The organism is Candidatus Omnitrophota bacterium, assembly GCA_040755155.1.
Lineage (GTDB): Bacteria > Hinthialibacterota > Hinthialibacteria > Hinthialibacterales > Hinthialibacteraceae > JBFMBP01.
Genome location: JBFMBP010000107.1, coordinates 6781 through 59560, shown reverse-complemented (window position 1 = coordinate 59560; position 52780 = coordinate 6781). Strand labels below are relative to the sequence as shown.

Genomic DNA, 52780 nt, shown 5'->3' with positions numbered 1-52780 from the left:
AGCCTGTCTCCGTTTTTCCTGATGCTAATAACTATCGGAGAGGGTATGATAAACTGTAGGATCGGAGGTAAAAAAAAGGTTTTTGAATGAATGGGAAACTCGGAATATGCTATATCTGGAGATGGGTTAGCTCTTCAAAAAAAGAAAGGAACCGCCACAATTTTCGAGACAAAAGTGTAAACCATGTGCCCGGTTCAAAATGTAAACTATGTGCCCGTTCGTTCAGGAGAGGGGGTTGACGTAAGTCCATTAAAATCAACCCCCCTCTAACTCCCTCCAATCTTGGGGGGAGAATTAAAAAGCGGATTTTATGAATTTTGCAAGAGCCTCTTTTGTGTTTTTGAATTACGAAAACACGAAATAACTCGAATTCCACGGAATTTTCGAATCACAGATATCACGGATTCTTGTGGATTTCACGGAAAAATCTTTCGTGCAGCGGGATTCCTTACGCCAACTATTAGTCTTTTCTTTTTTTCGTGGTTTTCTTTTTCCTTTCGCGCTTTCGTGATTCGAACGAAGATAGGAAGCGATTCCTTTAATTACCCATTGCGCGTAACATGAGGCAATAAATAAAGAAGTATTACTAATTTCTCTATTTCCCCTTTTTCTCGGCGCCCACTCTCATGACGGCGTCGCGCGGCTGCAAGTACCAATCGAGCGCTTCCTCCAATCCCAGCCCGGCGGGAACTTTGAATTGCTGTGGGTAGGTTTCCTTAAGGCGGCGCAACATTTCACGCTCCAATTTGACGACTTCCGGCTCGTATTCCTCTTTGGCGGCCAGGTTAGTCATCTCTTCCGGATCCTTTTCCAGGTCGAAGAGCAAGCGCATAGGTTGCGGCGCTGGGCGTCCGGTTTGATAGCCGTCCTGCCGTTCTCTTTTTCCGCTGGAATAGATCAATTTATAGCGATGCGTCCGGATCATCGCTTCTTCGTTTTCCGTATATTCGCTGAATACGGCCCAGCGCAATTCTTTCTTCTCGCCTTTCATGATTGGGATAAGATTTTCCCCTTCCACTTCCTTCGGCGGGGCGGCGCCGCACGCCGCAGCGATGGTGGGAAAGATGTCGATGAATTCGACGAGGGCGTCGTTCGCTTCCCCTTGGGGAGTAATTCCAGGAATGCGGAAAACCAGCGGCGCCTTGGGCGCGCGTTCGTAGAAGCTATGCTTTTCGAATCGTCCATGATGGCCTAAGTGATAGCCGTGGTCGCCGAAATAAACCACGATGGTATTATCGCTCAATCCCGATTCGTCCAATGCGTCTAAAACCAGCCCAATATTTTTGTCGAGAAAGGCGGTTGACGTGTAATAGGAAGCCGTAATGCGTTGCTTCTCGGAATCGGTCAGATCGCGGAAGATTTCCGGAATCTGCCAATCGTCATCCGGGCCGGGCTGAGGAACCTCGAACGTCTTCGGATCGAACATGTTGCGGTATTCGATAGGAAACCGGTATGGGGAATGCGGTTCGTAAAAACTGGCGAAGAGCAGGAAAGGCTTCCCTTTCCGGCTGCGCAAATAGTCCTGCGCCTGGCGGGCGAACCAAGTCCCGCTCATATCTTCGTCATAAGCCCCGAAAGGCAAATAGGAGCCGTTAAGCCAAATCCGCGCCGGCTCCTGGAAGGGACGCCAGGGCGGCAGAACGGCGAACTCTTTTAGAATCGGGTGCGCAGGATGTTCTTTTAGATAGCGGTTATGATCGGGAATGTCGATCATTGTATCAAAGCCGTGATTCAACGGCGGATCGTTGAGTTGGTTATTAAAGTGCATTTTGCCGATGCACGCCGCGTCATAGCCGTATTCCTTGAGCAATTCCGCCAGCGTCAGCGGCTCGTCGGATAGCGCTGTCTGCAACTGGGTGACGCCGATGGAATGGGGCAGCCGTCCCGTCAGCAGCGATTGCCGCGAGGCGGTGCACATGGGGCAGTTGGCGAAAGCATTGGTGAAGCGCACGCCCGACCGCGCCAGACGGTCGAGATTGGGCGTCCGCGCTTTGGGATTGCCGTACGCTCCATAAACGTACGACGCATGATCGTCGCCGATCAAAACCAACACGTTGGGCTTCGTCTCGGCTTCGGCGAAGCCGGGCTTGAATAAAGTCATACTATATAAGCAAACCACTAATAAAAAATGGAATAAATAGTTCATCCTCTTACTCCTCATTGCCCAGCCTATCTCAAAAAACAGGCAAGTTGAGTAGGGTGGGATCAAAGCGAATCGTAGCCCACCATTCTCCCCTCATTGCCCATCTTATCATGACAAACCTGCAAGCATCAAAGGGAGATTGGCTGGAACGAGAGAACTTGAATCCCGACGCGGAATCGTCATGATGATTCGACAAAACCGTAATCGGCGGTGCGTTGGTTGTTGTTTTTCAAACGTTCGCCAATGAGAATCCATGAGAAATCCATCTCGTCATTCCGCCGTCATCGCCGCCGTCGCGTCGGTGCTGTTGTTTTCCACCGGCGGATTGAGCATTAAATTATTGCCCTTGGCCGCTCTTCCCATCGCGGGATTGCGAGGTTTAATCGCAGCGGTTTTCATCGGTTTGCTGCTTATAAAGCAAGGCCGCGGTAAAACTCTCTGCCGCATGAGCCGCTATGGCTGGATGGGAGCGGCTTCTTATGTGCTCATGACGACCACATACGTCATGGCTATGAAGATGACTACCGCCGCCAACGCCATTTTCCTGCAATATACCATGCCCGCCTGGGTCATGGCGGGCGGCGCGTTGTGGCTCGGCGAGAAAATTACGTTTGGCCGAGTGGTTACGATCGGTTTGAGCCTATTGGGCATGGCGTTTTTCTTCATGGGCGAGTTGCGTCCTGGCGAATGGCGCGGCAACGGCCTTGCTCTATTCTCCGGCTTGACGTTCGCGGGCGTCATTCTCGCTCTGCGCCGGGATCGCGAGCGCGGGCCGTTGGACTCCGTTTTTTGGGGCAACGCCGCCAACGCCGTTTTCGTCATTCCCTTGGCGGCGCTTTATCAGCCCGGTTTTTGGGCGCAACTATCCTCTCCCGCCGTCTGGGCGGGATTGTTATGGCTGGGCGTTTTCCAGATCGGAGTAGGGTACATCCTCTACATCATTGCGCTCAAAGGCTTGCTTGCCGTCGAAGTCGCCATCCTCTCCCTCATAGAACCGGTTTTGAATCCTACATGGGTATACCTGGCCAATGGCGAAACGCCCTCCATCCAAGCCCTCATCGGCGGCGCCGTCATCCTGACCGCCGTGCTTTTGTATAGTTTGTATAGCCAACCGGAAATAGAACCATCATCTTGATGAATGCAGATATTCCTTGAGCAAAAATGAGTTTATCATTGACTGTCGACCTAAAAATAGTACAATATAACTCGTTCCAAATAATAGAATTACAAATAATTTCAACGGAAAGTCAATAAAGTGAAACCACACCAGGAAAAATGGAATTTGGTGATTAACGGATATTGGAATCGAATGATTTTTATGCCCGAATGGGTCTGTAAAAATCTTTTTGTTTCTAATGAAGTTGAAAAATTGGTTCCAATTGCCCCTGTAGCTCCACTAATATATAGGGATAAAGAGAGCGCTATTCATATCGATGATAGGAAATTGTTTGTTGATATTCTTAATCCAAGCGATCAATGTATTATTAAAGCAGAAAAAATGGTGTGTACAGTGTTAGAAGAATTACCTAACACTCCGATTAATGGATTGGGAATTAATTTTGGATTTAAAGAAAAAACTCCGTCAAAAGAATTGCTCGAGATTTTTGATTTTAAAGATAACTCTTGCATTAATCTCTTCGGGGGCACGATTAAGTCTCATAAAATTATCCGAGAAATTATTATTAATAATAAAATGTTAAATTTATATCTCATTAATAATATTCCCGGAATCGATATTATGGCCAATTTCCACCATTCAATAACAACAGCGAGAGAAGCAATAGAAAATCTGAGAGATAAAACACTTGATCTTTATGAGATGTTATTGAAATTTCTGGAAAATGTTTATGGACTAAGAATGGAGCGAGAAAATTGATTATGTCCCCTTTATTAGATACGATTCCACCTAACTTGAATTATCCGTCAGAGATGTATTCTCCTTATAAATATGATAATATTGAAGAATATAAGTTTGATGTGACAGATAATCAACAATCACATTATCAGTATCATGGAGATATAGTAAAAATTTCCGTAAACCATCCAATGGGTGATTATTTCATTATTCACTCGGATTTGATGGTCTTAATGAATAAATGTGAGAGTTTTCAGAATTTGAAAGCAGGGTGGGATAGCTATGATGCGGAACCACCCAATTCAATCGCAATCAATAATGCGAAAACCGTTTTAACTTATCTTAGCGGCAGTGATTTAAAACCCTCTCGAATTGCTCCGTCCGTAGAAGGCGGAGTAGGAATTATTTTTACTCAGGATTGTAAGTATTTAGGCATAGAATGTCTTAATTCGAACGAAATTCTTTTAGGTTATTCCGACGGCAAAGGACGCATTGAAGTTAGGGAATTTGATAGTCATTCTATAAAAGAAGTAAAATTGGAGTCTATTATTCGTGAATTCTTCAATTCCTGACATGCCGATGGAATCGTCTTCAACTCCTTTGATACCCGATCAAAATTTTGAACCTTTCGAACGTTTGTTTTGGCGTATCGATGAAATCAAAGAAGAACGCATTGACTTCACATCCATTCGATTCCCTGTTTTTTCAGTTAATCGAGAAAAATACAGCAAGCCTGAAGATGTATTAAGACCGTCATGGCTGAATTGGGGAATCGCCGCTTTTTACGTAAAAGATATACGAATGATATCCATGACTCCCGAAAATTCCCTATATGAATATAGTTATAATGTATTTCATAACCCATTGATCGATAATTATGCTCATTCCGAAGTTCGAACGCTAAAAAACGGCGTTTATAATTCCAAACTTAAGACTCCTAATTCGGTAAAATTACGTTTTAGAATGCAACTTCGCGATGAAGCGATAATCCTAAAAAAACCTATGGAATAAATCTTGACTTTCTATTAATTGGAAAGCATTCACCCTCATGGAGGCCCTACATGACATTAGACGCTTATCTGGATGAATTCGCGCAACTGATGCGCAAGGTCGATCCGGCGGAGGCGCAAGCCCTCGTGGACGCCATTGAAGAAGCCTACAAAAACGACGCTTTCGTCTTTATTATCGGCAACGGCGGCAGCGGCGCCAACGCTTCTCATTTCTGCGAGGATTTAGGCAAGGGAACGCTCAGCGATTTCGAAAACCAAAAACGACTCAAGGTAATGAGCCTGACCGACAATACGCCCTACATTCTCGCATGGGCTAACGATACCAGCTACGAAAACGTTTTCGTCGAACAGCTGAAGAACTTCGGCCATCCCGGCGCCCTGCTCATCGCCATCAGCGGATCCGGCAACAGCCCCAACGTCATCAAGGCCGTGGAATACGCCAACGCCCACGGCATGAAAACGTTCGGCATGAGCGGTTACGACGGCGGCAAGCTGCGAAAAATCGCACAGCAGGATTTGCATGTGCCTTCTTACAACATGGGCGCGCTGGAAGCGGTTCACGGGGTGTATATGCACTACGTCTTGGATGTCTTGCGCGAGCGCTTTAAGGGAACGGCGGCATGAAAGCGGCGATCGGCGTTGAAATCGGCGGCACCAAATTGCAGGCGGGCGTCGGCTTTCGCGACGAAAAACTCATCAGCCTGGTTCGCGCGCAAGTCGACGCGGCGCGCGGCGGCGAGGGCATCCGCGAAGCTCTGCCTTCCCTGATGGAGCAGGCCTTGCGCGAATCCGGCCTTTCCCGCCAGGATATCGCCGGAATCGGCGTCGGCTTCGGCGGCCCTATCGATTCCAAAACGGGAACGGCGCTCGTCTCCCATCAGATCGAAGGCTGGGACAATTTCCCCCTCAAACAATGGCTGGAGGAGAGTTGGAACGTTCCCGCCTCTATCCAGAACGACGCCACCCTCGCGGGCTACGCCGAGGCGATGATGGGAGCGGGGCGCGGTTTGCGCCGCATCTTCTACATCACCATTGGCAGCGGCATCGGCGGCGGTTTGATTACGGACGGAGTCATGGACGAAGGCCAAGGCCTTGGCGCGGCGGAAATCGGCCATACCTGGATACCCGATCCGGAAACGGGCGAGCCGGAAAAACTTGAACTCGTCTGTTCCGGTTGGTCGATCGGACGCCGCGCGCGGGAAGCCGTCGAAGCGGGCGAATCCTCCATCATGCCCGAACTCGCTGGGAGCTCGGATGCCGTAACCGCACAAACCGTCTACACGGCGGCGGAGCGGGACGACCTCCTCGCCAACGCCCTACTGGAAGATACCTGTACGGCGCTGGCCATCGCCATAAGCAACGTCATCGCCCTTCTCCACCCGGAGCGCATCGTCATCGGCGGCGGCGTCTCTCTAATGGGGCCGCTCTTTTGGGATGCGTTGCGCCAGAAAGTCAAACAATTCGTATTCAAGCCCTTCATGAATCGTTACGAAATCGTCCCAGCGGCTCTAGGCGAAGAAGTCGTAATTATGGGAGCGGTTTTATTGGGACAAAAGATCGGCGGCGTTATGCTTTAACTCATTGTTCCCTTGCGTAGCAACGGGGAATTTCTTAATGTGATAGGGAATTTCCAGCCTGGCGCCCAGCAGGGGAATTATGAAAAGCAAAACGCTTGTTTTCTTGTTGTTTTTGACGATAACGCTGGCGGCAGCCAATGGCTTCGCCGCCGCGAATGTCGAATTGACTTGGGATTTTGAAAACGGCTCTTTGGGGGGATGGCGCACCGCCGAATCCAACAATATTATTCTATCCCACGCTCCCGGCTCCGGCGGGCTGTGGTATTATTTCCAATTGGACGGCATCCTCAATAAAACGTTGACCTTCGTTTTCGAGCAGGCGCGGGACGACTATTTCGGCGGCGACAATCTCCCGGTTTTAAGCTACGACCGCCAAAACTGGGCTTTTATCAAAAATCGCATCATCCTAGATATTCCCGGCGACGAGAGCAAAGTCCGATACTCTTTCACTCATTCTTTCGCGCAAAACCGCGCCTGGATCGCTTTCGCGCCGCCTTTCTCTAATGCCGATCGCGATCGTCTTGAAAAAGAAATCTCTTCTCATCCTCATGTACAAATTCAAACCTTGTGCGAATCCCCCATTAAGAAATTGAAAATCCCCATCGTTTTCGTCACCGATCCCCAAAGTCCCGCCGAAGAAAAAAAATGCGTCTTGCTTCTTTGCCGCGAGGACGCTTACGAGACGGCCAGTTCCTGGATCGCCCGCGGCGCAATCGAATATCTTCTTTCAGACGATCCCGCCGCCGCCGCCATCAAGCGCCGGACAATTTTTATGATTTTTCCCATTTTCGATGTGGACGGCGTGGCGATGGGGCGCGCGGTTCACCCCATGATTCACGGGGGAGACGGCGTTTTCTGGACCGAGACCTGGCCCGAAACCTCCTATTCTTTTTACGAGCAGCGGCAAATGAAGCGATTCTTGCAGGATTGGAAGAATCAAGGCCGCACCATTGACTATTCCCTCCGCCTTCATTCCTGCAGTTGGAACGAGAACCTGTTTCGGCGCGAATACGCTTCCGAAAGCAACTATGCCGAGCAAGACGCGCTGTTCATTGAGACTTTCGAAAAGAAATATCTTCCCTGGTATCGCAATCCCGAACGCATTCTTCAAGACACGCGCTTCTCCCGCTTCGTAGGGGATTTGTTTCCCAATGCGCTGGCTGGTTTCGGCATGAGCGAATATGTTTATCCTCCTTCTTTCGCTCGGAATTTTCTTCTGTATAAAAGTTGCGACGATCTCTTTATCGAAGGGGAATTGATCGTGCGGGCGATTGGTGAGCGTCTCGGCGTTCCCGCGAGCGATCCGCCGCCCTATCTCCACAGCGCGGAATTTTACGAACTTTCCCGCGTTCAAAAGCGCGTATTTCACGCTCGCTGCCTCTATCGCGACCTGTTGGGACGCCCGCCGGAATACGTGCGCGTCATCGTCAATGAAAAACCTATCGATCTTGAGGCCATGAAAGGACAAGAATTGGATTACAACCGTGGAGTCCTCTTCGAGGGTAACATTACGGTGGACGCCGCCGTAAACTCGCACTACTTCCTCGCCTCCAACAGCTACAAAATCTGCCGCATCCCCAATGAAGGCAGCCGTCCCGGCCCCTTCATCCTCGATTTCGATAAACGGGAGAAATAGTCTCCTCACTCCAACCTCGTTTCCAAGGCTCCTTTTTTGCGTTTTTCCCAAGTACTATTCCTATCAAAAAGTTCTTTAAATGGATAAAATACTTTTTCTATCTGAAAACGTTTTAAAAGGAATGCGTTTTCCGGCTTCGGAATAAAATTCCATGAATATCGCCGATGGCGCGATTGTTTCTTAAACCCCTCACCCTAATCCTCTCCCAAAGGGCGAGGGAATAGTATTGCGTAACAAGAGATCGGAATCGAATATTCTTAAGAATAAGCAGGAAAGGTTTCAAGCCATGATGGATGGGTTGCTTGAAAAAGCCAAAAAAGGAATCGACGATTATTTGCGCCGGTCGGAAGAAAATCTGAAAAGCGCCAATCCCAGCGGCATACCCCGATCGGCAGTGGAATATTTCGAGAGAGCCAGCGCCAACGTTATTCCCAATCTCATAGCCTGGTTGGAAGATCCCTATATCCCCAATTTCTCCGAAAATATCGTCGAAGGCATCCAGGACGCCATCGAAGAAGAACGCTGGCCCGATATCGTCGACGTCTTTCTGCAAGATATCAGTTTCGGCACGGCGGGCATTCGCGGACGCATGGCTTTCGACAAAGCGTCGATTTTGAAGATGAAGGAAAACGGCCCAGCAGCGCGCATTCTCAAAGGCCCCGCCACCATCAACGATAAAGTGCTGCTGCTGAAATCCGTCGGCGTCGCCAAGTTCGCGTTGGATCGCGGCATGAAGAAAATCGTAATCGGCTACGATAGCCGCATCTGCGGCCAGGCCTTCGCCCAGTTGATCGGACGACTCTTTCTGGCGTACGGCATTACGCTTTATCTTTTCGACGAAGCCTGCCCTTATCCCGAACTTACCTTCGCCGTGCCTAATCTGCGGGCGGATATCGGCATTCTCATCTCCGCCAGCCACAACGATTACCGTTATAACGGTTACAAAGTTTCTTGCGGCAATGGCTCCCAATTCAGTCTGGAAGACCGCGCCGTCATTGTCCGCGATTACATCAGCAAAGCCGTTTCGGCGGATATCAAACTGCTGCCCTTCGAAGAAGCCGCTCCCGATCAACTCTGGTTTTTAGGCGGTTCGGAACCGGTGGAAGGCGTCGATTATTTCGGACGGGAAGACCATCTCATCGATATGCACACCCGCCATGTCGAGCACGTGAAAACCTTTCTCCTGCAAAAAGACCTGGTGGCGGAACAAAAAACGAGCAAGAAGCCTGTGAACATCGGCTATTGCGCCTACCACGGCGCCGGACGCAAAGCCGTCCCCCGCATCCTAAAGGAAGTCGGATTCACCAATGTTTTGAAAGTGAATAAACTGGACGAACTGGATGGCCTGTTTCCCTGCTTCAACAGCGAACCCGGCTTCGAGCAACAGCCCGATCCCGGCGACGTCCGCGCCGCCGAAATCGCCGTCCAATCCTTCAAAGAAGATCATCCCGGCTCCTTTGACGATCTCAATATCCTCGTCGGCACCGATCCCGACGCCGACCGCTGCGGATTGGTGGTCAAAGTTACTCCATCGCAAAGCGCCATTTACGGCAACAAAGACTATACGCTCCTGCCGGCGGACGATTTGTGGGCTTTGATCGTTTGGTATCGTTTGCATCGAGAGATCGAGCAGTTCGGAAACATCCAGAAACCAGAACAGCGCTTTATCGCCCTCTCCCACACCACCAGCGACGCCCTCACGAAAATGGCGATGAAATACGGCCTCGGCGTCGCCCGAAGTTGGGTGGGCTTCGCCATGCTGGCCATGTGCGTGAATGAGGCGTGGAAGGGCCAAAAACTGCCCGACTTGATCGAAGGCCGTCCCGATCCCGCCCAACCCCAATGCCATCCCTTCATGCACTCCTGCATTGATATGAATAACGGCCATCGCAAGTACAACATCGCTTGCATGGAGCAAAGCAGCGGCTTCTCCATCCTAGGCGGACCGCCTCCCGATGCGGTTTCTATGGGCGAAGGCGGACACGTGCGCGATAAGGACGGCACGCTGGCGGCGTTGTTGTTAGCCGAAATCGCCGCTTACGCCAAACTGAAAGGGACGACGCTTTTTCAACTCATCGACGAAAAAATCTTCCTCGATCCCGATATCGGCTACTTCCTCAATTATTACGAACCCGATCCCCTCGATGGGGAATACGACGGCCTGGAAGGCTTTATCAAGAAGCGCGAAGTCATCAAGGGCGTACTTGAATTGGAAAAAGAATGCCGGGAGAAACCTGTCTCGCTGGCGGGAACGCCGGTCTATTCCACCGCCGTCTATTGGACGGGAAAATACGACGCCGCCAATTTCGACGGCTTTCCCGACGAAGGCGTCCGCTTCTATCTCGATGAAGAAAAATGGAACTATCTGACATTCCGCCCCTCGGGAACCTCCAACGCTTTGCGCTTCCATCTCCAACTGCATCAATCCGGCGCAACCAAGCAGACGCTGCCGGACGCAAAAGCCTCGCTGCGCCAAAAGGCCAAGGATATCGTCGCCGATCTTCGCCGCCGCGTGGGAGCGGTATGATTTTGCGCAATTATCTCCTATTACGCATTTCCATTCCCTCGCCCTTTGGGAGAGGGTTAGGGTGAGGGGAGGTAAGTTCAAACAAATCAACCCTCACCTAACCTCTCCCCATCTTGGGAGAGGGATTTAAATGCAACAAATTCAAAAGTGATTGGCATCATTCCCCATATCACTCTTACTAAGATCGAGGCCCGCAATTATGAGCCGTCCCTGGGAGAAAAAATCCAGCCGCTACGTGGCGCATTACCGCATTTTCCATCTGCGGGAGGATATCTGCGTCTCTCCCCGTAACGGCGTTGAACTGCCCGCCTATGTGCTGGAAACCAGGGATTGGATCAATATCATTCCCCTTACGCCGGATCGCGAAGTGGTTATGGTTCATCAATACCGATTCGGAACCGAGGAAATGTCGCTGGAAATCCCCGGCGGGTTGGCCGATCCCAGCGACGGCTCCATGCTGGAGGCAGCGCGCCGCGAGCTGCGGGAAGAGACGGGTTACGACTCGGAGGAGGTGATCCCACTCGGCGCCGTGCGCCCCAATCCCGCCATTCTCAACAATACCTGCCATTTGTTCCTGGCGAAAAACGTCATACTCAAATACGATCAATCGCTGGACGATGGCGAGGACATTCGCGTCGAACTCGTGCCCCTGGCGAAGATTCCGCAATTGATTCAAGAAGGGAAAATCGTCCATTCCCTCGTCCTGAACGCTTTTTATCTCTTTGACTTATTGCGCGCGGGGAGATAACGTTAGATAGATTTAAATTTATCTCCTCATCGCTTGACTCAAATCACTTTTTTTGGATAAACAATGCCTCATTTCGATAAACATTTTTCGCTGAACGAAGCCAATTCCCTTATTCCTCGGCTTCGGGAAATTTTTCATTCGATGCGCGCGCTGCTCGAAGAGGCGAGGGAGTTTCATGCCAATCCCTCCAACCTGGCGCAAGGATTGAAGGGACGCACCAACGGCACCCAATTCCACCATGTACGGCGGCGCAATGAATTTCAACATCGGTTGAACAGCCTGGTTTCGGAAATCGCCGATCAGGGAATCGTCATCCAAGATATCGAGCGGGGATTGATCGATTTCCCCTCCATCATCGAAGGCGAGGAAGTTTTTCTGTGTTACGAACTCTCCGATGGGGATGAGATTCAATTCTGGCATGAACTCGACGCGGGCTACGCCGGCCGCAAATCCCTGCCAGTAGATTTCTTCTAATCCCGAATTCATCATTCATCATTCATCATTCATCACTGCTTTTCCAATCGCATCCCCAAAATCAAAAATCTCTCCATCCCAACGGAATTTCTCCCGGCGCTGAGCGACAACGAAGAGGATGACATGCTTGTCGAACTGACTTCCGATTTCGAATTAACTCGAATTGGAACGCCGCCGAACGCCTCCCAATCGCGATCTGTAAGCAAAACGGCGGAACTGACGATAGGTAAAAAGGGTTTGCTTTCCCCTTGGCTTTTTTCTTCGAAACCAATCATCGGAGGCGTGGTGGACGGCGCCGTGGAGGATGAACTCCCCTGATCGGTGGACGTTGGATTTTGTTGCTGTGGATTCCCCAGCCAATATTTCGTCTTGGAATCCACGCCTGCCGGGACATGATAAAGTTCCGCCTTCACTTTCAATCCCCTTTCTCCCTTAATTGCGCCTTTAGGAATGATGCGCAAGTAATGTTCGGGAAACGTCAGCGCCGTGGCTTCCTCGTCGCCGAAGACGCTGAGACGGATAATGTTCGACAGTTCGTATGATGGGTAGGGCATGTATTGAGTGAGTACCTGCCGCATATCCGACAATTCCGTAGGAACTGTTCCGAATATCCCTGTCTTGCCTGCATAAATGACGCGGACTTGAATGCGATAAACCATTTCTACGCCGGAATCTTTCGATTCCTTGGGTTTTGCTTCCTCCGCGCTCCAAGCGGGATGAACGAGCAGAATAAATAGGGTTAAAAAAAAATATCTTTTCATTGCTTCAAACCTTTCAACATTTATGGGGATCAATATTCAATATTCTATTCTAAAATTTTGGGAAATTGCCGAAGTTATCTTTTTTATAACCGATAATTTCGCAAATGAAATTATCGCGCAAATTGAGTCATGGTTTGCACGATCGATGGAATGAATCATTGTTATCTGCACATTTATTGTTTTTCCCTTTTTGCATCCCTATTTTGAAAAATTGTTTCGTGGTATAAGATTTTGAGTCAATTCCCAATTATAACTAATTTTTCGAGAAAGGATGGATGGAATGGTAAAGAAATTTTTAACGATTGCTGGAGTAGCGTTTGGAGTTCTCACATTGGCTCCATTCGCTTATTCCCAGAATCCGGGCGACGTTTACTTTTGGGAATTCAACGAGGGCAGCGGCCTAACGGTCATGGATAATATGGGGCTTTTTAAGGCCAATTTGGGGATTATCGTTACCGACGCCGATCTGCCGGGAAACAGCGATGACTCCCCTTCAGGCAAGTCGGGAGACAAATCTTTAATTCCCGGCAAAGGGCTAACAGTGGACGACTCGGTCGATCCGATACTCGATATTCAATCCGGACCGATTACGATGGAAGCCTGGATTAAAGTCTCGGCGCTGAATCAATACAACGGCATCGCCGCCTACGGCGCTTCCTACAAGATGGGAATCAACGACGGCACGATCGTCTGGACTTTTTATGACGTGGATGATGTAGAAAGCGGTGTGGCGATGAGCGCGGATAATATATGGCATCACGTCGCCGCCGCTTGGGAGCCGGGCGTCGGCGTAGATTTCTATGTTGACGGCGAATTGGCGGGCTATAAAGAGACGGCGAATAGTGGCCGGGCGCTTCAGAACAACAAATTAGATATCGGTTCCGAAACCAATGGCGCCGTTCCCCTTCAAGGGCTAGTCGACCGGCTTCGCATCCATAATGCCGTTTTGAATGAAACGCAGCTCGACAGCGACGCCGCTAATCCGAAAACTCCGCTGGATAGTACGCTCGTATCCTATAGTTTCGACGAAGGCGGAGAGCCTTACCAAAACGCCGCTCCTGCTAAGCGGCCCGCCGTCAGCACCGCCGCATTCGGCTCGAAAGATGCCATCCCTGCGTTCTCTACCGATACCCCCACGGGAAAGGCGGGCGATTATTCGTTGAGTTTCGATGGAACCGACCAGGTGATCTATCCCGACGAAGGCGATATCATGAGCTTCTGGGATGAAGATTTTACCTTCGAAGCCTGGGTCAAATTCGACGCCGCAAATCAAAAGGCCGCTCGCGTCGTGTTGTTGGCTTACGGCATCGGCGGCCAAAGCGGCTATTCCTTCTCCTTCCGCCCCCGTCTGGCGGCCCAAAGCCTTGCGGATTCTCCTTCCGGCAAAGCAGGCGATCTTTCTGTTAAGTATCCCGTTTCCGGCGACGATTCGGCGAATAAAATTCTCGCGATTCAGGGCGGCCCCATCACGATGGAAGCATGGGTCAAAATCGACAAGTTCGGTACTTACGATGATATCATGCGCTATGGAAGCAGCTACAAAATGGGCTTCCATAACGGCAACCTGCTCTTCACGCTTTTGGGAATTGTAGATGTGGAAAGCACTTACCAACTGGCCGCCGATCAAACATGGCATCATATCGCCATGGCGTGGGATCCTGGCGCAGGCGTTTCTTTCTATGTGGATGGAGAATTGAAGGAATACATCGGAAATACGGACGCCGCCCGCGATCTCCAAAACAATATTTTGAGCATTGGTTCCAGCGATACGGGCAGCAGTCCCCTCTATGGCGCCATTGATCGGGCGCGCATTCATAACGCGGTTTTAAAAGTTTCCGAACTCGATAGCGCCGCCGCCAATCCCAAGGCGCCCTTGGCTAAGACGATCGTCTCATACAATTTCGACAGCGCGATGCCTTATCAAAACGGCGCCGGGGCGGCTCTGCCTCTTGATGCAATGTATGAAGGTTCTCTCATGACCGTTACTACCTACGGCATTTTGGATGCTCATTCCAACGCCGTCATTCCCAATGACATGAAATGGCATCACATCGCCGCCGAGCACCAGCAAGGCGTCGAATTGCGGTTCTACGTCGATGGCCAGCTGGCGGACCGGATGGATTACACCGGCGGCGTGCGCATGGCTGATGTGCTCAATTTCTACATCGGCTGCGAATCTGGCGGAGGACTGCCTTACACCGGGCTCTTGGATCGGCTGAAAATCACTCGCGGCGCAGTTCCACAGGAGGAACTCGATTATTTTACGCCTGTAGCAGTGAAAGAATGGAGTCTTTTCTAATTCCTTGTATTGACGCTAAAGGGGCGGCTTTCACAGCCGCCCCTTTTTTGTTTCTCGTTTCTTTCTCTCCTATATTCGCTTCGCGCGAGCATCTATAATATTTATCTTGTAAAACTTGCGTAAAAGCGTTTTCGGATGGAGGAGATACTATTCTCTGGCTATTTGTCAGAATCAGGATGGTCAGGATTTTCTGGATTTACAGGATAAAAATCCTGGTCATCCTTTCATCCTGGATATCCAGATTCAGGCAATGTACGCAATCCTGAAACGCTCATAAACCTCGGATTTAAGCCGTCGGATTCTTCCCGAATCCTACCAAATAAACTAGGAGGATTGCATCATGAAAAAAGGCTTTACGTTGATCGAGCTGTTGATCGTCGTCGCCATTATCGGAATCCTGGCCGCCATCGCCGTTCCCAATTTCTTGAATGCGCAAATCCGAGCTAAGATTGCCCGCGTCCGCGCCGATCAAAACGCTTACGCTAACGCGCTTACGCAATATATGCTGGATGCGGGAAACCGCGTTCCGCCGCAGGATTTAATCTATAAAATCACGACGCCTATCAGCTATATCTCCACGCTCAATCCCGATCCCTTCGCTCCCGCCATTCCCGGCCGCTTCAATTTCATCCATGCCTACGATCCCTTTTATTTTATTACGACTCAGCCCGATCCGCAGCCTATCAATGAAAACCTTTTGGGCGATTTCAATATTTACACCGGATATCCCAACCATTGGACGGGCGGCACGGACGACCGGGCTTTCGCCGGCATCGTCCGATTTCAAATCCGCAGCATCGGCCCTAACCATTACAACGAATACGGAATGCGCTACGACGCCACCAACGGCCTCAGCAGCAACGGCGATATCAATTATTTCGGTCCGGGCAACATCGACCGCCCTTACGGCGGACATGCCGGCGCATAAATGGAGAAGAGGAATATAATCGCTCCACTATTACTACGGCTCTTGCGATACTATAATTTTTTAACCATGCCCCGATTTTATTCGGGGTTTCTTTTATCAAGGAAACGCCATGCCGGAAACCAAAAAAAGCATCCGCGAAGAACGAATCGAATTGATTCGGCAATTGCAGGCAGAAGGAATCCAACCCTATCCCGACCGCTTCGAACGCAGCCATCGGCTTGTCCAAGCGCTGAATCTGCCTGTTGGGGACAAGAACGTCCGTCTCGCCGGACGAATCATCGCCATCCGCAAGATGGGCAAACTCAGTTTTATGCACATTCAAGACGCGGAAGCGAAGATGCAACTCTGCTTCGCTCAGGACGACCTGGGCCAGGAAACCTACGCCTTCTTCAAAAAAAACATCGATATCGGCGATTTTATCGGCGCCGAAGGCGAGATCTTCGTCACCAAAACCGGCGAACAAACGCTGCGGGCAAAATCTTTTCAATTGCTTTCTAAGGCGCTTTTGACCTTGCCGGAAAAATGGCATGGTCTCGCCGACCTGGAGGTGCGTTACCGCCAGCGTTATTTGGATTTGATTGTTAACGAAGATTCCCGACGCCGCTTCCGCACCCGGCGCGAGGTCATCCGCGCCATACGCCGCACGCTGGAGGACAACAATTTTATCGAAGTAGAGACGCCCATCCTGCAAGCCAAGCCTTCCGGAGCCATGGCTAAGCCCTTCCTCACCCATCACCATGCGCTGGATATCGATTTATACATGCGCATCGCTCCGGAAACCTATCTCAAGCGGCTGATTGTCGGCGGTTACGACCGGGTTTTCGAATTCGCCCATTGCTTTCGCAACGAGGGCATCTCTACGGCGCATTTGCAGGAATTTTTAATGCTGGAATATTACGCCGCCTATTGGAATTACCAGGACAATATGGATTTTACCGAACGGCTGCTCACTTCCACGCTGGAAAAAGTTCTTGGTTCGTTGACTTTCGAGTATTTGGGAAAAATGATCGATTTCTCTCCGCCTTGGCCGCGCAAGTCTTTTCGCGATGTGATTTTGGAAGGCGTCGGAATCGATATCGACGAACATAAAACCAAGAAAGAGTTATTGGACGCGATTCATGGGAAGGGGATAACTTTGGAGGATATCAATGTCGGCGCTTTGGGATGGGGAGCATTGATCGACGCGCTTTATAAAAAAACTTGCCGTCCGCAAATCCTGTCGCCGCTCTTTCTTACTTCGCATCCGAAAGAATTATCGCCGCTGGCGCGCGCCAATGACGCCGATCCTTCTATTACCGACCGTTTCCAATTAGTCGTTGCGGGCATGGAGATCGTCAACGCCTATTCCGAGTTGGTCGATCCTATCGATCAGCGCCAACGCCTGGCCGCGCAGCAATCCTTGCGCGACGCGGGCGACGAGGAAGCGATGGAATTGGATGAAGATTACGTCCAGTGCATGGAATATGGAATGCCGCCGATATCCGGCTGGGGCATGGGCATCGACCGCTTCGTCGCGCTCATTACCAATGAGGAGAATATAAAAAATACGGTCTATTTTCCGCTCATGCGCCCATTAGGTTGAAGATCGTAGGATGGGACGCGCCTTTTGACCCATCATTAGTTATATTTATAAATACTCGATGGGTCACCCATCTTACTTTTCACATGCGCCCATTTGCACCCTTTAGGATAAGATATAATGTATGCTAAAGTAATTTTCATCACTCATCATTCCGCATTCATCATTCCATTATCCCAATCCGTTTGCCTTGGCGATCTCCGCTAAAAATTGGTGGAAGAAAAACGATAGGACGCCGAGGTAGAGTAATTCCAATATGGTTGTGAAGAGTTTTTGCGCGCTGCTTCGCTTGGAAGCGGTTATCCAATCTTTGGGAACCGCGAATTTCCCCCGAGCATGTTCAATTCGTTGCGGCGCCAATACATGAGCATGCAAATAGATTTTAGGGAATCGTTGAAGAATCATGATTTTTCTCCTTCCACAACAGCCAGCGAGAGATTATTTCCCTTTCTCGCAAAGACGATGCCGCCGCTAGTATACGGCGGGCTGCCCTCTTCATCCGCCCCCTATAATATAAACGTTAGAATAAGCAAAACGTTACTCTTTTCACTTATAATGGTATCATCCCTTATCCGTTTTGTCTCAGGGTTTTATTATTTCGTAGGGGCGCCTTTCATTTGCGATTGTTCCCTCGCCCTTTGGGATAGGGCAAGGGTGAGGGGGCGTTCTCAATAGACCATAACGTCTTTAGCGGAACGCTCTATAAACCGAATCCTATGAACAAAAAAGCAGGAATTTTTCTCCGTGAGGATACGATCGCCGCGGTTGCAACGCCGCCGGGACGCGGCGCCATCGCCGTTATCCGCCTCAGCGGTCCGCGAGCGATTTCCATCGGCCAATGTCTATTTCAATCCAAAGGCAAATCCCTTACCCAACATCCCCGCCTTATGATTCATGGCGCAATCGTTGATCCAGAGACGCAAGAAATCGCCGATGAAGTACTCGCAGCGGTTTTTCCCGCACCCCATTCCTATACCGGCGAAGAAATGATGGAAATTTATTGCCACGGCGGCGAGGTTGTTGTGCGCAAAATTCTAGAACTGCTCCATCGCCAGGGCGCGCGCTTCGCCGAACCGGGAGAGTTCACGTTTCGCGCCGTGCGCAACGGCAAGATGGATCTCGCCCAGGCGGAAGCTGTTAACTCCTTGATCGAGAGCCGCTCGCAATTGGCGCGGGCGCTTTCTCTGCGAATGCTGGAGGGCGCATTTTCCAAGGAACTGGGAGAGGTTAAGGAACAGTTGATCGCCATCTTGGCCGAGGTGGAAACTCAAATCGAATTCCCCGACGACGCCGTGGAAGCGCCAGCCGGTTCGGCGATGAAAAGCGGCTTGCGCCTTCTTTGGGAGCGGATTGCGGATTTAAAGCGCCGTTCGATTCGGGAACAGCGTTTTCAAGAAGGCATCGCCGCCGTCCTGGCGGGAAAGCCCAACGTCGGCAAATCGAGCCTGTTCAACGCCCTCTTGGGACGCGAACGCGCCATCGTTACTCCCCATCCCGGCACTACGCGCGACAGCATCGAAGGCGTCGTCGAACTGGACGGCAAACCTCTTACGCTCATCGACACCGCCGGATTGCGCGAAACCCAAGAGGAGATCGAAGCCATTGGCGTTCAACGATCCCTCCGTTTATTGAATTCATCGCCTATCGTTTTGTATATCTACGATGCGTCGCAAGGTCTTGCGCCGGACGACCGCCGCATTCTCGATGAATTGCGTAAAAGCAACGAACAGGCGGGAGTGATTCTAGTAGCCAACAAGTACGATCTGTTGAAGGACAAAGCGATTTCTTCGCTAGAGGATGAGGATTGGACTTGGCCGGTAATATCCGCTTCCGCCATCAAAGAAGGCGGGATCGACGCCTTGATTGTCCAATTGGAAAAAGAAACCGCCAACCGATTCCCCGCCGAAGCCGGATCGGCCTATCTCGTCAACGCCCGCCAGGAAAGTTTGATGTCGCGCATGGAGGAAAGAATCCGCCAGGCGTTTCTATTCTTGGAAGAAGCCTCCCCCTTGGAAATCATAGCGGAAGAATTACGCCTTGCCTTGCAGGAACTAGCCGAATTGGATGGCTCGTACTCAACTCCCGATATCATCGAGATCGTCTTCTCTCGCTTTTGTATTGGGAAATAAAATTTGTAGGGTGGACTCAAAGCGAAGCGCAACCCGCTAAAAGCGACAAGGAGACAAGGCGACTGGGAGACTGGGAGACTGGGAGACTGGGATAGTTGGATGGGGCGCATTTATTATAAGAAGCCGCTTCCCGCGATTCAATCGTTTTTTTCTTTATCTCACCATAAATAAAGAGTATGATGCCTGAGCGAGGAAATGACGATGAATACGGACATGAATCGTACTTTAACCGATCGTTTCGATAGACGGATCGCTTATTTGCGCCTATCGGTTACTAGCCGGTGCAATTTCCGTTGCTGTTTTTGCAAGCCGGACGGCGAGCTAGACGCCTTGGACCAAGATGTTTCTCTTAAATTGGAAGAATTGATCCGCATCGCCCGCATTTTTACGCTGGAAGGCGTTCGAAAAATCCGCCTGACCGGCGGCGAGCCGCTCTTGCGCCGAGACCTTCCCCTTTTAATCAAAGCACTGAGCCGATTGGAGGGATTGAAAGACCTTGGCTTGACGACGAATGGCTATTTCCTCGCTGAACAAATTGACGCGCTGGCCCAGGCGGGGCTGCAACGGATTAACGTCAGCCTGGTAAGTCTCGATGCGGCGAAATTCAAGAGAATCACCGGCGGCGGCGATCTGGGACAGGTGATGGATGGATTGAAAATCGCATTGGAAACGTTGTCCGGACCGGTAAAAATCAACGTCGCCGTCCGCCGCCATTTGAATGAGGAAGAGATCGCCGATTTCGCCCGCTTGACGATGCATTCCAAGTATAGCGTCCGGTTTATCGAACAGATGCCCATTGGAGCGCATACGCCGTGGAAGCGGGAAGACGCGCTGCCTGTCGCCGCCATCCGCCGGCAGTTGCAAGAAACGTTCGGTTTGGAACCGGCGCTGGACGGCGATCCTTACGCTGGTCCCGCCGTTCGCTACCGCATCCCCGGCGCCTGCGGGGAATTGGGATTCATCGGCGCGATTACGGAGGATTTTTGCGCCCGCTGCAACCGCATCCGCCTTACTTACGACGGAAAACTGCGTCCGTGCCTTCTCTCGAACCAGGAAACGGACTTGCTCCATCCCCTGCGCAACGGCGCCAGCGACGATGATTTGCGGGCGCTCATCCGCCAAGTCATGCAATCGAAGCCGGAGCGCCATAACGTCAACGAGGCCGACTTTGTCCGGTCTATCCGCTCGATGTATCAAATCGGCGGTTGACGGATTTTCGAATGGCTCTCGCCAATCGCTCATTCTGTGCATTTATTCCCGTTTATGATATCCTTTCCAATGAAATTGCCGCTGGATAGAGAGAATTCATCCATAACCTTCCATGCGGGACAATCGTTTTCGTTCAAGCGAATCGGTCAATTCATCATCGCCAAAAAGGAACCATGAAAAAATTCCTATATTATTTACTCTTCGCAGGATGGTTATGCTTCCTGCAATTCCTCACCCTGGCGGCTCAAGCGCAGTCGCCCGTTCCCGTAACCAGCCCTCCTTTTGTTTTTACCGCTACCGGCGTCATCGAAGCGCGCGATCAGGCGAAGCGGGCGGGATGGTCCGAAGGCGTCATCGACAGCCAAATGAAAACCGCTTTGGACGCCCCCGCCCGATGCGCCTGGGTCGGCGCCGTAAAGGCGGCATTCTTCGGCGGCGAAGAGCGGATGCGGCAATCCTCCGCCGCCTTAAAAGATGCGCTCCATTCCCTGCGCGAAAAAAAACTCCTCGCTGGCGGCGCGGAAAATGGCGTTTCTCTAAGCGATATCCATTTGCTCCTGCAAACCTATGACGTTTTAACCGCTATCCCCGAATGGGAAAAACTGGGCGAAGCGGATCGCTCCTCCTTGCGCGGTTCTTTGGTGGATTTTATCCAAACCCTATTGACCGGCTCGCCCGATAATTTATCTTCTCTTTCCGCCATTCACATACAATCAGCGCGCCTCTATGCGGGGGTGTTATTTGGAGCGACCGGTTTTGTTCAAAAGAGCCTTGCGGGAGAATCCTACCTGCCCAGCTTAGCCGAATCGCTGCGCACAGGGTTGACCGGCGAAGGACTGTTTCAAAACGCTTCGTTCGAAAGCCATACGCAAATTTCTCTGGATTTGCTGAAAGCGGGAGCCGCATTGAAGACCGCTTCTCCGGATGGATTTCAAAACCATTCTCTCGCTATAGAAAAGCCATTAAAAATAGCGGCGGAGTTGGCCTATCCCGCCGGAGAGACGCCGCAAATGATCGCCCCGGCCAAACCGCAGGATCTAGCTGCCTTATTCGAATTGGGCTATCGCGTCTTCGGCTCGCCGGATTACGCCGTATTGCTGCAAAAAATCTACCGCTCGCAGCCTCGCAGCGGAGAAGCGCTTTTGTTGGGGAAACTGAATTTGGAAGAAGCATTGCCAACAGCCCGCGTTTCGACGGCTCTGCCGCAAACCGGCGCCGCGATCCTCAATAACAATCTAGCCGATAAACCGTTAAGCGTTTATTTCGATACAGGACTCTATTCCCGCCAGGAAAAGAAAAGCGCGATGCTCGCTTTGGAAATCCGAACAGAACTTGGCTCGTTGAATTCATTCGAGAAGAAGGCGGATTCGGACGGCTTCAACTCCGTAGTCATCGACCGCGCGCCGCAGCCGCCGTATGAGCCAAGCCCGAACGCGCCGCAAAACGCACTGATTTCTTCCTTTCATTGTTTCGGCGAAAACGGTTCTTTCGTCAACGCTATGGCGGCTGGCGGATATTCCGACCGTCCCGCCTATCCCAACCTTGGCCCGGCGGCCTTCTATCAGCGTACGCTCTATCTTGCGGATCCGTTTCTCATCGACCTGTTCCGCGTTCGCGGAGGGCGCGTTCACGATTACGCCTACTACAGCGCTGGCGATATCCGCGAGGTTTCCGGCGCGCCGCCGATTCAATTTCCTTCCACGGCGTCCGATTTGACAGCGATCCGCAACGCAGCCGCGCGAGGCCAAGTTTTTTCGGCGCAGGGCGTTTATTCTGTCTTATTCAAGCCTAAAGACCTCGACCAAGCATCGGAGCGCCTATGGTTTGTCGATCCGGCAGGCTCCCAACTTCTGACCGGCCCCGCGACGGGCGGCGCCTTCGCCATTACGCGGCGGGAAAGCGGCGGCGATGAAGCCGATCTTTTCGCCGCCGTGCATGAAATCTTCCGCACAGCGCTGCTTCCCGAAACGAGAGTCGTGCGGCTGCCGTTGTCCCCGCCAGCCAACCAGCGCGATTTTCAAGCGGCGGCGTTCGCCGTGGAAAGCGAACACCGCAGCGATATTTTCCTCTCCACGATTCAAGGCGATCAGGAATATACGGCGGAATATCATGGAGGCCGCATCGTGTTTAACGGCCTCTTCGGCCATATTCGCTTAAAAGATGGACAATTCGAATCCCTGCGCCTCATTGGCGGAACGCGGCTGAGGTACGACGTTCACGGCGTCGATCTCAAGAATCCCGCCGAAATCGGCGTCGTGGATAACGGCGACTATAAGCAAGGAACTATCAAGGTCAGTTTCCCGCATCCCCTGCCTTCCGGAACGGCTATGCGCAGCCATTCCTTTCTTGCGCTGCATCCCGAAGGCGGGCCAGTGCAGCACCAGCCGTTGATGATCGACGAGATATTGGAAAAAGCCATTCCCCAAACCATCCGCCTGCAACACGATCCCAACCTGATCGATCCTTCACCGACGTTAGGCGCGCCGCTGAAAACCGGCGATCAGATATTATTGGAAAATTTCGCCGAGTTGATCTACAAAGGCAACGACGCCTATTCCCTAACCTATACCGCTCCCGCGCAAATCACAGTCCCAACCACTCCCAAATGCAACCGCGTCGTCGTCTTCTCCAGCCTATTGACCGGCCGCATTCGAGGCGAAAAGACGGCGGGAGTAATTATGTTCAACGCAGACCCCATCGAAAGCGTCAATGGGAAAGTGGATTTTTCATTGATGAAGTAACGAGTTCGATTTTATTTCGAAAGATAAATTCCTTTCATTGCAGGGGCCAATCGCCGATTTCGGAATTGTCGTCCAGTTCGAGAAGGAAAACATTAGTGGGATAATAAGATCTATACCAATCTTTCACACTGTAAGCGGAAGTATCTCCCCAACCCAAAAAAACCACTGTTTTATTGTCGGGAGAAATAGATATTGAACCGCCGAATCCAATAATTTTTACATTATACGCTTGATTAATCTCAGCGTCCGTGATTAATCGATCCGTTTTTTTCGTTATCCTATCGAATCGATATAATCCAATGGGAGTAGCAGTTTCATTATAATTGCAAAATATGACATATCGCCCATCCGGGCTTAAGGAAGAACCTCTTGCGCCGTTATCATAACTTGTTGAATCATATTCGCCCAACGAAACGAGGGTTGTTTCCTTCGTTTCGCGATCGTAAATAAAACTATCGATGCCACGCTTCAAATAAGGACTTTTATGGGGATCATCGGGGACTAAGTTGGATGCTTCAGATTCATATAATATAAACCGCCCATCGCCGCTGATGTGGGGATTAGTGCATTCGCCATTGGCGTAATCGCCGGAAGGGGATTTGGAAATCACTGTGATCTCGCCCGTTTCCATATCTTTTACGCCAACGTAGAATGATGAGGATGCGACTATGTACCGTCCATCGGCGTTAATCGCCGGATAACTCCAATCGCCGTCAAGCGCGGCCTCATCCTTATGCGCAATTAAATCAAAACGATGAATGGAGTATCCTGATCCAACGCCATTTATCATATAAAAATGAGTATAAGCAGTATATTTTCCGTTCTTGCTTAGGTATGGATTGTATGAAAATTGGTAGGCATTAGCATTCTGAACAAAGTCATCTTGAAAAAATGAAGTAATCATTTCTGTTTTATTTGTCGACCGATTATGGACAAAAATGTCATAGACGCCGTATCCGCTCGATTGATCGCTGGGAACAATATCCCATGCGTCAGATTGATAAGCAATCATGTTACCGTCGCCGCTAATAGTAGGTTTGGTGCTATTTCCTTTTTCGATTTGCTTGCCTTCATTAGTCAAATTGATTCGAGTAGTTTTTTGTTCTTGCCGGTCTCTGACGAATACGTCCCATCCCGAACTTGACGCAAAAGGATCCGTGGATACCCAATTCGTATCGCCAGGAACGATTTGGTTTGACAAAGATATGAATACTACATACCTCTTGTCATCGGAAATCCCACCCAAACTAATGCAGCCGCCTGCGGGCTTGCCATCCATTCCGACGGAAATAATTTCCAACTTATTACATAAGCCAATTTGTTGTGAAACAAAAGTAATTACAAATAATAAAGCTATAATTTTTTTGAAATTAACCATGATATTTCTCCCTGCGTCTCAGGGCAAAAAATAATTTTGCCCTGAGACGCGAAAAGATAGTCTGCTCAATATCCTGAAAATTCAATGTAACGGCGAACCATGCTATGACTACCGCCAGAACTAGGACGATAGGCGTAATACAATTGAAAATCATCGTTGCCGTAATTATCTTCTCCTGATGAACTGATTAAGGAGGGATAATTATAATATTGGATGTCTCCGGAATAATCATATAGGAGAAGTTGATAAGTGCCCCAATCCATAACATCGGTTCCATTGGATGTATAAATATAAAATCCATCCGGTCCTCGGCAAATCATCATGAAACAGTTGAATTTCGCATTGTAGTGAACTTTAGGTTGGGATCGATAATCATTGGATGGCTCATCAATAATTGGCGTAGATTCTCCTCCTCTGCCATTCGTCCAAGTTACGCCATTATTATTGTAGTAATTTGTCCAAGGATTTGTTCTATTCTCATAACCTGAAATATCATCAATATCGTTTGTTGCCGCCCGCGCTAAGCATATTACATTCCAGTTATGTCCAACATTTGGTGGATAGTTCCCATATCCATTACCCGGATTATTATCCAACTGTCTTGCATAAAACATATAATAATATCCGGAAGTAGGATGTTTAACAACGGAAGGATTGCCAGTTCCAAGTACTTGTTGGTTATCATAAGTCATCGCCCATTCCGGCATGAAGCATTCGATTATGGGCGAGGCTTCGGAAACAAAGGATGATCCATTCCATACGGAATCGCCAGAAGCTTTTTGCGCATGAAAATCATAACCATGATTGGCGCTGGAGCGCCAATATCCGATGCGAATATATGCCCAATCGCGATTGCCATCGGTTGGAGCAACTTCATTATAATTCGGTGGATATTGATACCAATCTTCGACATGAGCAAAAGCATGGACATACTTATTCGCACCGCTGGTTGTCGTGAATGATGAATTGAAACCGATGTAGGAATTATCCCATCTATAAGGATTTGATGAGGGTTTGGCGACGAGATAAGGCGTTCCTGATGCAGCGGGAGCGATATTAGCTAATGCATCAACTCTCAGGAGCGTGCTATTCAAATTGTCTGCCAAAATCGAATAAAAACTATAATTCGTATAATTCTTGAGATCGAAAGCCATCTCTCCCCAAACATATTGTTTTGCCACTGCATCGGCGCCATCAATAGCCATTGTTCCAGAAAGATAACCAAACCATCGTTCGGTACTATCTCCACCTTTAATTTTTGCAGTCGACAGACTTTCATCGGGATAGAATCTAACACTAGTCAAATTGATAGAATCCGTTGCCTCGTAAATGGTTCCGGTTCCTTGCAATAAATTAGCTGGGGAAGGGATTCGATTGGATGTTTTAGCCGAAACTGTTGGATCATTTTTACTTTCGAAAGGCACGAAACGATAATCGAATGTCGAACCCACTAGTCTTGCCGTCAACCAACGTCCCTTATACTCGGCTAACGCATCCGCCGGAACATTGGATACTAAATCTAGACGGATTTCTTTACCGGCATATTGACTGAGAACAGCGACGTAAACGAAATGGCAATAATTTTCCTCGCCAACCGTATTAATAGTAGCGAGTTTTCGAACTTCCTCAATATTTTCTTTGTGGATTTCCTCTTTTTTTACCCAAGAATTCGGTTCTTTTTCGTCTCTCCCATAGACTTCAACATAAAAATCAGCGGTACTGCGTTCGCTATCGCTGCCTAAAAATAGATCGTAGGACAATTCAAGTTGGATACGCGTAAGTTTTGGCAAAAGAACTAAATACTTTCCACGCACCTGAGAATTGAGTCGTCCGAATGTTGGCATAAACTCTATATCGATTGAATCCGCCAATACGTTATCATTGAAAATGAGTTTTCCGCGCACCGGCGGTTCTGAGCCGTTGATGCCTCCAATCTTTTGGCCGCGCTTTACGGTTCCGTAGGGGCCTGAGAGGCCGTTGAAGTTGAGGGGATGACTGGCGCCGTCCGTCCATTGCGCTTCCGCCGCGTCTTGGATGAGGTTTTTGATGAAGACGATGCGGTGGTCGGTTTGCGCGGACGCGGGAATGGCGACCGACAGAATTGAGCAGAGAATCATCGTGATTTTAAAAGCGGTTTTCGCGGGGGGGGGGGCAATATTTCTCATTCTTTTTTCCTCCATAGATGTTGGTATCACAGCAATGTTCTGTGGTTTTGGTTATTTCGCGGTTATAACATCATAATATTATATTCTCATATTTATGCTATGAATTGGATTTGAGAATCACCCCCTTGTTTAACGCCATGCCGAATTGATATGCAATAGAATAATATGCGGTGAATTATTTGTCAAGTATTTTTTTGAATTATTTTTCAAGATCAATCTGCGTGTATTTCATGCAATATTATGATACAATAGACGTTAAAATCATTTTTTAAGGCGAGTTATAAAGAGAAAGTAAAAGCGGCAAACGGATATCTGGCGTACGAAGCCGTCTCTTTTTGAGTCAACATCCCCTTCATTCCCCTTGATGGAACCTTTCCCCTATAGCCATACTCTTTTATCTATTGGCTTGAGAATGGGCGAAAGGGCGACATTATGAAAAGCATCATCGTTTCTCTTCTTCTTTTGTTGTTCGTATGGAATGAGCGGCCTATGCTTTTATCCGCCGCCGAGGACGAGCAGATCGGCGATGCGACTGCAACGGTTCAAAGGAATTCGTTGGAGCCGGAGAAAGACGAAATCGGCAAAGAAGCGAAAAAGGAAGATTTTTTCTATTCGGCGAAGCCGGAAGCGCTTTTATCCATCGTGATTTTCTTTGGGGGGTTCGGCGTACTCTACATGCTCATCCGCCGCCATCCCACCGCCAAACAGGAGAAAAAGAAGAAGAAAAGGAAAAAATTGTAGCCGGAAATAAAAGACTCATGTTATGCGCGATGAAAAAAGAGGAAAATGGTTTGCGTCTCACATCGAATCGCGAAAACGCGAAAGGAAAAAGAAAACCACGAAAAAGGAATCCTTTCTCAACCCGCCGTTGAAACGGCGGGCTATTACCGTTTGCCCCTTTAAAGGAGCATTTGGCAACAGCAACAGCCTTTTAAGGCTGGGAGAAGGAATATCGTAGAATTCGTTTTTTCCATGCTTTCGCGATGCAAAAACGCAAGAGATATATAGCCCATTCGCGCCTTGGGAGGATGATTCCACCAGGCAGGCGTGACGCCCGCGCTCCCTGGCGGCGTAACTTGAGTAAATACTATATTAAAATTCTTGAGCGATTCCATGCCTTCCTACTCAATAAAAATTCTGGCGGCTTGCAGTTTGATTTTGCTGTTTACGGGGGCGGCGCTATTCGTCGGACTGCGCCAACCCGGCGAGGCCTATTTCGAGCGCCTATTGGATGATATCGCTTCCAAAAGCGAGATCGGCGGCGCTCTGGCCGAGGCGGAAGACTGCGCCGATTTTCTCGCTTCCGGCCTTGGCGCCGAACCCGGCGGCGAGGAGCTGCGTCCGGCGGCCGACGCCCATTTCCGCATCGCAGGCACCCTCCTGGCGCGGAACGGCGCGCAATTTCAAGAGAAAGCCAAAGCGCATCTGGAAGAAGCCATTCGTCTATATCCCGCCGTGCGCCACGGTTGGCCGCAGTTTCAATTGGGGGAGTTGCTCGAAAGCCGCCTACGCGGCAGAGATCCCGCTTCGGCGACGGCGGCGATCGAGAAATACGCTTCGGTTTGGGAGTACGATTCCGGCGAGCTGGCCTTGAAAGCAGGATATAAAATCTGCCTCTTGAAAACGCGGCATTCCATTCCCTGGGAAGCGAGCGATGGTTTAACTTTATACCATTATTTACGCTTCGCTTCGGAAAATATCTTGGATGACGTTCGTCCTTTTCCTATAAGCGTTTTTCAGGGCGAAGCCGCCGGATTTCTCAAGGGGCTATCGGCCTGCGCCGCTGGCGATAAAAACGCGGCGGCGGATTTCCTGTGCGAGTATTCGAAAAAGAATCCCAAAGATTATTGCGCCGCATATTTCCTCCATTTTGTGGGCGGAACCGCATTCAATAAGCTTTATCCCGAAGACGGCGATTTGCTTACTTCTTTTTACGCGCCGCGTTCGTTTCGGGATGGCCGTCTGTTGCTGCTTCACGATGGACGCATTCGGGCGGACGCCTATGTTCCTCAAGCCGCCCAGGAAGGGAAAATCTTATTGCATTTGAATATCAAGAATCCCCTGCGGCGTCCCTTTCGGCTGCTGATGAAGTGGAATAGCGAGACGAAAAGCCTCGATGTCGCCGCCGATCGCAAGGAAGGGAATTTCGATATCCCCTTCGAAACCGCGCCGCAGCTGCGCAATCTGATCGATATCCATTTATTTATGGACGAGTTGGACAGCCTGCCTTCCGGCGAGACGCCCTTGATTTCCATTGGCGAGCTGCGCCTTATCCTGCAAAAACCGGAGCCTGCGCTGTGAAGCCCATCGTGCGCAATTCCGTCTTCATGAGCCTGTTCAATATTTTCGGGCGGGCGACGGGGATCATCCGCTATTTGCTGTTAGCGGCGTTTCTATCCACGCCGGATTACGGCCTTATCAATTTCGCTCTTAACATCGGCAAGCTGGGCCGTCATTTTATGGACGGCGGACTGGACAACCTCATCTCTCGCGATGGCGCGCGCGATCACGAAAAAGTTCCTACCTATTGTCTGCATGGCTTGGCGGTAAAAAGCGCGCTGGGGCTGCTTTTTTTCGTGGGGATATTCTTTTATCTTAAGGGGACGCGGGGCAAGAGTTGGAGTGAATTGGCAGTTATTTACGCTTGTTTGAGCGGTTCGGCGATGGTGGCGTTTGCGGGAGTGATCCGCAGTTGCTTCACGGCTATCGAGCGGATGGAATACGTTTTCTACACCAATCTGCCGTCGCGCCTAATTTCTCTTCTTTCGTTGTTTATCATTCTTTGGTATTCCTGGCCGTTGGTTTTGACTTCGTTTTCGATTTCTTTGGAATTTTTTATTTGGTTCTTGCTTTTGGCGATCGTCTCCTTTCGTTTCTTTTCCTATTCTTCCATCAAACTGACCTTGCCCACGTTTCGCTATATGTTTTTGGAATCGTGGCCGTTGGCTCTTTACGATTTCTTCAACACTTTTTATATGACGCTGGACGTGATGATGATCGAATATATGATGGGCGGCTCGGATCCAGTCGCTCCTTACGCCTACGCCAGCCAGCTGGTGGAAGGATTTACGCTTTTATTGACTGGCTACCTTATCGCCATTTATCCCGTTCTCTCGCGCTATCATGAAACGGACGACGACGCTTATCGCCGTTTGTTTGAAAAGTCAGTGATTCTGTTGTTGGCTTATACGCTTCCTCTTACGTTTCTGTTGGGGATATGGTCTTCCGAGTGGATGAGTTTGATTCCCAAAGCGGAGCCGTTAACGGGCGACGTGCTGCGCATTCTCATTATCAATTTGAATCTTTCCATGCTCAATACGCTGGTCATCATCGTCTTCACTTCCCGCAACCGTCAGCGGTGGCTGGCGCTTTTTACGGGATTGGCCGTCGTTATATCCTTCCTTACGAATTGGGTCTTTATCCGCTGGTACGAACAGGTTGGGGCGGCGTTCGCTTCTCTGCTCTCGCAATTGGCGTTGTTTCTCATCATGTCGGCGGCGGGACGGCGCTTGTTCGCTTTATCCTTTCCTTTACGGAAACCGTTGGAAATTTTGGGGATTTCCGCTTTGGCGGGATTTTCGGCGTGGATCATTCCCTTTAAAACCATATTTCTGATCCCCTTTTTTTATGGGGCGTTTTTGTTGCTCTACGCCTATCTCTTCGGCGTATTTACGCTGGCGGAACTGCGGCGGTGGAGAAGCGCTTTGAAAACATAATGGCAGTGAGCAGTGAGCAACAGTAAACCCACCGTTGAAACGGTGGGCTATTATCGTTTGCCCCTTTAAAGGGGCATTGAAAGCAGGCCTGCCTTTAAAGGTTGGCAGGAGAAATATAGCGGAATTCGGTTTTTTTCATGTTTTCGCAAAGCAAAAATGCTATCGAGAGAAAGCCCATTCGCCGCTAAAAGAGGTTAGAGCATCATGCAGGCGGGATGCCTGCGCTCCAAGGGCGCATACTATGAGTTATTCGAGGCGATACTCATGAAGATTCTCATTACTGGCGCGACGGGGTATCTCGGCGGCGCTATTGTTCGGGAAGCGGCGCTGCAGGGGCTAGGCGTCCGCGCGCTCTGCCGCCGCGCGCCCGATCCCGGCCTCTTGCCGCCTGAAGCGGAAATCGCGCTGGGGGACATCCTCGAACCGGACTCGCTGCACTCCGCTCTGCATGGCTGTGAGGCCGTCATTCATAGCGCGGCGCTGGTTTCCATTTGGGAGCGCGATCCCGGCGCATTTTATCGCGTCAATGTAAACGGCATGGAAAACGTCATGAACGCCGCCATGCGGATGGGAACATCCCGCGTTATCTATACGTCTTCGTTCTTCGCACTTGGGCCGACGGACGCTGCTCCGGCGGATGAAAATTGGGATCATTCCGCCAATACCATAACCAATTACGCCAAAAGCAAAGCAGCGGCGGAAAAACGGGCGCGGCAATTTGCGAATAAGGGGCTAGACATCGTCATCGTCTATCCCGCTTTTATCTACGGTCCCGGCAAGGCGACGCAGGGAAGCGCCATTACCAAACTGGTGGAGGATTTCGTCAAGCGCAAAGTTCCCGGAACCATTGGCGCGGGCGATATGCGGATGACGTTTTCCTACGTGGACGACGTGGTGAAAGGCCACTTATTGGCCTTGGAGAAAGGACGCCAAGGCGAACGTTATATTCTCGGCGGCGAAGACGCGTCGTTGGCGGAGTTGTTCGAAATGCTGGAGGAGATCACCGGCGTTCGCCGCCCGCGCCGCCGCATTCCCTTTTGGGCGGCGAAAGCGTTGGGCGCCGTGGAAGAATGGCGAGCGCGGCTGTCGTCGAATTATCTTCCGCGATTGACACGCGACGTTGTGGATATTTATAAAAACCACTGGCGGTATTCTTCGCAAAAAGCCATCGCCGAATTGGGATACTCCCGCACACCGTTGAAAATGGGCTTATGGAAAACACTGGAAAGCCTCGGCCTGGCGCCGAAGGAAAAACGCGGCGCGATTTTGTGATGGAAAAGATGTCTGAATCTGGATGGGCAGGATGGAAGGATGATCAGGATGATTTCTTTGCGTTTGCAGGTTTGAACCACGAAAACACGAGGAAAAAGCGAAATCCACGAATTTTTGAATCACGGATTACGCGGATTTTTGGGGATTTCACGGAGGTAACTCATTGTTGAAATCGGGATGGCAAGGATAATCAGGATCGGAAAATGGAGTATGTATAGAATCGTGAAGATGCGAATGTGATATAAGGAACCGAAAAGATTACAAGGGAATTTGCGGAAGATAACATCATCAAGGATATCCCCTAGGAATTAGAGCGTTTTTTTTAATGGAAGACCGGGGCGGCAAAGATACGGCATTTATCTTTTTCTTTCATTTTTCTTTTTCCGAGTTGAGAGGGAAAAGATCAATGAATGAAAGATAAAATTTCCTTGCCGCCCTGCGGTTCGATCCAACTTTTTTCTCGGTTTACCGATTTCGCCAGGGGGCTTCACTGCCCTATAGGCAGGCCGGTTCCCAGGCGATCGCTTCACCATTCCAATCCCAACATGGCGAAACGATCGTGAGTTCCACCCCCGCTACTCATTCACCGATGCCCACCCAAAAAGCTGAGCAAGGTTATCGACGATGCCATCCTCTTCGACTTCGCTATTTACAGGCGAGTGCGGCTGGGACTGTTCGGCGCGCGCCGCGAGAAAGTCCCTCTGTTATTGTAGGGCGGGGCGCAAAATGGGGACGTTAATGGAATTTTGAATATTGAATGATGAATGATGAATGATGAGCCCCCCTACCGAGGAAAGGCTCTCGGCGATTGCAGGAAGAAACGCCCTGCCGCCCCGCCGTTGAAACGGCAGGCTATTGTCGTTTGCCCCTTTAAAGGGGCATTTGAAAATAGCCCAGCCTTTCAAGGCTGGGATGGCGGTTTGCCCTTGCCACCCAATCTTTTGGGCGCATTTTACATGACTTACCTAAGGAGTTTCAGAAGAGTGATGAGTGGTGGGCTACGCTTCGCTTTGAGCCCACCCTACGGGACTTTGGGACTTAGTCTCCTTGTCTCCCTGTCACTGTTCATTTTCGGAGCGATGACGGGTTACTAGATCGATTACGAAATTCAAGGCGCTTATGGCGAGAATTTGGATGCCTGTCAATACGAGAAAGGCTCCGACGGCGATGAACGTCCAGGGATGGTGCGTAATCTCTCCGCTTAATAAATATTCCCGCAGGGGAGCGATGTTGATCCCGACTCCTAAAAGCAGGCTGACAACGCCGACCGGGGATAACCAAAGGAAAAAAGCGTTGATGATCTTGGTGTTTTTATGGCGGTAATCATGGAGATGCGCAACGAGTTTTTGCGTCAACATGCCCGCCGTCATCAGCGTCAATCCGCCGACGAAAAACGTAATTACACCTAAAAATCGGAATATACGATCTTCAGCCAGGTAGCGCGATTTCCAAAGACCGAGCATCAATCCCGGCGCATAGATCAGGCAAGCTAAAAAAAGAAGCAGCGACGCCGCCCCGAAGAACAGCAGCGGGCGGTAGATCAACGCCATTTCCAAAATCACGCGCAAGAAGCGCACGCCGTCTTTTATTACGCTCAACTTGGATTCGCCGATGCGCTCGGCGTAGGGCATTTCCACTTCGGAGAGCGTCAGTTCGGGATGGAACAACACTCGAGAACTCATGGCCGGAGTGAAATGCAATCCATCAGGCAGGGGATAGAGGCGCGGCAGTGACGTTTTCTTGATGACGCGCATCCCGCTAGCGGTATCTTGAATGAGCGTATGCGACAATACGCCCAGCAGCGTCGCGAAAATCATATTGCCCAATCGCCGGATTGCGGGGATTTCGCTCTGGGCGCCCATGCGATTGCCTAAGACTACGTCGTAATTACCCTTTTTTTGCTCCTGGCACAGGCGGCTGAAAAAGAGCGGATCGCAGGTGCCGTCGGCGTCAAGAAAACCGACAAGTTCCGTCGAGCTTTCGCAGAAGCCGTATTTGATAGCGGCGCCGTAGCCCTTGTTGCGTTCGTGCTGCAAAAGGGTAATTTCGGGAACGTATTGCTTCGCCCGTTCGTAGGTGCGATCTCTGGAACCGTCGTCTACGACGACAACGCGCACGGCGTCCAAATTCGCTTCTTTTGCGATAGGTTCCCGCGCCGCTAGACAGCGCTGGACGATAAGATCGATCGCTTCTTCTTCGTTATAGGCGGGTATAATGATGGTCAAGCCGCGTTCGAGGGAAGAAGGGTTAGCAGCCCCCCGCATAATGTTCTCCTCTATGTATAATGATCGGGTCATAGTAATCTGAGGCGCCGTCCGTTTCAAGAAGCGGCTGGCTGGAAATGATAATCAAGTGCGCGAGCTTTCGCTGTCCATGCGATTTTGCGGAAAAAATCATTATGCGGCTATCCGTCATTATTCCGGTTTATAACGAAATCAATACCATCGAAGAGATCGTGCGCCGCGTCGAAGCTGCGCCTTACGAGAAGGAAATTATTATCGTCGACGACGGATCCACCGATGGAACCGCCAAGGTTTTAAGCGATCTCATCCAAAAGAAGCCTCATCTTCACGTTATCTTCAAGGAAGAAAACGAAGGCAAAGGGGCCGCTGTTCGCGAGGCGATCGAGCAAATTACGGGCGATTTGGCCGTGATTCAGGACGCCGACTTGGAATATTTCCCCGAAGAATATACCCGAATGGTGGAGATTATCGAATCGGGCAAGGCCGACGTGGTTTATGGCTCGCGCTTTGTGGGGGCGCACAGCGTGCATCTGTTGACCCATTACTTGGGCAACAAAATGCTGACCTGCATCTGCAACGTCCTGTATAATGCCATTCTCTCCGACATGTCGACCGGCTACAAAATGTTTCGCGCCAGCATTCTCAAGTCGATTCCCCTCTACGCCAACGGTTTCGGCTTCGAGGCGGAAGTGACGGGGCGCGTGTTCCGCAAGAAACTGCGGGTTTACGAAGTTCCTATTTCCTATGCGGGACGAACTTATGAAGATGGCAAGAAACTGCGTTGGACGGACGCCTTCTCTATGCTTTATTGGCTGATTCGCACTCGTCTTACTACGGTTGATATCGGCGAGGAAACGCTGTTCCGTCTCTCTACCGTCAATAAGTATTACCATATTTTTTTTGATCGTATTAAAGGACTTGTGGGCAGCCGGGTTTTGGAAATCGGTTCCGGCAATGGCAATTTCACCCGTTTTTTGATGGGTAAGGAATTGGTCGTCGCCACCGATTTGTCGCCTAATCACATCCGCACTCTCAACCAGCGCTTCGTGCAGAACGAGCGGCTGCTTATTCGTCCCTTCGACGCTTCGCAGCCGCCGTCGGGCGAGTTGAAATCCTGCGGCGTCGATACGGTGATCTGCCTCAACGTTTTGGAGCATATCGAAGACGACGCCAATGCCCTCTTGAATATGAAATCGCTGCTGGTTCCCGGCGGGCGTTTGATTCTGCTGGTTCCCTGCATCAAGGCGCTTTTTGGTACGTTGGACGTTGGACTGGAGCATTTTCGCCGATATACGAAGAAGGAATTGGAAGAAAAGGTGCGGCAAGCGGGATTCGAAATCGAGAAAATGTTTTTCTATAATATGTGGGGAGTTCCCGGCTGGTTCGTCAACGGACGCATTTTGAAACGAAAGGTTTTGCCGAAATTCCAACTCTACTTCTTCACGTTGCTGCATCCTCTCCTGCGGCTGGAACGTTTTATCAAGACACCCTTCGGCCTATCGGTCATCGCCATCGCCAAGAAGCCGGAGGGGGAGAAGTAATTAACTTAATAGTTTATGTTACGCTCGATATGAGAAATTAAAGAAATCTCTTACTCTCATCGATTGAATCACGAAAGCACGATATGAAAAAGAAAAACACGAAAAAAAGTTGGCGTAAGGAATCGTGTTATGAGAACGATTTTTCCGTGGAATCCAAGAGAATCCGCGCTATCCGCGATTCGAAAATTTCGTGGAATTCGAGATCCTGTTCCCAGGCCGTTAGCCTGGGCTATCTTATTTCGCCCTTTCAGGGCTTAAAAACAAGGATTTCTCTTCAATCGGTGATCTGTTACAAAAGTTGAATGACTTACGAAACGCTCTCGGTTTCTACCCGATATCGCCGACGAACCGTAAGCGCGATGCTTCTTACCGCCCTAGTTCCCCCTCCATAGTCTCTGCGATCTGGCCGATTGCCCGCCGCACTTCCTTCGCGCGGGGGCTGCGCAGGAAGAAGGCGCGCCATTGCGCTTCCTGGATATGCGATTCCGCCATTTTCATTAGGGATCGATTGTCGTTCAGCTTTCCCAGCCGCCATTCCGCCCGCGCCAGCGTATCGAGATAGGCGAAATTGCGGTCGTCCTTTTTGACGGCGAAGTCCGCTTTCTTCACCGCCTCTTCGTATCCCCGCCGCTTTTCGTTCAGGTTCGGACTGCGGTCGGCTTCCAAGCAACGCAGCAGGGCCATGATATTGCAGTAATAATCCTTGAATTCCACTTCGCGGTTGTTTTGGACGGCGATGTCCAGCAAATCTTTCGCATCGTAACCTTGCGCGTCATCCAGTCTGATCTCGAACCCATTTCCGTCTCCATTTTGCAAGGTTCCGTAGAGGCAGTAATCGGCGCAGACGAGGCTGAGCAGCCAATCCTTCTTGGCCGCCTTCTTGATGCTTTCGGGAATTTCGTTGATCGCCCGCTGCCGCAGCGCCCGTTCCAGCACGATCTCGTCCCGCTTGTCGTAGACGCCCGTCGTTACGGATTCCTTGCGGTTCAACAGAGCGGTTTGAATCGCGCTTTGTTCGAAGCGCACCGATTCCTCCAGCAGGTAATAGCAGAAGACGACCAGAATCACGGCGCCCAATAGCGGCAACAGTTTCCGCCATGACAGCGCCGCCGCCGCGCTTTTTTGCGAGGCCCGCCATGATATCTCCTTCATAATTTTCGCGGCGGCCAAGCTGTAAGCGACGATATTGAGCAGGACGAAAACGGTCCAACCTCCCGCACGGTAAGGGCTGATGTCATGGACAAAAGCTTTGTATAGAAGATAAAGGCTTCCAAGCAAAGCATAGAGAAACAAAATAAAATAAAACGTCCGGTAGGAATGAAGCGTCTCTTTTTGATGAAGACACAACCAACTGGCCGCCAAGAGAGAGACGGCCATCGTTCCCGCCAAAACGCCGGAGAAGATATACCAAAAGGACGCGATGGGGATATGGGTGATGGATGCGAACGCCGTCGTCTGAGCCGTTAAAAGATCGAGCCGGGAAAAGGAATAGAAAAAGAGCGCCGTAAAAGAGAGTCCGGCAAGAGCATAAATCGGCAGCGAACCCAGGCAATATCCCGCCAGCTGCCATTGGGAAATGCGCTCTCCCTGCCGCAGGATGAATTGATGATTGCGATGCGTCTGCATGGCGATGAAAATCGCCGCCGCCAGGTAGGACAACGGCCCTACGAGAAACACCCGCGTTATCTCGCTTACGATTTCCTGGTAGTTGAAATGCTTTGATAGAACCGATTCCGGGAAGATGAACGCGAGATTGACCAATCCCATCATTGCGCCGAACAGGACGGCGAACTGAAATCCGATCGCCAGATGATCCGTATAATCGCCCGGATTCATCCATTGCGAAAAATGGGCGTAGACCTTCTGCATGGTCTTCTCCAAAAGGCCGCGCCCATGCACGGCGAAGGAGATGTCCGAGGGCAGATAGACCCGCAGGCTGCCCCACGCCGGTTTGGCTTCGTTCTCCTCATTGCGCAAGCGCCGCCGCGCCGCTCCCACCGCCGTCGCCACGTTGGGCGGCGTATTGGGCTGTTGCAGCGATTGATCGGCGCAGAGGGATTGATAAAAACTCTTAGCGGCCAGCAGCGGCTTACCGTCGTCGTAAATTTCGGAATGATATCCCAGCACGCAAAGCCCCAAGTCGTGCAATCCCGACGCGAATCCGGCGGAATAGCGCCCCCGGCTCGACGAACTGCACGCATTGAGAAACAAGACCGGCGGCGGTTCCTGGCGCGGGCTGGCGTCTTGCATGGTTTTTAAGAGCTTCTTCAGCCGGCTGACGGAGACGTAATCGATGCCGCCGTCCTCCTTTTCGAAGCAGAGGCACGGCTCGTCGTCATAAATCACGCCATGCCCGATATAGTGAATCATCTGAAAGCGTTTGCCGCCGCCGTCCGATAAGAGATGCTCCAACTCGCCGAACGCCGCCGCGCCACCCCAATTGCTCCTTTTGGCGGCGGGACCGATGCGCACCAGTCCGTGCGTCTGCTTTTCCAGCATCCGCAGAATCTTCGCTTCATCCCGTCCTTGCGGCAGAGCCTCCAGTCCCACTTGGCGGCATTGTTCCTCATCGGCGAATACGAAGGGCGAAAGCAGCAGAATCCCCCACGAGGCTACGTCCACCAAGCGCGATGGCGCCGTATAGGCTTCCCGCGCATGGGAGCGGATGATTTGCAGCGAATAGCGCCAGCAGATGAACTCCTCGCCGTCATGCAGCAGTTCCCACGGCAAATCCTCCAACGCCAGGCACAATTCCCGGTTTTCCGGCGACGGCGTAGGGAAATAAAGCCGCAGCACGCGGTCGCTGCGGTCTTCCTTCAAATTGGCGAAAGCGCGGATCAACGACGTTTGCGCATCTTTGCCCAGCAGATCGTATAGCCGCCGCCCCGTTTCAGCCGTTTTGGAGGTCAAATCGGGAATCCAACCGTTATCGCGTTCGCCGTTGCCCAGCCGGATGGGCAATTCCCCCGCCTCGGCGAAGCGCTTCGCGGGCCAGGGGATGCGCAGTTCTACATGCTTGCCCGTCTGATAGTAAAAATCGGCGACGAGTTTCTCCCGCTCCTCGCGAGGCTCTCCGAAACTCCACCATAAGCCGTGCGTCATCGTCTATACTCGTCCTAAGCCGATTTCTTGAGTTTAATATCCTTTAGCGAATGCAATGGCTAGGAGACATTTCTCCAGTCATCTTCTTTGATTCAACAATGTCAATAACGACTGATAAATTTTCTCTAGTAATTCTTCATCGGAAGTGCGCTGTTCGATCATTTTGCGCAGACGCTCTTCGCGTTCGCGGACGAATTGCCGGAATTTCTTATAAACATGGATACACTCCTCTTCTTCATGGGGAATGTAAATATATCTCCGTGCGCCGGAATGGTACGCAAGAATGAGCAGCTTATCTTGGGCAGGAAATCGGGTTTCCAACACGGCTACTGTCTTTTTCCCCTTCACAAAGACAACGCCGTGCTCGTTGAATAAGCTTTCGCGCTCTTGAGGAATTCCCTCGTCGGGAAAAAGGAAAACATCGTCCGGCTTCGATTTATCGCGATAATCGTCATAACGCAGTAGTAATCGAGCATCGTTATCGCAAATTTCCTTGTAAATTCTCTCCGCAACATCTTGAGGATTTTGCTTTCCCCGCCGTTTGGCAATGCTTTTGTTGATATTGGTTAGAACTTCAATTTTTCGCAATCCTTCGAAAAATTTGGCAAGTTCCTGTCGCAATTTTAATAAAATCGATTCTCTGTCTTCTTTTTTATGAACGCCGATTAGCTCCAAAACTGCATGATCCAATTCCGCACGATCGGACATATTCAGTTCGGAATAGTTGGATAGTTTATTCAATTCACAGTCGCTAATCTGATCCCCATACATCAATTCCTGCATTCTTCTTTTCGATAATAAGGGCAGGACTTTTCGTTCCTTCATTTTTATAAAAATGCGCGCAATTCGTTCTTTTAATTTTGGGGTTCCATAACGATAGTCGGGAATTGCCATCATATTGACATCGATGATTTCGGTTTTTAATGTTCCTTCCGTACCTGCAAATCTTCCGAATTGATATTTAGACAAAATAACTAATGATGAGTTTAATATTCCCGCCAAAACGTATTTATCAATATCATTTTCCGTATGAATATCATATAAATTACAATTACATTGAAGATTGTTTTCATTCAACGGGATTACATGTTTGTATTTTTGCGTTTTAGGCCAAAACAAACTCCCTCGTTTATGCCCCGTCAAATCGTACCATTCCCGATCTTTATTCTCTCTGTATGCGCACGTTGAACCTTGATGATATTTTTTCTCTTCACCCCATTGGATATAATCGAGAACGAATTGCCCCTTAAGTTCGCTTTTCTTCTTTCCCACTAACAAAATCATTCGCGAACAATCTTCCGGCTTGACGCTAAATCCATCCACTTCCATCAAACTATGCACTTCCGGTTCGAGATACTCGGATTCGATGGCATGGACTTCCCCCCGTCCTTCTCCGCACAATACCATCTTCACTTTCCCCGTTTCGACCAATTCGCGGGGAACGCCGTAATTATCCTCGAATTCGAAAGGATAACGGTATTTGTCCAGACATTCGGCGCTGCAATCTTTGGGAAAGAAAAAACAATCCTTGCCGCTTTTGACTCCAAAGCGAACTTCTGCGATATCGCCCAAGGCGACAAAACGGTTGCCATATTGATCGAGCAGTTTGAACCAAAGATCGGGCGCGCGCAAATAAACGCCCCATTTGCCGCCATAATATTCCCCGCCGTTCTGGATAGCGTCCTCTTCGTCTTCCGCATCTTTAGATTTCTTCATAACTGCGCCCAGACGTACGCCTTCCTTCCACAGATCGCCTTGCCTTACCAACCGGGCGCGGTATTTATTAGTCGCTACGTTCACCTTCAGCGAAAGAATTTCATCGCGAAAGATGTTGGTTTTTTCTACAGATCCTTTAACAGTCCCATCATGAGCCAGAATCTCGTTAATGGGGCTTCGCAACTGGACGAAACGGACGATGTTGTTCATACGGACGGATTCGTCGCCGCAACGGCGCAGGATCGTAGCCGCCGTGGCGACTCTCGCGCCGACGAACCACGGCTCGTTCCAACTTTCGAAAATAGCGATGATTTGGAAATTCCTTAGAATCCATTCCTGCAGCCGGAAGCCGTACTCCACATCCAGCCATTGGCTGGATGTCAAAAAGCATAAATATCCATCCTCTTTCAAAAAGGTTGAAGCGTGCGGCCAAAAATAACAATGAATATCGCTGCGGCCGCTGAGACGGACATTCAACTCCCTTTTCATTACATCTATGTAGTGTTCTTTCGTTCCCTTTTCTGTATCCTTTTTGGATTTGCGAATCTGCTCCTGCCGGATATAGGGAGGATTGCCAATCACGGCGTCCAATAAAGGAATGACGATTTCGCGATGCGGTTGAGAACCGAGACCTTTTGCTTTTATAGAGTCGGGAATTGATAAAAACGTATCTTTAGCGATTACGTCGAAGAAATCGCTGCGGGCGATTCGCGGATAATTTTCCGCATCGACGAGTTCGCGCGTCGCTAAGTTTATAGTGGTAAGATGTGCGGCGAAGTGGGAGATGTCCATGCCATACAGATCGTCGAGAAGATCGTTATGGCTGCGATTAGGCGCAAGCGCCCGCTTGCGGGCGTAAGCGCGCACTAAAAACGTACCCCCGCCGCACGCCGGATCCATCACCTTTTCGGTTCCGTTGCGAATGCAAAAACTATTGATTAAGTCTACGACTTCGGCGCGTGTATAAAATTGCCCGTATTTATGGCGTTCTTCGGGACTGATGAGCCGTTCGAAGATATTGCCGATCACTTCGTAATCCAATTTTGTAAAATCGAATTCGTGGATTTGATCGATCAAAGCGCGCCAATGGGGAACGGCTTTGTCCGCATAGAATGGAATGCGTAAACCCATATCGAAACGATCTTCGCCGAATATAGTTTCATAATCGCCAGTGATGATTTTCGCTGCTTCAAAAAACTTGTCGAGTTGTTGGCTTAGATTCTCGCCCGAATCGATAGAATCGGCGATGGATAACTTATCCATCTTATCTTTATGACCCTTTAATAACGCTTCATGAAAAACCAGTTTATTGACTAGGTTGTAACAAGCGAATTTGGCGGCGCGTTCCAGATTGTCGCGAATTCCCTCCGGATCGTCGTAGATCGTCCATCCCTGCTCGTCTCGCATCCAACGGTCAAGATCGTCTTTGAAAAGGTCTTTCTCGTATTTCTCTTCCAGACTTTCCCGCGTCAACAAAATCGGCATGGTCATGAACGATTCCAACGCTTCGATGAACTTTGCATCGGGCGGCTGCGTACCAATAACGATGTCTCCACACAGAATAGCAGCGAATTCGCGCAGAAAATTCCTAAACCAATTATCGATGGCATGCTTCGTGCTGGAAATTTCCAAATGGCTTGGTTTATGGATGATCGTAACGGACCACGATTTGAACTTGCGGTCTTTGGGGGATGTTTTGGATGGAAACGTTTCCCATAAAACGAAATCGTTGACGTTCCATGTGAAAAAGTATTTTGTCTTCGCCAGCCGCGCTTTTTGGCGCGCATCCTGAACCACCGCTTCGTTATACGGGCTGCCGCCGTCTTTTTGAAATGGGAGTTTTACTTCGCCCGTCAGCACGACGACGCCGTTTTTATCCAGCAAGGTTAAATCCCGGCGCTTGAGCGATCCTTTCGTCCTCTGCTCGCATTTCGCTTCCGAAAATGGCAAACCCGGTTCATCGGCAAGACGCCCGTTGATCCACCCCGCCGCGTCGGCGGTAAATTCCCATTCGGTTATATTCTCTGTCATCGAAATCCCTACATTAACGAGATGCAATTCCAAACGAGTTTACAGCTGTTCGAATCTAGCGGAATAGGCCGATGAACGGCTTAGGAATTCCATCCAACAACCTACAGAACCTATAGGGTTATGAATACCCCCTCCCCGCCCGTTTCCTCCCGCCATCCGGTATAATAGTATGGAGAAAGTTGCTCCGCCCGCCGCATTGGGGGGGGGAAACGCTTCGTAAATTTAGTTAAATCCCTACAGGCTGCGATGATATTTATAGATTACGAATTGGAAGATGTTTGGAAGGGAGTTACGATCATGGACCTTACAGGACGATTTTTCCTCTTTTTGCTTGTTATGCTTACGCTTATCTGTTTGACCGGCTGCGCTTCGACGGTTACTACCGCCGCCCCAGCCCATTACGTCGCCATCGCCGCGCCCCCGGCGCCGCAGCCCGCCCCGGCGCCCCCCGATGACGGCGTGGCTCTGCGTACGGCGCGCATCTCCTACATCGAAGGCCCCGTCACCATGCAGCGCATGGCCGATGAAGACTGGACCAATGCGGAGATCAACACCCCCCTTATGGCGGGCGATAAAATCTTCTCCGGCGCCGGAGCGCGGGTGGAAATCCAATTGGAGGACGAAACCGTTTTGCGTCTGGGCGACAATACCTACCTCGAGTTCAAAATCCTCGATGACGGCCTGGGCCGTATTGGAATCGTCAAGGGCGTCTTGGCTGTTCACGCCAATCGGGTCAGTTACGAACGCCCGCCGCTGGAAATCATTTCCTCCTACTTCGCTTCCAGCATCCCCGTCCACGCCATCGTTCGTTACGACGTGGACGAAAAAGGGCCGGCGAGGATTCAAGTGCGCCGGGGAGAGGTCAATGTGGAGAAATCGGATAAGAGCTCACTCGCCGTGCGCCGGGACGAACAACTCATCGTGAGCAGCCCCAATTCCGCCGATTTCAAAATCGCCGCCCTTTCGCCGGAAGACGATTTCGACCGTTGGAGCGACATGCGCGACGCCGCCATCGCCGCCAGCCAGACGCGGCAATACGTCTCCACCCGCGTGGCGGGCTATTCCGATCTGGACGCCTACGGCGATTGGGTAGTGGTCAAGGATTACGGCCGCGTTTGGCGCCCGCGCGTTGTCGCGACGAACTGGGCGCCTTACCGCGATGGCCGCTGGGTGTGGCGCGATCCTTACGGCTGGATTTGGGTCTCCTACGAGCCGTGGGGCTGGGTTCCCTATCACTATGGCCGCTGGGTATATACTTCGGATTACGATTGGTGCTGGGTTCCCACGGACGTAGTCTACGTCGTCCATCGTCCCCACCGTCCCCTTTGGTATCCGGCGATGGTGTCGTTCGCTTACGCCCATCATGGGAGGTATTTTTCGCTCTCCTTCGGCGGCGGCTATTATGACGGTCCCTGCGTCGGCTGGTTCCCCCTCGGTCCCTACGATCCTTTTTATCCGTGGTATAGCTTCCGCGCCAGCTACGTCCATCGCCATCATCATGGCTATTTGCATCGCCCCGAGTATTATAGAGACCATGTTACTATCAACAACAATCAGACGATCATATATCAGAATCAAAACGTGGAAAACGCCGTTACCGTCATGACCCGGCGCGATTTCGAGTCGGGACAAAAACCGCCCCGCGAGAATGCCGCCGGACGCTACGCCGCTTCCCGCGACGTGAAAACCGGCCCGGAAGCCTTCGCTTCGCTGCCGGAACGGCGCGCCGCCGCCGTCCAGAATCAACCGCTTGCTACTGGCCCGGACAACCGTTCGCCCCAGACGGAATCCTCGCGCGAGCCTGTTTCTAAAAATCCGCGAGGCGATAGCTCGTTCGAAAAGGTCAACGCCGCTCCCGCTTCGGCGAATACGCAAGCTGCGCGCAACCCGGATGCCAAACCGGCTCGCGAAGCCGCCGCCGCTCCCGGCGCCGCGCCGCTTTCCCAACGCGAAGCCAATGCAAAAGCGGAAAGAGAGCCGCAAGCCAATCCCACTCAGGAAGACCGCCGCGCTCCCGCCGCGAAATCCTCGCGCACGGATTCGGAACGAACCGCCAGCCCCATGACCGCGCCCGCTTCCGCCCAATCGGCGCGCGAAGCCCGCTCGGACGCCAATGTCTCTGCGCCGAGAAGCGCCGCGCCCTCAACTAACGCTCGCAGCGAGAGCTTTTGGAATCGCACCCGTTCGACAAGAACCGCCGCTCCGGATAATTCCAGATCCGCTCCTTCTACATCCCCGGCGCGCAGCGGTCCGGAAGCGAAGAGCGCCGCCCCGCGTTCCAGCGACAGCAGCCCTTGGAATCAGCCCCGCACAATGCGTCAAGAAGCGCCGCGAAACGATTCTTCGTCTTCTACCCGCTCCATGAGCGAACCTGCAACCCGCAGCGCGCAGCCATCGGCTCCTAGAGCCTCTGCGCCCTCTACTTCATCCAGCCGCATGACGCCGCAAAGCGCGAATCCTTCAAGAAGCGCCAGCCCCCAGCGGACGGACAGCAGCCAAAGCGCTCCCCCGTCTTCTTCCTCGTCTCGCAATTACGATTCGGGGGTTTCCCAGCCGCGCGCCATAACGCCGGCTCAGGTTCCGCCGAGCCGCCAGTCGTCCTACATGACGCCTTACGACCGGAGAACGTCGAGTTCTTACAGCATTCCCTCGAACCGAAGCTCCTACGCGCCGTCCTACTCGACGCGATCGTATTCCGCCGTTCCGCAAACCTATAATTCCGTTCCCTCTTATTCTCCTTCGCGGCAATCGCGGATGGACTCAGCCCCAAGCCGTTCGTATTCTCCGTCTTACTCCGTACCGCGCAGCGCTGCGCCGTCTTATTCCGTTCCGCGCAGCGCTGTTCCTTCCTACTCCGCGCCGCGCAGTGCGGCGCCTTCCTACTCAGCGCCGTCTTTTTCGCCGCAGCCGTCTAGTTCGTACAGCGCGCCCCGCATGTCCTCGCCCGCTCCGTCTTCGCAGGGCGGTTCATCCTACAGCCCGCGCCGGGCGGGACGGTAAAGAAGGATATTATACGATTTCGTAAGGAGACCGCTGAATCGCCGCCGGAAGCGGCGCGGAATCGAGAGAAGGAAATCGATTGAAAGAATCGTCGAACCGCTGGAGACTCTCCTCCTCCAGCGGTTCTTCTTTTCTGGGATAGGAGTCGCCAGCGGGCAATTCCAATACGGTACTGCCATTTTCTCCGCTCTGAAAAATATAACGGCGCTGCTGGATTTCTTCCTCCCAAACCGTCCGCTTCTTCCAATCCACGGGAACCTCCAGCAGCCGATCTTCGAATAAATCCTCCCGTTCATGGCGCCGGATGCGCTGCGTGAATACGCAATGGACGTATCGGTCTTTAAGCGGGTGATCGAAAACGTAAATCCGGCATTTGGGATAGCGTTCGTAAAACTTCTGCGCCTGGACGCATTGCAGGGCAATTTTTTTAACGGTCTTCGCATCCCATTTCGCCGCTTCTTTTTTGGGGTGGAAAAGGGGGTGAAAAATCCATATCCCCGCCAATGGCAGAACAAAGAAAATCACGTAGGTTCCCAGATACGAAATTCCCAGTTTATGAAAATAAGCGATGTCGGCATCTCTCAAAACGTAAAACCGCAAGATGTATGCGGCGACGATTTGCGTTTGATAGCCCCAAACCAACAGCGTTTTATACTCTTGAAAATACCCTTTGGAAAGAATGGAAAGCCGGATAAGCCATTTGATAAAGAAGTATTGAAACGCGAACCAGCCGATGGAGAGAATCAATTCGACCAGCCAAAGCGGGATCACCTGCGGCCCCACATAAAGCAAACCTACAATCAGCAATACGATCAACAATTCGATCAAAGAAAAGCCTGGGCTTCCCCGGCGCGTATTCGTCATTCCTCTCCTCCCCATTCCTAGAAGGCTTCCGGCAGAAAGATGTTTTATTTCTATTATATCGCAACGGCGCTTGACGCCATGAACAATCTCATAGGACGATCGATCGCCTAGAAAAACAAGGAATGGATATTGGAAACATTCGAGAACGGGTCAGATTATGGGGGAAAAGAAATTTCGTTCCTGGTTCAATTCGAATTGGCCGCGGAATTTAGCGTTGGCTTTTTTCCTTATTCATCTATGGATTTTTATAGCGTTGGTTTTAGGCGTCTCCATCGATATTATCAGACCTTCCACGCTTGTCCAATTCATCGAGACGGTGGATTATCCCTGCGTTATTGTGAATAGCCTCTTCGAAGATCGGATGCGATCTCAATTCGATTGGGGCGATTTCATCACCTTCCAAATCTATTATTATCTTATCAGCGGCAGCATTTTCTATTACAGCGCCGGATACGCTGTGGGGTTATTCATTCATCGCGTACGCCGGAGTCGAGAAAAAACCGCTTCTCAATTCTAAACGGGAGATATTTTCTTATGGATTGAAATCCATTTCGCATTGGAGGATGAAATAGGAAAAACGGATGCGATATTTACTGCGCTGCGGGAGACGGTTTGATGGAAATACTGTATCCCAGCGCGTTGAGAATCAACCATATGGTTTCAAGACGAGGATTGCCTTTGGAGGATAGGGCTTTATAGAGAGCTTGGCGCGTAAGGTTGGTTTTCTTGGCTAAAGAAGTCATTCCTTCTTTCGCTTCGGCGATTGTGCGCAGCGCCAATAAAAAAGCCGCCGCATCCCGATCCTTTTCATAATCTTCGATCACAATCTCCAGATATCCATCGATATCTTCGGGATGATCTCGAAGGTCCTTGACGAAATATGCCCGGAAATCCCGATATCCCTCCAGTTTCTTTAAACGCTTTTCCCTTCCCGCGTCATTCATGGTATAAACTCCAGTATTCTTTAGCTTTCTTGATATCTTGCCGCTGCGAACTCTTTCCACCTCCACACAATAACAAAACAATCGTCTCGCCATCTTCCCCAAAATAAACGCGATAACCCGAACCAAAGAAAAAACGCAATTCATAAACACCTTCTCCCACAGCCTTATAATCTCCATAATTTCCTTGCTCGGCGATACGGTTTAAACGGTCACGTATACGGAAAAAAGACGGTTTATCCTTTTTTCTTAGAGTGTTAAGCCAATCCAAAAATGGTTCTTTTCCGTTCTCCGTTCTATAAATTTTGAGTATTTTCTTCATACAGGAATTGTAACCTATAGTTTACGTATGGTCAAGATTTTCCCAACCTTAAAAGGCTGGGCTATTATCAAATGCCCCTTTAAAGGGGCAAATTACAATAATCCGCCGTTTTAACGACAATTTCAAAGGCTGGCTTCGCCATGCCTTTGCCACCCTCGATGAGATGTTTTTTTTCATTTATCATTTATCATTCATCCGTTCCCGGTTGATCTTCAGATTCCGTTGCGCCGTCTGGTTCTTCGGTTCGATGGACAATACTTTCAGGAACAATTGCGTCGATTTTTCCAGATCGCCTTGTTCGGCGTAGAGTACGCCCAAGTTCAACATCGCCGCCGGTAAAACCGGGCAGGCTTCCAGCGCCTTCTCGTAACTCTCCATCGCCCGTAGATCGTTGCTTTTTTCTTCGTAAAACACGCCGAGGTTGTACCATCCCATCCCAATCTCCCGCTCCCGGTTCCACGCTAGAAAAGGATTCGCTGTAAGAACAAACGTAATCCCAATCCAAATAAGCAGGATGGGCCGCGCCGTACACTTCATCACGATGGAAAGAACTCTTTTACCCAAACAAATTCCCTCTCCCTCTGGGTGAGGGCAAAGGCAAGTGCAAGGGAACTCCCGCCATCGCCGCCAAACCGCTTCAATCCACATCGCCGTCAAAATGGACGTAAACGGCAGCATCCCCGCCAAAAAACGGTCCGAGGCGTAATAAACCAAACTCAAAAGCAAATACCCGCCCCATAAGCTCAGAAAAAAGCGCTCCGTTCGACCCTTCCACAGCCAAGGCAAAGCCAAGAGGCCGCCCCAGACGCTCAGCCAGGTGAGCCAACTCAGCGCTTTCAATCCTCCGATCCATTCGCTTTCGAAATGCGCCGAGTAATTCACGGCGGGCGGCGCCGAGTACAGCGCCCATAATAGTTTCTTGATCTCCAAAACCAACAACTTTCCCGGATGCGACAGCGCCCAGGCGGCGGTTTTTTTCATCCAGAACGACGACGCTTGCGATGGCGGCAATTCCTTCCCCGCCAGCTTCGACGCCAGTTCGATGCTTTGGGTATATTGTTTTTCAATGTCGTTGGAAAGTCCTTCCACCGATGCCAGTCCCCCTTCAGCCTGTTCGTTGGTTCCCATATACAATGTCACGCCCGAATTGGCGCAGATGGGAACCCAATCCCCTCCCACAATTCCGTTCCGCAACGGCGCCGGTAGAATCCCTAATAAAAATACGCTGGAAAACAATATCCCTCGCCTATCGAGCGAAAGATTCAAACCAGGAATGGCAATTGTTCTTGCTTCTCCACTCCGTCCAATAAAACAAAACAGCAACACCGGCGGAAAGAAGAACAGCAGATTGGGACGGCACAAAACCGCCAAGCTGAAACAGAAGGCGCTAACGGCCAGCCATGCCGTTTTATTCTTATTGATCCATAGCAAGAAGAAAATGGAAAAGAGGAGGAAGAGAAAAATCCCCGGCGTCTCCGCCAGCATTTTGGAAGCGAAGAACAAGGAATAATGGCATAATCCGAACAACGCCGCTGCCAGCGCGGCCGTCAGCCGCCCCGCCGCCAGCCGCCCCGCCGAATAACATAACAAAACGTTGGCGATGCTCATCCACTCTTGGATGCGCAGCGCTTCCACGATGCGATGAAAGCCGAAGTAATGTAATCCCGCCAGCCAATAGGGATAGAGAGGCGCCTGGTAGTAAGGCCCGTCGTTGGGGAGAAAAATTCCATCGCGATAAATCTTCAGCCCCATCTCCCAATAACTTTTAGCGTCGTTGGCGGGCTGCAACGCGTTGGGCATGACGTTCAAGAAAACGTTGAAATACCATGAATGCAAAAGAAGGGAGAATACGCCCAATCCCAAAAGGATGGCGGCCTCCTGCAGAATTATGCGGCTTCGATTGCGACTATCCCGCATCGTTCGCCTGCAAGTAGGGCAGAATAAACAAAGGCTCCCCGATTTTGCGCAATCCCATTTTCGGCGTCTGCACCCGATTCAAGCCGCGCAGAGTTTTCTCCCGCTGCAACTGTTCGAACAACGGCTCGTTGATCCTGCGCTCGCTGCCGATCACCCACAGCTGCCCTTGGCCCGTAAGAACGCTTTTTGCTTCCTCTATGCACTCCTGCGCCTCGGCGTCGAGGTCAACGTTCTTCGCGTACCATTCTTCGTTCAAGTGCGCCAAGTGTTGCGCCATATCGCGAGGATAGGAAAGAATGCGAAAACCTTTCGGTTTTAAATAATACTCCATCGGCGGACGGGTCAGGCCAGTGCATAGAACCGCATCGCCTGGCTTTCCTCGCTGTTCCAGGTATCGGACAATGTCCAATTCGCTGCGTTCCTGATCTCGCAACTCCATGTATAAGCTTAATCCCAAACTCTGAGCCGCGAGGATAGCGATCAATAGGTTGCCCAACCATTTCCGTTGCAATTGCGAAACGGCGGCGCCTGCCAGCAAGCACCAAAACGGCGTTAGAAAAAAATCCGTCCGTCCTACTAAATAAATGGGCTTCCATATCAACGAATAGAGGTAAGGTCCGGCGAGTCCAACCAAAAAAAACGCCGTCAAAAACCGCAGCATTTTTCCTTGCGGCTGCATCATGCCCAATAGCGCAGGAACCAGCGGCGCCGTCCATAGCAAAATGGCTATCCCATAAAGATAAGCGGGGAAAACGGGCAAATCGATGTAGGGAGGCATGGCGCCGCCGGGAATCAACGCATTCATCGTCCATCCAATAGACCAGGGCGACCATGCTTTTTCCACCCACCCAATCGTCCTCTCCGTTATCCGCATTTGGGCAAGCAGCGTCGGCGTCCACGGCAGGTATAACAGCAAGGCGCCGCCTAGCATAGTTCCCCAATTGCATAAGGGCGCATAGCCATAATCCCCCCGGCCAAGCGCCCATAGCCCCGCAAGTATGGCCAGCGCCATGAACCAGGCAGCGTTATGGGTATAAACCGCCGCCGTCAGTAACGCCAGCGAAGCCGCCCATGTCCATTTTCGCGGTTTGCGCCAATAGAAAACCGCTCCCAGCGCCAAACCCACGCTGAGAGCGGATAAGAGGGTATAGTTCCGCGCCTGCCCCGCGTTGAAAACGCACAACGGCGCGCATATCCATAACAACGAGGCGAAACTCGCGGTTTTTTTATCGAAACAGAGCTTCCCAAAGAAATAAACGCCGATGGTAGTTAATAGGGCAAAAAGCAGCGACATCCCCCGCAGCGCTGCTTCCGATTCGCCGAAAACAAACCGCCAGCCATGCAGTAAGAGGTAATACAGCGGCGGTCCTGCATCGTAAACCATAGACCGCCATATCTCCCCCGGCGTTCGCCGCGCCAATATCGCCGAATAGGCTTCATCCACCCACAACGGGGGGATCAGGATTCCCGGAAGGTTGAGGATAACTTGCGCCGCGAGCAACAGCGGCAACGGCCAATCGTTTTGAAGGAAGGGAAAAAGTTTTGACAAGGAATGGCGGCCAGCGTTATTGATATTTCCGCTTTCGCCGGGCGAAGGCATGACGTTCACCGCAAACTTTCCAAGGGGACGTTAGCTAGTTGTTGCAGAACATGTTCGCGGATGCGATCCGCCGGCGGCGAATCGGCGGTCCGGACGCCTTGTTTCGTCTTCGCCGTTATTAAATCCTGCGATTGCCGGGGATCGTCCCCTTTCCAGAAGACGATCTCTCTTTCCTTATAGCTATTCCCTTGCGCCAACAATCGCTTCCTGCCGGATAGTTTCCCCCGCTTAGCGATGGGACGGCCATCGATTTCCACGATGTCCATGGCGAAATCGACAACCGGGGCGTTGCTGATGGCGGTTCCCACGCCGTAGCCGTAACAGACGGGATTCAATTCCATAATCTTATATTCGTCGATGCCTCCCGTGGCTACGATCCGCACTTTCTGATGCCCCCGGATATCCAACTCCCACCGGATTTCCTTCAGTAAGTCCAGCATATTGCCCCGGCGCGAGGCGGGCGTATCCACGCGCACACCGTAGAGTTTATCCCCCATCGCCTCCGCCGTCTGGATGGCTTCGAACTTCTCGTCGTTGAACGTATCAATCAGCGAAATGCGCGGAACTTTGGGATGAATGTAGGCGTCGAACATCTCCGACGCTTCCACCGTATCCCCCACCAGCAAGATCAACGAATGGGGCATCGTTCCGGCGGCATTCTTTTCCAGCAGTTCTCCGGTGATAACGCTGGAAAACCCTACGCAGCCGCCGATAAAGGCGTTGCGGTCCACCAGCGGCGCCACGGCGGGATGCAGCCGCCGCGCTCCGAAACTCAGCACAGCCCGGCCTTCCGCCGCCTTTACGCAGCGCGCCGCCCGCGTCGCGATGCCGGACGCCTGGCACAATAAGCCCAATATGGCCGTCTCGTATATACAGATATCTTTGTAATCTCCAATAACATAACCCACCGGATCGCCTGCCCGGAATAGCGTCCCCTCGTCCAGGCAGAACAAATCGACCGGCTTGCGAATCCCCTCCATGAAGAAGACTAATTCCTCGACGCCCGCCAAGACCGCCCAATCCCATTTCGCTGGCAGGGACGCCGCGCGAATCTCCATAACTACCGGTTTGCTGGCATCCGTCTGTTCGAGTACTTCCATGGTCCGGACGAAATAGGCGTCTGTAACTTTTCCGGCGAGGATTTCGCTATCCGTGGCAATATGAAAACGCTTCATAAGAATACCTATGCTTTTTCATCATTCCTCATTCAAACTACGATCCGCCCCCCCCGCATCTCCGGCGTTAGGGTGGACGTATCCACTTTCACGCACTCCGGCAAGTCGGCGCCTAATCCTACGCTTTCCAGATACTTTCCATGCGCGCTCAGCCGCGCCATATCCAGCAGCCGGTTGCGGT

General features: G+C 50.9%; 38 protein-coding genes. 24 read left to right on the top strand and 14 right to left on the bottom strand.

Annotation, left to right across the window (positions count from 1 at the left end; genetic code table 11):
• Positions 1 to 595: 595 nt before the first annotated feature.
• Positions 596 to 2146, bottom strand: coding sequence for a sulfatase-like hydrolase/transferase (locus AB1656_16275; GenBank protein ID MEW6236941.1), 1551 nt, complete (start codon positions 2144 to 2146; stop codon positions 596 to 598).
• Positions 2147 to 2396: 250 nt separating this feature from the next.
• On the opposite strand from AB1656_16275, the gene AB1656_16270 reads away from it, so the two are divergent.
• The 10 genes from AB1656_16270 to AB1656_16225 all read left to right on the top strand — a co-directional run bounded on the left by AB1656_16270 (position 2397) and on the right by AB1656_16225 (position 11970).
• Positions 2397 to 3278: a DMT family transporter gene (locus AB1656_16270; protein ID MEW6236940.1), complete on the top strand. Its 882-nt coding sequence runs from the start codon at positions 2397 to 2399 to the stop codon at positions 3276 to 3278.
• A gap of 120 nt (positions 3279 to 3398) precedes the next feature.
• A complete protein-coding gene (locus AB1656_16265; protein MEW6236939.1) occupies positions 3399 to 4019 on the top strand; it encodes a hypothetical protein in 621 nt (206 codons plus the stop codon).
• A gap of 2 nt (positions 4020 to 4021) precedes the next feature.
• Entirely contained in the window at positions 4022 to 4570 is a 549-nt protein-coding gene (locus AB1656_16260) for a hypothetical protein (GenBank protein ID MEW6236938.1), read from the top strand.
• On the top strand, positions 4551 to 5009 hold the full coding sequence (locus tag AB1656_16255) for a hypothetical protein (protein ID MEW6236937.1): 459 nt from the start codon (positions 4551 to 4553) through the stop codon (positions 5007 to 5009). Before AB1656_16260 ends, AB1656_16255 begins: the two co-directional genes overlap by 20 nt.
• 50 nt (positions 5010 to 5059) lie before the next feature.
• A complete protein-coding gene (locus tag AB1656_16250) occupies positions 5060 to 5632 on the top strand; it encodes an SIS domain-containing protein (protein ID MEW6236936.1) in 573 nt (190 codons plus the stop codon).
• Positions 5629 to 6585: an ROK family protein gene (locus AB1656_16245; protein MEW6236935.1), complete on the top strand. Its 957-nt coding sequence runs from the start codon at positions 5629 to 5631 to the stop codon at positions 6583 to 6585. The genes AB1656_16250 and AB1656_16245 overlap by 4 nt, the downstream gene beginning before the upstream one ends.
• Positions 6586 to 6664: 79 nt before the next feature.
• Positions 6665 to 8221, top strand: a complete 1557-nt coding sequence (locus AB1656_16240; GenBank protein ID MEW6236934.1) for a M14 family zinc carboxypeptidase — start codon at positions 6665 to 6667, stop codon at positions 8219 to 8221.
• A gap of 286 nt (positions 8222 to 8507) precedes the next feature.
• Positions 8508 to 10748 (top strand): hypothetical protein, encoded by a 2241-nt coding sequence (locus tag AB1656_16235; protein MEW6236933.1) that lies wholly within the window; start codon positions 8508 to 8510, stop codon positions 10746 to 10748.
• 199 nt (positions 10749 to 10947) lie between these two features.
• On the top strand, positions 10948 to 11496 hold the full coding sequence (locus AB1656_16230) for an NUDIX hydrolase (GenBank protein MEW6236932.1): 549 nt from the start codon (positions 10948 to 10950) through the stop codon (positions 11494 to 11496).
• 63 nt (positions 11497 to 11559) lie between these two features.
• Positions 11560 to 11970: a DUF2203 domain-containing protein gene (locus tag AB1656_16225; GenBank protein ID MEW6236931.1), complete on the top strand. Its 411-nt coding sequence runs from the start codon at positions 11560 to 11562 to the stop codon at positions 11968 to 11970.
• Positions 11971 to 12002: 32 nt separating this feature from the next.
• Here the strand turns inward: AB1656_16225 and AB1656_16220 are convergent, their stop codons facing one another.
• Entirely contained in the window at positions 12003 to 12731 is a 729-nt protein-coding gene (locus AB1656_16220; protein MEW6236930.1) for a hypothetical protein, read from the bottom strand.
• Between the two features lie 280 nt (positions 12732 to 13011).
• Between AB1656_16220 and AB1656_16215 the strand changes: the two genes are divergently transcribed.
• The 3 genes from AB1656_16215 to lysS all read left to right on the top strand — a co-directional run bounded on the left by AB1656_16215 (position 13012) and on the right by lysS (position 17540).
• Positions 13012 to 15030 carry a LamG domain-containing protein gene (locus tag AB1656_16215; GenBank protein MEW6236929.1) on the top strand — a complete coding sequence of 673 codons (2019 nt, stop codon included), beginning with the start codon at positions 13012 to 13014 and terminating at the stop codon, positions 15028 to 15030.
• Positions 15031 to 15370: 340 nt separating this feature from the next.
• Positions 15371 to 15958 carry a prepilin-type N-terminal cleavage/methylation domain-containing protein gene (locus AB1656_16210; GenBank protein ID MEW6236928.1) on the top strand — a complete coding sequence of 196 codons (588 nt, stop codon included), beginning with the start codon at positions 15371 to 15373 and terminating at the stop codon, positions 15956 to 15958.
• Positions 15959 to 16067: 109 nt separating this feature from the next.
• Complete coding sequence (gene lysS / locus AB1656_16205; protein ID MEW6236927.1) at positions 16068 to 17540, top strand: lysine--tRNA ligase; 1473 nt, start codon at positions 16068 to 16070, stop codon at positions 17538 to 17540.
• 168 nt (positions 17541 to 17708) lie between these two features.
• On the opposite strand, the gene AB1656_16200 is transcribed toward lysS, so the two are convergent.
• Complete coding sequence (locus tag AB1656_16200) at positions 17709 to 17942, bottom strand: hypothetical protein (protein ID MEW6236926.1); 234 nt, start codon at positions 17940 to 17942, stop codon at positions 17709 to 17711.
• A gap of 311 nt (positions 17943 to 18253) precedes the next feature.
• On the opposite strand from AB1656_16200, the gene mnmE reads away from it, so the two are divergent.
• The 3 genes from mnmE to AB1656_16185 all read left to right on the top strand — a co-directional run bounded on the left by mnmE (position 18254) and on the right by AB1656_16185 (position 23616).
• Positions 18254 to 19666 carry a tRNA uridine-5-carboxymethylaminomethyl(34) synthesis GTPase MnmE gene (mnmE, locus tag AB1656_16195; GenBank protein MEW6236925.1) on the top strand — a complete coding sequence of 471 codons (1413 nt, stop codon included), beginning with the start codon at positions 18254 to 18256 and terminating at the stop codon, positions 19664 to 19666.
• Between the two features lie 201 nt (positions 19667 to 19867).
• Positions 19868 to 20875, top strand: a complete 1008-nt coding sequence (gene moaA, locus AB1656_16190; protein MEW6236924.1) for a GTP 3',8-cyclase MoaA — start codon at positions 19868 to 19870, stop codon at positions 20873 to 20875.
• Positions 20876 to 21048: 173 nt separating this feature from the next.
• Complete coding sequence (locus AB1656_16185; protein ID MEW6236923.1) at positions 21049 to 23616, top strand: hypothetical protein; 2568 nt, start codon at positions 21049 to 21051, stop codon at positions 23614 to 23616.
• A 34-nt stretch (positions 23617 to 23650) separates the two neighbouring features.
• Here AB1656_16185 and AB1656_16180 read toward each other — a convergent pair whose 3' ends face one another.
• Together AB1656_16180 and AB1656_16175 are read right to left on the bottom strand one after the other, a co-directional pair.
• On the bottom strand, positions 23651 to 24994 hold the full coding sequence (locus AB1656_16180) for a hypothetical protein (protein MEW6236922.1): 1344 nt from the start codon (positions 24992 to 24994) through the stop codon (positions 23651 to 23653).
• Between the two features lie 65 nt (positions 24995 to 25059).
• Positions 25060 to 27159, bottom strand: coding sequence for a hypothetical protein (locus AB1656_16175; GenBank protein ID MEW6236921.1), 2100 nt, complete (start codon positions 27157 to 27159; stop codon positions 25060 to 25062).
• Between the two features lie 432 nt (positions 27160 to 27591).
• Here AB1656_16175 and AB1656_16170 point away from each other — a divergent pair, with 432 nt between their 5' ends.
• The 5 genes from AB1656_16170 to AB1656_16150 all read left to right on the top strand — a co-directional run bounded on the left by AB1656_16170 (position 27592) and on the right by AB1656_16150 (position 32710).
• Positions 27592 to 27900, top strand: a complete 309-nt coding sequence (locus AB1656_16170; protein ID MEW6236920.1) for a hypothetical protein — start codon at positions 27592 to 27594, stop codon at positions 27898 to 27900.
• Positions 27901 to 28272: 372 nt separating this feature from the next.
• The gene (locus AB1656_16165; GenBank protein ID MEW6236919.1) at positions 28273 to 29460 is read left to right on the top strand and encodes a hypothetical protein; all 1188 of its coding nucleotides are present in this window, start codon (positions 28273 to 28275) and stop codon (positions 29458 to 29460) included.
• The gene (locus AB1656_16160) at positions 29457 to 30875 is read left to right on the top strand and encodes a flippase (protein MEW6236918.1); all 1419 of its coding nucleotides are present in this window, start codon (positions 29457 to 29459) and stop codon (positions 30873 to 30875) included. Before AB1656_16165 ends, AB1656_16160 begins: the two co-directional genes overlap by 4 nt.
• 264 nt (positions 30876 to 31139) lie before the next feature.
• Entirely contained in the window at positions 31140 to 32147 is a 1008-nt protein-coding gene (locus AB1656_16155; GenBank protein MEW6236917.1) for an SDR family oxidoreductase, read from the top strand.
• A 410-nt stretch (positions 32148 to 32557) separates the two neighbouring features.
• Positions 32558 to 32710 carry a hypothetical protein gene (locus AB1656_16150; protein ID MEW6236916.1) on the top strand — a complete coding sequence of 51 codons (153 nt, stop codon included), beginning with the start codon at positions 32558 to 32560 and terminating at the stop codon, positions 32708 to 32710.
• 495 nt (positions 32711 to 33205) lie between these two features.
• On the opposite strand, the gene AB1656_16145 is transcribed toward AB1656_16150, so the two are convergent.
• A complete protein-coding gene (locus AB1656_16145; protein ID MEW6236915.1) occupies positions 33206 to 34411 on the bottom strand; it encodes a glycosyltransferase family 2 protein in 1206 nt (401 codons plus the stop codon).
• Positions 34412 to 34545: 134 nt separating this feature from the next.
• Here AB1656_16145 and AB1656_16140 point away from each other — a divergent pair, with 134 nt between their 5' ends.
• Positions 34546 to 35931, top strand: a complete 1386-nt coding sequence (locus tag AB1656_16140) for a glycosyltransferase (protein ID MEW6236914.1) — start codon at positions 34546 to 34548, stop codon at positions 35929 to 35931.
• Positions 35932 to 36297: 366 nt separating this feature from the next.
• On the opposite strand, the gene AB1656_16135 is transcribed toward AB1656_16140, so the two are convergent.
• Both AB1656_16135 and AB1656_16130 read right to left on the bottom strand, forming a co-directional pair.
• Positions 36298 to 39033: a CHAT domain-containing protein gene (locus AB1656_16135; GenBank protein ID MEW6236913.1), complete on the bottom strand. Its 2736-nt coding sequence runs from the start codon at positions 39031 to 39033 to the stop codon at positions 36298 to 36300.
• 78 nt (positions 39034 to 39111) lie between these two features.
• On the bottom strand, positions 39112 to 42780 hold the full coding sequence (locus tag AB1656_16130) for an N-6 DNA methylase (protein ID MEW6236912.1): 3669 nt from the start codon (positions 42778 to 42780) through the stop codon (positions 39112 to 39114).
• A 297-nt stretch (positions 42781 to 43077) separates the two neighbouring features.
• Here AB1656_16130 and AB1656_16125 point away from each other — a divergent pair, with 297 nt between their 5' ends.
• Complete coding sequence (locus AB1656_16125) at positions 43078 to 45780, top strand: DUF6600 domain-containing protein (protein ID MEW6236911.1); 2703 nt, start codon at positions 43078 to 43080, stop codon at positions 45778 to 45780.
• A 9-nt stretch (positions 45781 to 45789) separates the two neighbouring features.
• Here the strand turns inward: AB1656_16125 and AB1656_16120 are convergent, their stop codons facing one another.
• Complete coding sequence (locus tag AB1656_16120; GenBank protein ID MEW6236910.1) at positions 45790 to 46644, bottom strand: prepilin-type N-terminal cleavage/methylation domain-containing protein; 855 nt, start codon at positions 46642 to 46644, stop codon at positions 45790 to 45792.
• Positions 46645 to 46801: 157 nt separating this feature from the next.
• Between AB1656_16120 and AB1656_16115 the strand changes: the two genes are divergently transcribed.
• Positions 46802 to 47161 (top strand): hypothetical protein, encoded by a 360-nt coding sequence (locus tag AB1656_16115; GenBank protein ID MEW6236909.1) that lies wholly within the window; start codon positions 46802 to 46804, stop codon positions 47159 to 47161.
• Positions 47162 to 47234: 73 nt separating this feature from the next.
• Here the strand turns inward: AB1656_16115 and AB1656_16110 are convergent, their stop codons facing one another.
• The 5 genes from AB1656_16110 to AB1656_16090 form a co-directional block, all read right to left on the bottom strand.
• Positions 47235 to 47588: an addiction module antidote protein gene (locus AB1656_16110; GenBank protein ID MEW6236908.1), complete on the bottom strand. Its 354-nt coding sequence runs from the start codon at positions 47586 to 47588 to the stop codon at positions 47235 to 47237.
• Positions 47581 to 47907, bottom strand: coding sequence for a type II toxin-antitoxin system RelE/ParE family toxin (locus tag AB1656_16105; GenBank protein MEW6236907.1), 327 nt, complete (start codon positions 47905 to 47907; stop codon positions 47581 to 47583). Before AB1656_16105 ends, AB1656_16110 begins: the two co-directional genes overlap by 8 nt.
• Before the next feature lie 180 nt (positions 47908 to 48087).
• Positions 48088 to 49824 (bottom strand): glycosyltransferase family 39 protein, encoded by a 1737-nt coding sequence (locus tag AB1656_16100; protein ID MEW6236906.1) that lies wholly within the window; start codon positions 49822 to 49824, stop codon positions 48088 to 48090.
• The gene (locus AB1656_16095; protein MEW6236905.1) at positions 49814 to 51424 is read right to left on the bottom strand and encodes a glycosyltransferase family 39 protein; all 1611 of its coding nucleotides are present in this window, start codon (positions 51422 to 51424) and stop codon (positions 49814 to 49816) included. Before AB1656_16095 ends, AB1656_16100 begins: the two co-directional genes overlap by 11 nt.
• Positions 51425 to 51429: 5 nt before the next feature.
• Positions 51430 to 52599 carry a nicotinate phosphoribosyltransferase gene (locus AB1656_16090; protein MEW6236904.1) on the bottom strand — a complete coding sequence of 390 codons (1170 nt, stop codon included), beginning with the start codon at positions 52597 to 52599 and terminating at the stop codon, positions 51430 to 51432.
• Positions 52600 to 52780: the final 181 nt, after the last annotated feature.

Coding starts and splice junctions, on each gene's coding strand:
- AB1656_16165 (MEW6236919.1), top strand. CDS start 28,273: ATGCCTTCCTACTCAATAAAAATTCTGGCGGCTTGCAGTTTGATTTTG.
- AB1656_16235 (MEW6236933.1), top strand. CDS start 8,508: ATGATGGATGGGTTGCTTGAAAAAGCCAAAAAAGGAATCGACGATTAT.
- AB1656_16155 (MEW6236917.1), top strand. CDS start 31,140: ATGAAGATTCTCATTACTGGCGCGACGGGGTATCTCGGCGGCGCTATT.
- AB1656_16150 (MEW6236916.1), top strand. CDS start 32,558: ATGAAAGATAAAATTTCCTTGCCGCCCTGCGGTTCGATCCAACTTTTT.
- mnmE (MEW6236925.1), top strand. CDS start 18,254: ATGAACAAAAAAGCAGGAATTTTTCTCCGTGAGGATACGATCGCCGCG.
- AB1656_16275 (MEW6236941.1), bottom strand. CDS start 2,146: ATGAACTATTTATTCCATTTTTTATTAGTGGTTTGCTTATATAGTATG.
- AB1656_16140 (MEW6236914.1), top strand. CDS start 34,546: ATGCGGCTATCCGTCATTATTCCGGTTTATAACGAAATCAATACCATC.
- AB1656_16145 (MEW6236915.1), bottom strand. CDS start 34,411: ATGCGGGGGGCTGCTAACCCTTCTTCCCTCGAACGCGGCTTGACCATC.
- AB1656_16130 (MEW6236912.1), bottom strand. CDS start 42,780: ATGACAGAGAATATAACCGAATGGGAATTTACCGCCGACGCGGCGGGG.
- AB1656_16260 (MEW6236938.1), top strand. CDS start 4,022: ATGTCCCCTTTATTAGATACGATTCCACCTAACTTGAATTATCCGTCA.
- AB1656_16125 (MEW6236911.1), top strand. CDS start 43,078: ATGGACCTTACAGGACGATTTTTCCTCTTTTTGCTTGTTATGCTTACG.
- AB1656_16185 (MEW6236923.1), top strand. CDS start 21,049: ATGAAAAAATTCCTATATTATTTACTCTTCGCAGGATGGTTATGCTTC.
- AB1656_16115 (MEW6236909.1), top strand. CDS start 46,802: ATGGGGGAAAAGAAATTTCGTTCCTGGTTCAATTCGAATTGGCCGCGG.
- AB1656_16175 (MEW6236921.1), bottom strand. CDS start 27,159: ATGAGAAATATTGCCCCCCCCCCCGCGAAAACCGCTTTTAAAATCACG.
- AB1656_16250 (MEW6236936.1), top strand. CDS start 5,060: ATGACATTAGACGCTTATCTGGATGAATTCGCGCAACTGATGCGCAAG.
- AB1656_16245 (MEW6236935.1), top strand. CDS start 5,629: ATGAAAGCGGCGATCGGCGTTGAAATCGGCGGCACCAAATTGCAGGCG.
- AB1656_16200 (MEW6236926.1), bottom strand. CDS start 17,942: ATGATTCTTCAACGATTCCCTAAAATCTATTTGCATGCTCATGTATTG.
- AB1656_16270 (MEW6236940.1), top strand. CDS start 2,397: ATGAGAAATCCATCTCGTCATTCCGCCGTCATCGCCGCCGTCGCGTCG.
- AB1656_16120 (MEW6236910.1), bottom strand. CDS start 46,644: ATGACGAATACGCGCCGGGGAAGCCCAGGCTTTTCTTTGATCGAATTG.
- AB1656_16180 (MEW6236922.1), bottom strand. CDS start 24,994: ATGGTTAATTTCAAAAAAATTATAGCTTTATTATTTGTAATTACTTTT.
- AB1656_16170 (MEW6236920.1), top strand. CDS start 27,592: ATGAAAAGCATCATCGTTTCTCTTCTTCTTTTGTTGTTCGTATGGAAT.
- AB1656_16105 (MEW6236907.1), bottom strand. CDS start 47,907: ATGAAGAAAATACTCAAAATTTATAGAACGGAGAACGGAAAAGAACCA.
- AB1656_16225 (MEW6236931.1), top strand. CDS start 11,560: ATGCCTCATTTCGATAAACATTTTTCGCTGAACGAAGCCAATTCCCTT.
- AB1656_16230 (MEW6236932.1), top strand. CDS start 10,948: ATGAGCCGTCCCTGGGAGAAAAAATCCAGCCGCTACGTGGCGCATTAC.
- AB1656_16210 (MEW6236928.1), top strand. CDS start 15,371: ATGAAAAAAGGCTTTACGTTGATCGAGCTGTTGATCGTCGTCGCCATT.
- AB1656_16220 (MEW6236930.1), bottom strand. CDS start 12,731: ATGAAAAGATATTTTTTTTTAACCCTATTTATTCTGCTCGTTCATCCC.
- AB1656_16090 (MEW6236904.1), bottom strand. CDS start 52,599: ATGAAGCGTTTTCATATTGCCACGGATAGCGAAATCCTCGCCGGAAAA.
- AB1656_16215 (MEW6236929.1), top strand. CDS start 13,012: ATGGTAAAGAAATTTTTAACGATTGCTGGAGTAGCGTTTGGAGTTCTC.
- lysS (MEW6236927.1), top strand. CDS start 16,068: ATGCCGGAAACCAAAAAAAGCATCCGCGAAGAACGAATCGAATTGATT.
- AB1656_16135 (MEW6236913.1), bottom strand. CDS start 39,033: ATGACGCACGGCTTATGGTGGAGTTTCGGAGAGCCTCGCGAGGAGCGG.
- moaA (MEW6236924.1), top strand. CDS start 19,868: ATGAATACGGACATGAATCGTACTTTAACCGATCGTTTCGATAGACGG.
- AB1656_16095 (MEW6236905.1), bottom strand. CDS start 51,424: ATGCCTTCGCCCGGCGAAAGCGGAAATATCAATAACGCTGGCCGCCAT.
- AB1656_16100 (MEW6236906.1), bottom strand. CDS start 49,824: ATGCGGGATAGTCGCAATCGAAGCCGCATAATTCTGCAGGAGGCCGCC.
- AB1656_16110 (MEW6236908.1), bottom strand. CDS start 47,588: ATGAATGACGCGGGAAGGGAAAAGCGTTTAAAGAAACTGGAGGGATAT.
- AB1656_16240 (MEW6236934.1), top strand. CDS start 6,665: ATGAAAAGCAAAACGCTTGTTTTCTTGTTGTTTTTGACGATAACGCTG.